Raw genomic sequence first — 53,238 nt, 5'->3', positions numbered from 1 at the left:
GTGTTCCTGGCGTATGTCGACCAGGTGCTGGTTCCCACACTCGAACCCGGCGACGTCGTCGTGATGGACAACCTGCCTGCCCACAAGGCCGCCGGCGTCCGCGACGCGATCGAGACGGCGGGGGCGAGCCTGCTCTATCTCCCGCCCTATAGCCCAGACTTCAATCCCATCGAAAACGCCTTCGCCAAGCTCAAGGCGCTGATGCGGGCAAAGGCCGAGCGGACAATCAGCGCACTGTGGGACGCAGTCGGCGCGATCCTCGAACGCTTCACCCCAGCCGAATGCGCCAACTACTTCAAGGCAGCTGGATACGACCCAGATTAAACAGGACGCGCTCTAGCATTGGAAAGCTGATTGGAGTGACGCCATCATTCTGCACCACCATTCCCCACGACTGTTTCCAGCCGTGGGGTGGAGCGAAGTGTTCGCCCCGCGGTCAAATGTTGGCGAGCAATTCGTTGATGCGGCTTTCCATGTCGGCCAGTGCGGCATCGACGTCCTTCTGGCCACTGATTGCAGCGCTCATCTCTTCGCCGATAATGTCCTGGATCGCAAATTGGCGCTGTACGGCGGAGGGCAGCGGCTTGCCGAGATCGGCGACCGCGGCGATCGCGTTGCGATGCGGCAGGGCCTTGAAGGCGTCAGAGGCGATGACGGCCTTGTATGCCGGCAAATGACCGGTGCGTGACCATTCAAAATCGTTGTCCGCGAAGAACTTCAGGAATTTGCCGATTGCTGCCGTCTGTTCAGGCGTGCGGTCCTTCTGCGAGACTGCCCAGGTATGGCCGTCGGCATATTGCGCGTGAGCGCCGCCAAACAGCTGTGGATACGGATAAACCGCATAGCCGCCCTTGTTGAGCGCCGTACCCTTGGTTTCTGACTGGGCGTTGTAGTCGCCGACGACCCAGGTGCCGTTAAGGTGGACGCCACCCTCGCCAGCAAGGAAGGCGTTGATTGAGCCGCCATAGTCGAGGTCCTTGGTGGTGTAGTCCTTGTCGAAGATCGCCTTGTACATCTCGATGACCTTCTTGGTCTCCGGCGTATTCAACTTCACATGCTTCGGATCGGCAAAGAAGTCGGAGTCCTGTTGGAAAAGATAGGTGTAGAGGTTGCGCGTGTAGAGTGCCGTCTCATTGGCCAGGTTCTGGACGAAATAGGGCTTGCCCGTCTTCTGTTTGAACTGTTCGGCCTGGGCAAGCAGTTCCTCGGGCGACTTCGGCAGGATCGGCGTGCCGTCGGCGTTGACGAGCCCGACTTGTTTGAAAAGATCCATGTTGATGTGATAGAGCATGGTCCAGCTGTCGATCGGCAGGCCGTAGATCTTGCCGTCTTTGGTCGCGCCATTGCTCGCCGCATCGGTGAAGGCGTCGGGTGTCACACCGACCGACTTCAAGAGATCGTCCAGCGGCATCAACAGGCCCTTCGACTGGTAGTCCGAAAGCACGGACTCGTGGATCGTGACGATGTCCGGAGCGTCGCCTGAAGCAAACTGCGCGGTCAGCTGATCATAGCCAGGCCACTCCACGGTGGTGACGTTGACGTGCACATCGGGATTGTCGGCGTTGAACTTGTTGATCAGCGACGTGATGATGCCACATTCGCCAACCGCCTTGGTGGGATCGGTGTTGGTGCCGAAATCGGCATCGCAGGCGCCGAAAAAGCGCTGCACGTTCAGTTCGGTCGCGGCAAAACTTGGGCTTGCGAGCGCCATCGCGCCCGCAGAAACGGCGGCAAACAGTATTTTCTTCAGTTTCATATCAGTTCCTCCTACTACTGAGTTTCCGCCGCTCCACCCTGGATTGGCCTTCGTGCTTCAATCGCTGCGCATTCCCCCGGCCATCAGGCATTTTCGTTATTTCACCGCGGCGCCGGAGACCGCCGTGACGATGTATTTCTGGAAAAACAGGTAGACGATCAGGATCGGCGCACCGGCGAACACCGCCTGCGCCATCAGGAAGCCGATGCCTTCGGACTGCGCGAAATTGGTCTGCGTCGAGGCCATGCCGACCGTCAGCGTGAACATGTCCTTCTTTGTTGCCGAAATCAGCGGCCAGAAGTAATCGTTCCACGCGCCGAGAAACGTGAAGATACCGAGCGTTGCCTGTGCAGGCAGCGTGAGCGGCAGAAGCACCTTCCAGAAAATCCTGAAGCGGCCGGCATTGTCCAGCATGGCGGCTTCGTCCAGTTCCTTCGGAATGGCCTTGAAATATTGTGTCATCAGGAAGACGCCAAACGGAGCCGACAGGCCGGGAAGAATGAGCCCTTGATAGGTGTTGTGGAATTTCAGCACGCTGAAGATCTGGTGGCGGGCGACAAGCACTGCCTGTTCCGGAACGGCCAGGCCGAACAGCACAATGACGAACAGCACGTCCCGGCCGGGAAAATTCAGTCGTGCAAAGCCGTAGCCGGCAAGCGACGACAGGATCAAGGTGCCGAGCGTCAATCCACCGGAGACGATGATGCTGTTGCGCACCCAGATGAACACCGACGACGTGCCGACGGTGTTGATGTAGTTTTTTAGCGTATAGGGCGCGTGAAACACCGAATTCGGATCGGCCATCAGTTCGGCATTGTCCTTGAGCGACAGGCCGATGACCCACAGAACCGGTGCGATCATGACGATTGACAGTAGGATGACAAGGGCCAGCAACACATGGTCGCCGAATGCCCGTCCCTTGATCGAAACGGCTGGAGCGCTCATGTCTGGTCTCCTCTGCTGCGCGTCACCAGGTACTGGGCCATCGCCGCGATCAGGATGAGGATGAACAGGATTTCCGATGCCGCGGCGCCCAGGCCCAGATCCCAGCGACGGAACGCGGTGTCGTAGATGTAGAGCACGATCGGCTTGGTCAGGTTGTTGGGGCCGCCGCGCGTCATCAGCCAGGCCTGGCCGAACAGCTGGAATTGCAGCACGATCTGGATGATGACCACCAGAATGAAGGTGCGCTTGATGGACGGCAGCGTGATCGAGCGCAGCGTCTGCCAGCGATTGGCATTGTCCAGTGCTGCCGCTTCGTAGATATCCTGCGGGATCTGCTGCATGGCTGAGAGGAAGAGCATCATCGGCAGGCCGATGCACCACCAGATGGTGGCAATCGCGATGCCGAGCATCGCAAGGCTGGGATCGGAAAGGAAAGCCGGAGCAGTCGCGCCGAACCATCCGTAGATCGTCGACAGCAGACCGACATTCGGAATGAACACGATGCGCCAGATCAGTGTGACGATGGTGACCGACAGCACCGAGGAGGAAAAGAACAGGGTCCGCAGCACCGCGGCAGTGCGGGTGCGGCGGTTGAGGCAAAGCGCGAGAAAAAGGCCGAGGAGCGCCAGTGTCGGAACAGTCAGAAGCACGAAGTAAAAGGTGTTCCAGACCGATTGCAGGAACACCTTGTCGTGGAACAGCCTGACATAGTTGCCTAGCCCGATAAAATTGCCGGACGAGAACGTATCGGCCTTGTGGAAGCTCAGCCACATTCCCCAGAGGAGTGGGAAGACAAGCAGCGTCGTGAAGAAGAACAGGAACGGCGCGACGAACATGAAGTTTCGCCATTGCGGCGCGTAGATATCAGCGCTCGGAGTCCTGACGCCTGCTGCCGGCATCGCGGTCTGCGGCATTGTCAGCCGATCGGCCATATCAGGCCTCCCTCGCGTGCCAGGCGCGGCCGGTTTCGTCGAACAGATGCGATTTCTGGCCGTCGAAGGCGAGCCCGACCTTGTGGCCAACCGCGATGCGGCTGTTGCCGGCGTCGGAGCCGACGATTTGCTGACCATCGCCCAGCCGGGCGTAGACCAACGTGCGTTCGCCGAGCCGCTCGAGCACCTCGACCACGCCGTCGGCATTTCCCTGTCCGGCGGCAACGATGCGAACATCTTCCGAACGGATGCCGAAAGTGTGCTTGCCATCGCTCAACTGGTTGGAGACAATCTCGGTCTGGACCGATACGCCATCCGCAAACCTGGCCGCGGCATTCTCAGCCGACCTGTCGAGTGTCGCTTCGACAAAATTCATCGCCGGTGCGCCGACGAAGCCGGCGACAAATTTGGTCGCGGGGCGTTCGTAGATCTCCATCGGAGAGCCGATCTGCTCGATCCTGCGATTGTTCATGACGACGATGCGGTCGGCGAGCGTCATGGCCTCGACCTGATCGTGGGTGACGAAGATCATCGTCGATTGCAGGCGCTGGTGAAGCTGGGCAAGTTCGAGACGGGTACGGGTGCGCAGAGCCGCGTCGAGATTGGAGAGCGGCTCGTCGAATAGGAAGGCCTTCGGTTCCTTGACGATCGCACGGCCGATGGCAACACGCTGGCGCTGGCCGCCCGAGAGCTGGCCAGGCTTGCGCTCGAGCAAGTGGGGCATTTCGAGGATGCGAGCGGCTTCGTTGATCCGGGCATCGATGACCTCGCGCGACATGCCGATATTCTCAAGCCCGAAGGCCAGGTTGTCGCGCACGGTCATATGCGGATAGAGCGCATAGGACTGGAACACCATGGCAATGCCGCGCTTGCCCGGCGGCAGATGATCGATGCGTTCGTTATTGATGGCGATCTCGCCGCTGTCGACGGTTTCGAGGCCAGCGATCATGCGCAGAAGCGTCGATTTCCCGCAGCCGGACGGTCCAAGAAACACAATGAATTCGCGTGCCTTGATGGATAGGGACAGATCCTCCAGCACCGCCATGGCACCGAAGTGCTTGTTCACATTCCTGATCTCGATATCGGCTGTCACGTCGACGCTCCTCCTCGGCGCATGCACTTTTCGATGATCCGCCAGTCAGAGCTTCAGGCGGATCATCTGGTAGGAATAGGCCGGCAGCGACAGGCTCAGCTTGCCGCCAGCCACCGAGGCGCCGGCCCCTTTCCTGGGGCCGACATTGCCGGGGTTCGCGGCCGAGTTGACGGCTTTCAGATCCGCGTGCGTCATCACCTGGTGATCGACGATGTCGGCCGCGCCGAAGCCGGTGATGTCGATCACGGTTTCGATTGCTTCGCTCGAATGGCGGTTGATGGCGAAGAATGTGACATGCCCGTTTTGCGTGTCATGCACGCCGGTGACGTCGACATAGGAAACGTCGCCCGCGACAGTGGACTTGTAGGTCGGGCATTCCACCCTGAGATTCAGCGCATTGCCGCGTCCGTAGATCGAGGCATAGAGATAGGGATAGTAGATCGTCTGGCGCCATGCCGGGCCATTGGGAACGGTCATGATCGGCGCGATGACGTTGACCAGTTGCGCCATGCACGCGATCTTGACCACGTCGGATCGACGGATGAAGGTGTTGAGGATCAGGCCGACCTGCAGCACGTCCTCGAAATTGTAGATGTCTTCGAGCAGTGGCGGGGCAAAGGGCCAGCCGTCATTGCCGCCGAGGATCTTCTTGTCCTGCTCCTTGGAATGGTACCAGACGTTCCATTCGTCGAACGAGATGTAGACCTGCTTGCTGGAGCGCTTCTTCGCCTTGATGTACTCGATGACGCCGGCGACAGAGACGATGTAGTCGTCGAGTTTCTCGCTCATGGCGAGATAGTTCGGAGCGTCGTTGGCTTCGTTGTCGAAATACATGTGCAGCGAGATGTAGTCGACCTCGTTGTAGGTATGGTCGAGAACCGTCGCTTCCCATTCAGGGTAGGTCGGCATCTTGGCATTCGAAGAGCCACAGACCACCAGCTCGAGCGACTTGGAGAAGGCGCGCATGGCCTTGGCCGTCTCATGCGCCAGGCGACCATACTCGTCCGCAGTCTTGTGGCCGATCTGCCAAGGACCGTCCATTTCATTGCCGAGGCACCAGAGCTTGACGTCGAAAGGTTCCTTGCGGCCGTTCGCGATACGCTTGTCGCTCCACTTACTGCCGCCGGGATGATTGGTGTATTCCAGAAAGTTGCGGGTTTCATCGAGGCCACGCGAGCCGAGATTGACGGCTAGCATCATCTCGGTGTTGGCGGAGGCGCACCAGTCCGCAAATTCATGCAGGCCGACTTCGTTGCTTTCCGATGTGTGCCAGGCGAGGTCGAGGCGCACCGGGCGTTCTTCCTTGGGGCCGATGCCATCTTCCCAATTGTAGGCGGAGACGAAATTGCCGCCGGGATAGCGAACGATCGGAACATTGAGTTCCCTGACCAGATCGATGACGTCCTGACGCATGCCATTGGCATCTGCCGTCGGGTGGCCCGGCTCATAGATGCCGCTGTAAACCGCACGCCCGAGATGCTCGATAAAAGATCCATAGAGCCTCGGATCAATTTTCGAGACAACATAGTGCGGATGCGCCGTGACGGCTGCCTTCATGCATTCCTCCCACAATATCACAAATAGTGATTTAAATCACCTTGTTCGATATCAAAAGGAAGCAATAGGCATTCGTCAAGTCAAAACGACCAAATGTCTGACAATTTGACGACGGCATCGTCCATCTATAGAGGCAATTAACTGAAATTGCTATATTATTTTCGAAACCCGATTTGGTGATATCAGCCGGTTTTGATCCTGAGCACGATGTCCTGATCGTAATTCCCGAATCCCTTGCCGAAAATATTGATCCCGCCGGGGCACTTGGCGTCGTCCTTGACGCCGATACGGATGCGGATTGAATGATGGCCCTTGAGATCGAGGACAGCGAGGCTGGTTTCGGAAATCCTGACGCCGTCGACATAGGTGCCGTCCGTGGAAATTCGCCAGTTCTTCAGCTTGCCATATTGCGAGCCTTTCAGCTTCCACCAGGAGGGCGTGAAGACGCCGCGCTTGTCGCCGAAATCGCCGGGTGACGTCCAGGTGCCGACATCGATGCCATTGATCGCAAGCGTGATGTCGGAGGGCCAGTCGGCGCTGGTGCCCGGCACTTCCGAGGACAGTTCCACCACCACTTCAAGCTCGGTGATCTCGGCATTGGCGAGCTTGGCATTATTGGGGAACTGGTATTCGACAAAGCCGCGGGTGAACCATAACAACCCAGCTTTCATGCGGTCCGGATCGAGGAAAGTGTTCGGCACATCGAGCAGACCGATGATGCCATCGGGAGAGCACAGGCCGCAGGGTGCCGTCACCTCGAAACCGGTGTAGAGCCCGATCGGCATCGACACTTCGATGGCATTGTTCTTGACCGCGCGATACTCGCTTTTGAACACCACGAGCACTTCCTCGGCGGTCGGATAGCAGATCTTCTGGCTGCCTTTTTTCGCCTTCTGGTTCTCGGTGCGGATCAGGCCGGCATCCTCAAGCACCTGGATATTGGTTGAGACAGTCGATTGCGGCAGCGACAGCACGGCGGCGATGTCGTTGACATTCATCGGCCCCTTTTCATGCAGCAGTTTCAGCATGGAGATACGTGCCAAAGAGGCAAGCCCCTTGAGGACGGCAATGCCTTCCTCAGGTTCGATCACCAGAAAATTGCGACTCATGGATTTGCCAGTCTATGCGAAATTTGTACCCGAAATTGTCATGTATATCGGGATATCTGATTTAATCAATGCGTTGGCCGAATTCATGTCCTATTATGTTCTGGAGCAACCAACGGCCGCCAAGGCTCGCTGCGGTTTTAGGCTTGCTTGCAGCCGGCCGAAGGATTCGGTTCTGCCGTACAGCCGCGGAGCGTTTTACGTCGCGGTTAGGTGGTGAGCAGACGCTCCCATTCCCTCAGCCAATTGGAAAGATGCGCCATTTTCCGGCCGTTCCTGGCGCTTCTCCAAAGCGGATCTTCGCGTTTCGGCTGGAGTCGATGCAAGACGGACGTTCACTTCATTCGGGAAGACCTGCCTTCAGCAAGCCTTCGCGCAGATGCTCGGCATCGGCAGGATATCGGTAGTGCGGCATCTCCGCCCGCACGCTGAAACCGGGCTTGCGGCGGAGCACCTCTGCGGCTTTAGAGCGAGCTTCGTCGAGACGCCCAAGCTGCGCCAGGCAGGCTGACTCGCGCGCCATCATCCACGGCGACAGCTCGTGCCCGAGCTTCCGGTTTGCCGCCAAGGCTTCTTCATAGCGCCTCACGGCGTATAGACAGAAGGCAAGGGCACCCCAGGCGAACTTAACATAAGGATCAAGTCTGATGGCCCGGCGAGCCAGCTCGATGCCCTCTTCGGCGCGACCGGACACGCCAAACGCCGCGCTCAAGTGCACTATGCCGACCACGTCGTTGGGGTTGAGCGCCACACCATTTTCGAGGTGCGTTATCGCTAGATCGTACTCATCGCGGAATCGGTGGATCTGCCCGAGGAACGTGTGACATCGGCTTTCGCGCGGGTCCAGCCGGACCGCAGTCATGGCCACCTCCAATGCCCGTTGTTTGATGGCATCCGACGCGGCACCGTAGTTATTCTCGACCAGAAGTGACAGGGCCAGATAGGCGTGGGCCATAGCGTATTGCGGATCGAGAGAAACGGCCTGCTCGAACAACTCGCGAGCACGACGGTTGTTTTCCATGCCGAACCCACGCAATTGCTGAATACCGCGGAGCAGACAGTCATATGCCGGTAGGCTGTCGGTCCGCCTGCTTGACGCCATCCTGATTTCGGCGTCCTCCAGCCGGCCCACCACGGTTGCGACGACGGTGTGTGTCAACTCGTCCTGAACGTCGAATAGGTCCTCGATCCTGCGGTCGAAACGCTCGCTCCACAGATGATTGCCTGGAACGGCGTCGATCAGCTGCGCCGTGATGCGAATCCGGCCGCCCATTTTGCGAACGCTGCCCTCGATGACGTAGCGCACGCCGAGGTCGCGCGCGACCCGGCGCACGTCCACGGCTTTGTCGCGATACTGAAACGACGAGTTCCGGGCAATGACGAACAGCGCACGCGAGCGTGATAGTTCGGTGATGATATCCTCAGTGATGCCGTCGGAGAAATATTGCTGTTCAGGATCGCCGCTCATGTTGGTGAAAGGCAGGACCGCGATCGACGGCTTGTCGGGAAGCGACAACGCAGGCCCGGCGGGTGCCGGCGCCACACCGTTCACGATTCTGAACACGCGCACCGGATTGGCAATGTTCTTGAGTTCGACCTCTCCCATCTCGTCGAAGACATGAGCGCCCTTGCCACGCAGTTCATCGCGCACCTTTGCCGAAACGCAGATCCCGCCCGGCTCCGCCAACGCCTCCAGCCGCGCGGCTACGTTGACGCCGTCGCCGTAGACATCGGATCCCTCGCCAATGATATCGCCAAGATTGATGCCGATGCGCAGAAGGATGCGTCTATCCTCGCCCAAAAGCGTGTTGACCTCGGCCATCTTCTCCTGCAGGTCCAGCGCCGCCTCGACCGCGTTCACCGCGCTGGCGAATTCCATCAGCACGCCATCGCCCATGATCTTGACGATGCGGCCCTCATGGTCGCGCACTATCGGCTCCAAGACGCTCTTCCGCTGTTCCCTCAGCGCCGCCAGCGTTCCCACCTCGTCGGCCTCCATGAGGCGCGAGTACCCCACGACGTCGGCGACGGCGATGGCGGCAAGGCGGCGTTTGGCGCGTTCATCGGCCATTTAGATGATGCCTTAGGGCCCAGTTTCCGCCGATGGTATTTGTGCCATGCCACGATGTCCATTGCTGCTATAGGCCCCATTCCGAACATTGCTCAGGGGCCGACATAGGTCTGCGATGGGGGGCATCAGTGCTGGTCTCAGCGAATGTCCGCTGTCGGCAGCAAAAGAGTACAGGAAGGTCCGTTCAGGGTTCCTGCTGACTCCTTGGTCGCCGTTCGGTAGAGGCCGCTCAGGGTAGACACCTGCCGGAGCGTGAACGTCCGGTCCGGAGAACTGTCGGGAACGGCGGCCTTATGGCGCAACTTTCCTGTTCGCATGCGCGAATGGATCGACGGGGAGCGTGGTGCGTGGCAACTGCGCCCCTCATTCGCTTCGCCGGACTGCGCCGGCTGACACCCTAGTCGCCTTCACCGTCGTCGAGCGTGAAACCGGCCTTCAAAGTCACCTGGAAGTGACGAACCTCACCATTCTCAACATGGCCGCGCGTCTGCGTTACCTCGAACCAACGCAAGTTCCTGAGCGTCTTTCCGGCGCGGGCGATCGCCACGCGAATAGCATCGTCGATGCTCTCACCTGATGAGCCTACGAGCTCAACCACCTTGTAGATATGCCTCTCATCCATGGAACGCTCCTTTCCCGTTTGCACCATATTTGTGGCGCAATCCGGAAGCGGAAAGTGGGCAGGCGAGCGATCACTCTTTGCGGCCTCGCCTTCGCAGGCGAGGTAGACGTGCTTCAGTAGCCGGCACGGCGCGCCGAGTGGTCATGCAGCGCGGCAGCGCCGCAATGGCTCTCGCGGCCGATGGTGTTCCTGCACACGACCACGATAGCATTCCGGCACGATAGCGGTCTGGATTGGCGAGCGGCCATTTGGCAGCGCTGTATGGCCGCTTCCAGCGCAATCCGCTCCTCCCCCTGATGGCTGAGCTTAGGTGGAATGTCGACGGTCAGGTTGGATAACGCGCGGGCTCTATGCCGATAACATTCTGCTCCGCGTCCGTGGTGAGCGTTCCCTTCGATTGATCCAATATTACAAGCACGTTGCCGAAAGGGTCACAAACCCGAGCGCATCGCCCGATCGCGATGTCGAAGGGCGGTTCCACTGCCTTTCCGCCCGATGCCAAAAAGTCTCGAAATGCCGCGTCCACGTCATCAACCAGAATATCGGTCTCTGGACCAATACGAAGATGAACTACCAGTTCTGCATCTGTTTCAGGCAACGCGAATCCGGCGGCTTCCGCGTCCCGCCAGATGAGGGCATGGCCGAGCCGATCCCGATAAAAGGATATGGCTTCGTCAAGATCGCTTACATGCAATAGATAGTTGTCGAGTTTTCGGAACAACGGCTTTTTGGCGGCCTCGTAAGCCATTGGGGAACCTCGCGCAGCATCGCGGCTCACATCACACACTACCCAAGATTATGCTTCCGTACGCGTTCCGCAACGGCTCAGCGTCGGCTCAACTGATGTCCAGCTTGCAACAGGCTAAGACAAATAGATGGAGCGGGATGCCCAATTCTATTTGAACGTATCCCGCTCTAGTCGGGACGGCGACAGGCCACAACCTCGCCAGGCATGCTCAGGCTCTGCAGTGAGCCAGGTGCCGCGCCGCCGATCCAGCCCAGCACCGAGCGGGCGAGCTCGGCGCCGGCCAGCCGGAAGTTCTCGTTGACCACCAGCAATTCCCTGCGGAACAGGTGCAGCAGGTCGGACGACTGCTTGGATACCACGTCGACGTCCCGGCCGAGCTTGAGGCCGGCGTCCTCGATGCCGGCGACGATGGCGAGCGTCGCGGCAGCGGCGCTGCTGACGAAACCGTCCGGCCTGACGTCGCGGCGCATCAGCTGCGCGGTCCTCATCCTGATCTGATCGATCGAATGGTCGACCGAAACGGTGTTGAACGGGATCTCGCTGGCGCCGACCTCGCTCAGCGCATCGGTGAAGCCGTTCAGCGTATGACTGTGGTAGGTCAGCTCGACTGGAGGCGCCAGCAGAGCCAGCCTGCGGCGGCCGATGCCGGCCAGGTGGCGCACAGCCTCGGTCGCGAACGCGTAATTGTCGAAGTCATGATAGGGATGGATCAGCCCCATATCGGTGCGGCCATGCGTGGCGAAGGGGATGCCACGCTCGAGCATGTAACGGGCCCTGGGGTCATTCGGCTGGGTGCGCGAAATGATGACGCCGTCGGCGGAGCCGGTCTCCAAGAGATAGCGTATCGGGTCCAGGGGATCCTGCGAGCGTGAATAGGGCGTGACGATCAGGTGGTAGGGTGTGGCGGCGATGACTTCCGAGACGCCGTAGATGATGTCCGAGACAAAGCTCATGATCTCGCGCTCGGTGTTGAGCACGAGGCTGATGACGTTGGTCTTGCCGGTCCGCAGCCGCACACCGGCGCGGTTCGGCCGGTAACCGATCTGCTTGGCGACGAGTTGGACGCGTCGATGATGACCGCCTTGGAGGCGAATAGTTCAGCGAGCACGGTCGAGAACAAGAAGGTAAGGATCGTTAGGAGTGCGATCGTGCCGGCGACGGGATGAATGAGCTTGGTCATTGGTTTCTGTGTCTTTCACCGGCTGATGGCGAGCACGCCCAGCACCGAGGCGGCGGCGGCGAGCCCGATGCGGACATAGTGGATCATGATCCAGGTGTTGAGCCGGTCGGGAACCTGGTCGAGGGGAAGGGATTTAGCCGCGAACTGCGCGTTGGCCGGAACGAACCAGACCATAGTGAGCGCCAGGACGCCCACGATGCATGCAGCCGATCCGATCCAGAGTATCCGCGCGTCCGCTGCCCCCCAGCCAAGCCAGAGGGAGCCGATCAGACCGACGAGGGTCGGAACGACGACAAGAGGAATCACCCCGGAAATGAACCCGTTATTCTGGCTGAACCAGTCAAGGAACTCGGCTGCGGGAAGGCTCTTCCAGTAACCGCCGAGCGTCAAGCCGATAGTCAGCATGACACCGGCGAACATGGCCGAACCCGTGACGGCAAGTATGTTGAACAGGAGCCGCATTGGACTCTCTCCTCTTGGATTGCTTTCGATTGGGGTGACTTCGAGCTGCCCGCAGGCTCTATGCGAGGCAAATGCCAGATACCGCGACCTTCTGGAACAGGTGCGGTGAGGCGACCGCCGAGGACGGATAGGCCCCCAGTTTCGCTCTGAATTCGGGATGCATGAATGCGGCCCGGAAAGCGGCCGTCGATTCCCAGACTGCGTAGTTCAGGTAGGTCGGGCTTTCGCCGATGGCGCGGTGGAGCTGGATGGAAATCAGGCCAGGCTGGGTCTTCATGAAAGACGCATCGTCCTCCCAGACCTGAAGAAACACTGCCTCGTCGGCGGGATCGAGCGTGAACAGATTGATCAAAACAACGGCATCGGCATCGATTCCAATCTGACGGTCGATGGGAAAGGCGGGATCGAGAGGGCGCATGGTGGGCATGAAAGGTCTCCTGAGGTTGCATTTGACACTATAATGTCGAGTTGGTACTATCACCACATAATCAATTGACATCATCGTGTCAACAAAATCATATGGTGACAAATGAACAAACCACAGCGGGCCTCAGCCGGAGATGCCTTGACCGATCTCATTCTGACGATGTTCCGGGTGAACAACCTCACCCTTACCTGGGGCGACCGGCTCGTCGCTCCTCTCGGGCTGACCAGCGCCCGTTGGCAGATTCTAGGGGCTATCGTGGCGGCAGAACGGGCGCAGCCGGTTGCCTGGCTTGCGCGCGATCTCGGCGCCAATCGCCAGAACGTTCAGCGCATCGTCAACGATCTGGCCAAGGAAGGGTTGGTGTCATTCGCGCCAAACCCGCATCATCGCCGTGCACAACTCGTGGCGCTGACGGACAAGGGACGGCAGATCTTCGACGCTGCCATCCGCCTGTACGCGCCGCGGGTCGAGGCGCTCGCGGAAGGGCTTGCCGTAAAGGACATCGAAGCAGCCCGCAGCGTGATGACGATGCTGCGGCAGAAACTTGAGGGGGATGAAAATGCTCAAGAGTAGGCTTCGCACCGCGAATGGCAGTATCCGCTACCTCGTTTGTGGTGGCTGTTGACCCTAGCGTCTGATGACAGCTCGACGTCCCTTGGGTCAGAGATGTCGGTTCCCGCGAAGGTCCGCTTGCAAGCTGCCAAATCGGCGTGGCAAAGGCTGATTTGGGTCAAATCTTCCGGTTGTCGAACCGACAAGTCGCGCCATTTGCGGTCATTGTGCCCGGCAAGATGGAGGCCTCGATCGAGTCCTTTGCTGATTTTTTTCGATTCAACACTGCCGAAATCCAAAGGCTCGAGCGTCACCTACTCGTGCTTATCCGCAGACATCGCCTGCCTGCACTCAGAGATGAACCGAGCGGCTGGCTCATCACACGTTGGCGGCGTCAAAATACCGATCTCCCTGAAGCTTTCCGCCTCGCCTAGCTCTATGACGCGCACGCCCCGGAAATGATCCGCGTAGGCTTCCGCTCTCGGCACGATTGCGACGCCCATGCCGTCGGCAACCATGCTCAACAGGGCAGGAATGTCGTCTATCTCGACCCATTCGTTGACCACAACGCCTTGTTGTTCGATCAAACGCTCTACCAGCCGCCCGCCGAACGAATGACGGTTGTACCTCAGGAAGGCGTGTCCGCTCATCGCGGCTTTCCAATTCATGTCGTCAGTTCCTGGCGGCGCCACCAAGACGAAACGCTCCTGCACCAACGACTCCCACCGAACGGTCGACGGCAATCCGAAGCTTGGCCGGATAATGACGGCCACGTCCAATCCGCCTGCGTCCAGGCGATCCAGCAGCTCTAGTGAAGTTCCCGGCACGATCTCGATGTAAAAACCGGGGAACGCGGGATGGAAAGCCTTCAAAGCGCGCCGAAGGATCGTCGGCTGCACGGACGAGATTGCACCAATCCGGAGGCGCCCGGGTCGGGCTGACCAATCCAACGGCTTGGTCAGTGTTTCAACACCTGCAAGAACCTCCTGCGCTCGCGCCAACACTGTGCGTCCAGTCTGGTTCAGGGTGGCCGAGCGGCCGGTCCGATCGAAGAGCCGCACCCCGAGCTTGTCTTCGAGACGCATCATCTGCCCGCTAACGGCGGCCTGCGTCAGACCAATCCGAGTGCCAGCAGCCGCGAAAGTACCATATCGGGCGACCGCCAACAGCGTTCTCAGTTCAGCGATCATGCAGCATTGATAACTTTTAATTGGGCTGACCGCAATTACATATAGTTTTTTGTTTTGCTCGGAATCCTCTATCTGCCGGTCATCGTCAGAATGGAGTTTAACGATGACCGACCAGACCATCCGCCCCTTCCATCTCGCTTTTCCTGTCGACGACCTCGAAGCAGCGCGCGGCTTCTACAAAGATCTTCTCCGCTGCGGGGAAGGCCGCAGCTCGCCCGACTGGGTCGATTTCGACTTTCACGGCCATCAGATCGTCGCGCACTTGGCGCCCGAGGAAACCGGCAAAGCCCGGACGAACGCCGTCGATGGCCACGGCGTGCCTGTCCGTCATTTTGGAATCGTTCTCTCGATGGAGGAATGGCAGAAGACCGCTGATCGCCTGATGGAAGCTGGAATGAACTTCGTGATCGCTCCCTACATCCGCTTCAAAGGCAAGCCCGGCGAGCAGGCAACGATGTTCTTTAACGATCCGGCGGGTAACGCCATCGAGATGAAGGCTTTCAAGGATATCGGCCAGCTGTTCGCGAAGTGAGGCACCGGGAAGAAGAAGGAAGTGTACGCCGTCACTCGGTCGCCGTTCCAGGCAGCCTGCCAGACCTGGGTAGAGGCTGCGCTCGTCTGTCCTGAAACCTCGTGGAGCCACAAGTTCCTGGGATCGATGTGGCGCGGGCGACCCATGGCACCGCTGTAAACAGCCGCATGGCGGTTGCGCTGACGCATTCCAGTTCATCATGCTGGCTCCGTCGCGAGCCTGCCAACGTCACATTCAATCAACTGAAAGCAAAAATAGAATGACCGATCCGACATACATTCAGGAATACGAAGCAATCGTCAAAGTGCTGAACAAGTACAACGAAGGTGGAGCAAAAGCGGACAGCTCGATCATGCGCTCGGCCTTCAGCGAACGTGCAACTATTTTCGGCATCGAGAACAGCAAACTTGAAGGGGGGCCGATCGAAGGGCTTTTCAAAACGATCGATACGGCGTTCCGGCAATCGCCGGAGGCGAAGGCCGCTATCGTGCGCATCGATATCGTTGGTACCGTGGCGAACGCCCGCGTTGATACGGACAATATCTCGGGGTTTCGCTTCACGGATTTTTTCAATCTGGTAAAGGTCGACGGTCAGTGGACGGTCGTTAACAAGGTCTACCACACGCACCATAGCAACTGATCGGACGCCGGCGCATTTGATGAGGGCTTCGGTTCTCATCAGCCCCGGCCGTCGCTGTTTTGATCATCGAAACTCCCGCGTAGTTACAGAAGGAACACGACGATGTCCAAAATCTTCATCGTCGGCGGTGCCGGAAAAGTGGGCCGTCGGCTTGCTCAGCAACTTTCCGAGCGTGGTCACCGGCCGTTCTCCCTTTACCGCAAACCTGAACAGCGTGACGAACTGACGGCACTCGGAGCCACGCCGATTGGAGGCGATCTCATCGGTCTGTCAATCGAGGATTTGGCGGACATGATGAAGGGCTGTGGCACTGTGGTCTTCAGCGCGGGAGCCGGCGGCGCGGGGATGGCAGTCACCAACGCCATCGACGGGGCCGGGCTCGAAAAGGCGGTCGAAGCCGCGAAGGTCGCAGGAGTCCAGCGATTCCTGCTGGTCTCAGTTTTTCCCGACGCGCTGCGCGACCAAGAGCGCAAAGAGGGCTTCGAGAACTATATCAGGGTAAAGAAGTTGGCGGACGCCTATCTTGTCGCCAGCGGCCTCGATTACGTCATAGTGCGGCTTGGCACACTGACCGAAGAGACAGGCCGCGGATGCGTGCGCGCCGACCTCGCTGTTCCCTACGGCAAGGTGCCGCGGGACGATGTTGCCGCCGTTCTGGCCGAGATCGTAGACCGGCCGGACATTGCCAGAGCGATCATCGAGCTAACCGAAGGAGAGACGCCGGTCTCCGAAGCCATCGCTCGTCTCGCATAAAGAGCGCGATCATGATGCTTGGGGTTCGGCCGGTGCTCGCCAGCGAGTTGACTGCAAGGCGAAGAAAGGCTCAAGGCGGACGTCGAGCAAGTAAGGGTGGTCGGCGCTCATAGGCGACGACGGGTTTGTCCGCGAAGCTGCCACTTGCATTGCCCCGATCGAAGGCCGTCAAGGGGCCACATCCAGACCACCCCTAGAGCGCAGCGTACGCCCGTTTCCGCACTTCGACGGCCGAAAGCCGTCAGCCCGCTGTCGGCCCGACTACGCCGACGATTGGGCACGCCAGGAACGACGGCTTCCCGGAAGCCGTCCGTGACCATGGGACGGCAGCTATGGGTCGGCGTCTGAAGGGCTGCTTCCCGGCCGTTCGAGCGCAAACCTGTCCGTCAGCAAACGTGAAAAGGCTGCCAGTCAGCAGCGCACATTTTGCAGCCAGGTGGAACCACTTGGCGTCGCAGAAATGCGGCTAAGACAAATAGATGGAGCGGGATGCCCAGTTCTATTTGAACGTATCCCGCTCTAGTCGGGACGGCGATAGGCCACAACCTCGCCAGGCATGCTCAGGCTCTGCAGTGAGCCAGGTGCCGCGCCGCCGATCCAGCCCAACACCGAGCGGGCGAGCTCGGCGCCGGCCAGCCGGAAGTTCTCGTTGACCACCAGCAATTCCCTGCGGAACAGGTGCAGCAGGTCGGACGACTGCTTGGATACCACGTCGACGTCCCGGCCGAGCTTGAGGCCGGCGTCCTCGATGCCGGCGACGATGGCGAGCGTCGCGGCAGCGGCGCTGCTGACGAAACCGTCCGGCCTGACGTCGCGGCGCATCAGCTGCGCGGTCCTCATCCTGATCTGATCGATCGAATGGTCGACCGAAACGGTGTTGAACGGGATCTCGCTGGCGCCGACCTCGCTCAGCGCATCGGTGAAGCCGTTCAGCGTATGACTGTGGTAGGTCAGCTCGACTGGAGGCGCCAGCAGAGCCAGCCTGCGGCGGCCGATGCCGGCCAGGTGGCGCACAGCCTCGGTCGCGAACGCGTAATTGTCGAAATCATGATAGGGGTGGATCAGCCCCATATCGGTGCGGCCATGCGTGGCAAAGGGAATGCCACGCTCGAGCATGTAACGGGCCCTGGGGTCGTTCGGCTGGGTGCGCGAAATGATGACGCCGTCGGCGGAACCGGTTTCCACGAGATAACGTATCGGGTCCAGAGGATCCTGAGAGCGTGAATAGGGCGTGACGATCAGGTGATAGGGTGTGTCGGCGATGACTTCCGAGACGCCGTAGATGATGTCCGAGACAAAGCTCATGATCTCGCGCTCGGTGTTGAGCACGAGGCTGATGACATTGGTCTTGCCGGTCCGCAGGCGCACACCGGCGCGGTTCGGCCGGTAGCCGATCTGCTTGGCGACGAGCTGGACGCGTCGCCTGGTCTCGGCGCCGATCTCGGGCGCGTCCTTCAACGCCCGCGACACGGTGGTGACGCCCAGCCCGGTCATGAAGGCAAGCGTCTTCAATGTCGGCCTGCCCAGTGCCGAGGCCTCGTCGTCCTTTTCCGTCTGATCTCTGTCCATTCATCCCGCCCGTCAGGCGCATAGCAGTTGCCGTGCAGGTCGGCAATCGGCGATGAACACCCTATATACTGAAACGTTACAGATTGTCACTTGCCATCGCGCAGCGGCCAGTAAAAGCTAGCCTGGATGAGCGGCGCTTCGTTCGACGCAAAGTCGGTGTGCGTCGGCAAGGCTTGCCATTTTGCAATGCAGCCTGCCTTGCTGCGGTGCAGTAGGCGGACATTGTGCGGCGGGTTTGTTCGCGGCTCGAAAAAATGCCGAGCTGCTCCTGTTCGGGGGTTGCGCGCTTCCAACAATTGCCGTATCGAAAATCTGTAACGTTTCAGATTCTGGGAGGAGCCGAAATGCGATACCAAATTATGACCGCTGCGTTGGCGGTGACAACCGCGCTGCCATTCGCCGGCCCGGCGGCAGCGACCGATCTGGAAGTCACCCATTGGTGGACTTCAGGCGGCGAGGCGGCGGCGGTCGCCGAATTCGCCAAGGCGTTCGACGCGACAGGCAATCATTGGGTCGACGGCGCCATCGCCGGCTCCGGCGGCACGGCGCGGCCGATCATGATCAGCCGCATCACTGGCGGCGACCCTATGGGCGCCACCCAGTTCAACCACGGAAGGCAAGCGGAAGAATTGGTGCAGGCCGGTCTGATGCGCGATTTGACCGAGCTCGCCACCAGGGACAAGTGGACGGAAATCGTGCAGCCGAAGAGCCTGCTCGACGGCTGCACCCTCGACGGCAAGATCTATTGCGTGCCGGTCAACATCCACTCCTGGCAGTGGCTGTGGCTGTCGAACGCGGCCTTCGAAAAGGCCGGTGTGCCGGTGCCGAAGAATTGGAATGAATATGTCGCGGCCGCTCCGGCGCTGGAGAAGGCAGGCATCTTACCGATGGCGCTCGGCGGGCAGCCCTGGCAATCCTCGGGCACCTTCGACGTGCTGCTTACGGCGGTCGGCGGCACGGACGCTTTCTTGAAGGTCTATCGCGACAAGGATGCCGAATTCGCCGCAGGGCCAGAAGTCGCCAAGGTGTTCAAGGCCGCGGACGATGCCCGCAAGATGGCGAAGAACACCAATGTGCAGGACTGGAACCAGGCCACCAATCTCGTCATCTCCGGCAAGGCCGGCGGCCAGATCATGGGCGACTGGGCGCAGGGCGAGTTCCAGGTTGCCGGGCAGACCGCCGGCAAGGACTATACGTGTCTTCCCGGCCTTGGCCTGAACGAGGTCATCGCCACCGGCGGCGATGCCTTCTACTTCCCGCTGCTGCAGGACGCGGAAAAGTCCAAGGCGCAGGAAGCGCTGGCCGAAACACTGCTCGATCCCAAGACACAGGTTGCCTTCAACCTCAAGAAGGGCTCGCTGCCGGTGCGCGGCGATATCGACCTCAAGGCGGCGAACGACTGCATGAAGAAAGGACTCGACATCCTGGCCAAGGGCAGCGTCATGCCGTGGACGGACCAGCTGCTGTCGCAAGACACCCAAAAGCAGAAAGAGGACCTTTTCTCCGAGTTCTTCGCCAAGCCGGACATGACCGTGGAAGAGGCGCAAAAGCGCTTCGCCGACATCGTCGCCTCAGCGGACTGACGACCGACGAACCGCTCGCTCCCGGCCCGCCGCGGGGCCGGGAGCTCAGGGCCCTGACTCTTCGGCCTTGACCCTTGGCCCTAACCCTTTGGCCTTACCCGATCCAGCCCGGCTGTGCAGATGAGCAAGAGCGAACGCCCCAACCAACTGTTCCGCAACCTTAATGCCAAGGTCGCCTCTATTCCGATGGTCCTCACCGCACTGGTGATCTTCGTTGGCGGCAGCGCGTGGACGGTGCTCTATTCCTTCACCAATTCAAAACTGCTGCCGCGGCTGAACTTCGTCGGGCTCGACCAGTATTATCGGCTGTGGTCGACGCCGCGCTGGCTGGTCTCGATCGAGAACCTCTTGGTCTACGGCGTGCTGTCGCTGGTGTTCTCTCTGGTCATCGGCTTCATGCTGGCGGCGCTGCTCGACCAGAAGATCCGCTTCGAGGACACGTTCCGCACCATCTTCCTCTACCCGTTCGCGCTCTCGTTCATCGTCACCGGCCTGGTCTGGCAGTGGCTGCTCAACCCGGAGTTCGGAATCCAGGGGGTGGTGCGCGGCCTCGGCTGGGAAAGCTTCAGCTTCGATCCGCTCTACAATTCCGACATCGTCATCTACGGCATCCTGATCGCCGCGCTCTGGCAAGGCACCGGGCTGATCATGTGCCTGATGCTGGCGGGCCTGCGCGGCATCGACGAGGATATCTGGAAGGCCGCGAGGGTGGATGGGATACCCACCCTAAAAACCTATCTGTTCATCATCATCCCGATGATGCGACCGGTCTTCATCACCGCGCTCGTCATCATCGCCGCCGGCATCGTCAAGGTCTATGACCTGGTTGTCGCCCAGACCAGCGGCGGTCCCGGCATCGCCTCCGAAGTGCCGGCCAAATATGTCTATGACTACATGTTCTTCGCCCAGAACCTCGGCCAGGGTTTTGCTGCCTCGACCATGATGCTGCTGTCGGTGGTGGTCGTCATCGTTCCCTGGGCCTATCTCGAATTCGGAGGCAAGAAGCGTGGCTGACCTTGCCGTTCCCCTGCCTGCCGGTACGGGCTCTATCGGGCTTGAGGCATCCGGGCCGCGAGGGCCCAAGCCGCGGCATGTGTTCTCGCGCCGCAACATCTTCCTCTATGGCACGCTGATCGTGGTGGCGCTGTATTATCTGCTGCCGCTCTATGTGATGGTGGTGACGTCGCTCAAGGGCATGCCGGAGATACGCCTCGGCAACATCTTCTCGCCGCCGCTCGAGATCACCTTCGAGCCTTGGGTGAAGGCTTGGTCCAGCGCCTGCACCGGTCTCAACTGCGACGGGCTCTCGCGCGGCTTCTGGAATTCGGTGCGCATCACCGTCCCGTCGGTCATCCTGTCGATCGCCATCGCTTCAGTGAATGGCTACGCGCTTGCCAACTGGCGCTTCAAGGGCGCCGATACTTTCTTCGTGATCCTGATCGTCGGCGCCTTCATCCCCTATCAGGTGATGATCTATCCGATCGTCATCATCCTGCGCGAGATCGGCCTCTATGGCAGCCTGAGCGGCCTGGTGATCGTCCATTCCATCTTCGGCATGCCGATCCTGACGCTGTTGTTCCGCAACTATTTCACTTCGATGCCGGAGGAACTGTTCCGGGCGGCGCGCGTCGACGGCGCCGGCTTCTGGGGCATCTATTTCCGCATCATGCTGCCGATGTCGCTGCCGATCTTCGTCGTCGCCATCATCCTGCAGGTGACCGGCATCTGGAACGACTTCCTGTTCGGCGTCGTCTACACCCGCCCCGACACCTATCCGATGACGGTGCAGCTCAACAACATCGTCAACTCGGTGCAAGGCGTGAAGGAATACAACGTCAACATGGCCGCCACCATCCTGACCGGCCTGGTACCGCTCGTCGTCTACTTCGTTTCCGGCAAGCTTTTCGTGCGTGGCATCGCCGCCGGCGCGGTGAAAGGATGATGATGACAAGACTCGAAAATCCCAGCGTCTCAATCCAGGACCTGTCGCTGAATTTCGGCGCAATCTCGGTGCTGGAAACCCTCAACATCGATGTCGCCGAGGGCGAGTTCATCGTGCTGCTCGGGCCGTCCGGCTGCGGCAAGTCGACCCTGCTCAACTGCATCGCCGGCCTGCTCGACGTTTCGGACGGCCGCATCTTCATCAAGGGCAAGAACGTCACCTGGGAAGAACCCAAGGACCGCGGCATCGGCATGGTGTTCCAGTCCTATGCGCTCTACCCGCAGATGACGGTGGAGAAGAACCTGTCGTTCGGGCTGCGCGTTGCCGGCATTCCCAGGGACGAGATCGCCAAGCGCATCGCGCGGGCCGCCGAAATCCTGCAGATCGAGCCGCTGCTGCAGCGCAAGCCGTCGGCGCTTTCGGGCGGCCAGCGCCAGCGTGTGGCGATCGGGCGGGCGCTGGTACGCGACGTCGACGTCTTCCTGTTCGATGAGCCGCTCTCCAATCTCGACGCCAAGCTGCGCGCCGAATTGCGTGTCGAAATCAAACTGCTGCACGGCAAGCTGCAGAACACCATGATCTATGTCACCCACGACCAGATCGAGGCGATGACGCTGGCCGACCGCATCGCGGTGATGAAGGGCGGCGTCATCCAGCAGCTCGACGCCCCGCAGACCATCTACAATCGCCCGGTCAACCGTTTCGTCGCCGGCTTCCTCGGCTCGCCGGCGATGAATTTCCTCGACGGCCGGCTGGAGAAGGACGATGGCAACTGGCACTTCGTCGCCGAAGAAGTGCGGATCCCGCTTGCCACCTACGCTTTCGAAAGGGCACCCGTGCCAGGGGCGGCTGTGTTCGGTATCCGGCCCGAGCATGTCGCGTTCAACAGCGGCTCCGGATGGCCGTTCACAGCCACGGCAAATGTCGTGGTCGTCGAACCCATGGGGTCCGACACGCTGGTCTGGCTGAAGCTCGCAAATCAGAATTTCACCGTGCGGGTGACATCTGAGCGCACGCCAAACAACGCCGACACCGTGAGCATCGGTTTTGACCCGATGCGCGCTTCGCTGTTCGACGCTGCAACCGGCAACCGCCTGTAACACCCCGAGAATTTCACCCTCAAGCACATCCATCCCCAGAGAACGGACAGAGACGATGAATTGGTCATTCCAACTTTACAGCGCCCGCAACTTCCAGCCTTGGGCAGCGGTGCTCAAGAAGCTGGGCGAGCTCGGCTACGCGCAAGTCGAGGGGTTCGGTGGCGTCTATGACGACCCCAAGGCCTTTCGTGACGAACTCGACAAGAACGGCCTCGCCATGCCGACCGGCCATTTCTCGATCGATGCGCTCGAGAACGATTTTGACGGCGTGCGCAAAATCGCCGACGCGCTCGGCATCACGCTGCTCATCTGCCCCTATCTGGTCGCCGAGAGCAGGCCGACCGATGCCGCCGGTTGGCGCGGCTTCGGCGCACGCCTGGCCAAGGTCGGCGAGACGGCTGAAAGGGCCGGCTACGGCTTTGCCTGGCACAACCATGATTTCGAGTTCAAGAAGCTTGCCGACGGTTCGGTGCCGCAGGACCATATCCTGGCGGCAGCGCCCGACATCGACTGGGAGATGGACGTCGCCTGGGTGGTGCGCGGCGGCGACGATCCGCTGCCCTGGATCGAGAAGCACGGCAAACGCATCGCCGCCGTCCATGTCAAGGACATCGCCAAGCCCGGCGAGGGCCTCGACGAGGACGGCTGGTCGGATGTCGGCCACGGCACGATCGACTGGGCCGGTCTGATCCAGGCGCTGCGCGCCAAAAGCGCCGCCAAATACTACGTTATGGAACAGGACAACCCCAACGACATCGAGCGCTTCGCCCGCCGCTCGATCGCAGCCGCCAAGGCCTATTAGGAGCAAACCAGCATGGCAAAAAAACTTGGGGTCGGCGTCATCGGCTGCGGCAACATCTCGAAGGCGTATTTCTCGTTTGCGCCGCTGTTTCGCGGCATCGAGATGCGCGCCTGCGCGGATATCAACATGGATGCAGCCAAGGCGCGGGCGAAGGAGTTCAAGCTGCGCGCCGAGACAGTCGAGGGGCTGCTCAACGCCGACGACATCGACATCATCGTCAACCTCACCGTTCCGGCGGTGCACTATGAGGTGTCGAAACAGATCCTCGATGCCGGCAAGCACGTCTATTCGGAAAAGCCGTTCGTGCTGTCGGTCAAGGAAGGGCTGGACCTGAAGAAACTGGCGGAGAAAGACGGACTGCGCATCGGCTCGGCGCCGGACACTTTCCTCGGTGGCGCGCACCAGCTCGTCCGCAACCTCATCGACAGTGGCAAGCTCGGCAAGATCACCAGCGGCACATGCCATGTGATGAACCATGGGATGGAGCATTGGCACCCCAATCCGGACTTCTTCTTCCAGCCTGGCGCTGGGCCGGTGCTCGATATCGGACCCTATTACATCACCAACCTGATTCAGCTGATCGGGCCGGTGAAGCAGGTGGCAGCCTTCGCTTCGATCCCGAAGACGGAGCGTACGATCTCGTCCAAGCCTCGCGCCGGCGAAAAAGTCCTGGTCGCCACGCCGACGACGATCCACGGCGTGATGGAGTTCGAGAATGGCGCCGTGGTGACGCTCAATACCAGCTGGGACGTGTGGAGCCATGGCCATGCGCCGATGGAACTCTACGGCGAATTGGGCACGGTGTTTTTGTCGGATCCGAATTTCTTCGGCGGCGACGTTCGCTTCACCGATGCCGCCAAGCCGGTCAAGAAGCTGCCAAAGTGGAAGCATCCGTTCGGCGTGGCCAACCAGATGCATTCGCACGGCATGATGGCCAACTACCGCACCGCCGGTCTCGCCGACATGGCGCTGGCGATCACGGAAGGACGGCCGCATCGCTGCTCGATGGAACTGGCGCTGCATGCCGTCGATGTGATGACCGGCATGTTGCGGTCGGGCGCGAGCGGAAAGTTCGTTGCCATGCAGACCACCTGCGAACGGCCTGCGGCACTGGGCGTCAAGGATGCGGAAGGGCTGTTGGCGAAGAAGAAAGGGCTCTTGGCAAAGAAGAAGTAGCATAAGCGCTTCAGCGATCCCTCTCCCCATAGAAACGGCGAGGGGCTAAGGGTGAGAGGCAGAGCCGACTCACCCTTTTTCGCGGTGGCAACTGCCGGGCTCGCTTTTGATTTGAGGATATTCCATGCCCTATGTGCCCGCGGAAAACCGTTACGAGAACATGGTCTACAATCGCTGCGGGCGATCTGGCCTGAAATTGCCGGCGATCTCGCTCGGGCTCTGGCACAATTTCGGTGACGACACGCCGCACCGGACCAAGCAGGCAATCGCGCACAAGGCCTTCGATCTCGGCATCACGCATTTCGACCTCGCCAACAATTACGGCCCGCCGCCCGGTTCGGCGGAGACGGCTTTCGGCGAAATCCTGCGGACGGATTTCTCCTCTTTTCGTGACGAGCTGATCATCTCGACCAAGGCCGGGTATGAGATGTGGGCCGGACCCTATGGCGAGTGGGGCGGGCGCAAATATGTGCTGGCCAGCCTCGATCAGAGCCTGAAGCGGATGGGGCTCGACTATGTCGACATCTTTTATTCGCACCGCTTCGACCCTGATACTCCGCTGGAAGAAACGATGGGCGCGCTCGATCACGCGGTGCGCTCGGGCAAGGCGCTTTATGCCGGCATCTCCTCCTACAATTCGCAGCGCACACGCGAGGCCGCCGACATATTGAAGCAACTCGGCACGCCTTGCATCATCCATCAGCCGAGCTATTCGATGCTCAACCGCTGGGTCGAGGACGATGGTCTGCTCGACACGCTGGAGGGGCTCGGCGTCGGCTCAATCGTGTTCACTCCGCTGGCGCAAGGCATGCTGACCGACAAATATCTCGGCGGCATCCCTGAGGGCAGCCGTGCCAGCCAGGGCAAGTCGCTGCGGCCGGCCTTCATCAACGACAAGACCATCGCCAACATCGGGGCGCTGAACGCCATCGCCGGCCGACGCGGCCAGACCCTGGCGCAGATGGCGCTGGCCTGGGTGCTGCGCAAGGGCCGGGTGACCTCGGCGCTGATCGGCGCCAGCCGGCCGGAACAGGTCGAGGATTGCGTCGGCGCGCTGAAGGCGCTCGATTTCAGCGATGCAGAGCTCGCCGAAATCGACACCTACGCGCGCGAAGCCGACATCAATCTGTGGGCCTCGTCCGCCGAGCGCAAGGGTCCGCCACGGAAGTGACTCAGGGCAATCACTTCAGGTTGACATCGAAAATTGGTCTGAAGCGATTGCCTAGCAAGTGATTGGCAACGCATAGCCAAACAGGTGTGAGGGAACTGCTCCCGCTGGTTTCATGTACGCGCGCGCCAATGCCTCGGAGTTGGTCGGCTTCTGGGCCATGCCGACACAGAAACAGTAGCAAAAAGGCCGGTTCGTCGCTATCTGGAGAGAATTGAAGCCGCTTGCATGCGGAAAATGACGAGCAACCGGCGCAAAACGGGTTGGAAACAGGATCATGGCGGCAAGGGATGTGCTGACGAAAAACCAGTTGTGCGTGCTCGAGAAACTCGAGGCCGCCAGCGGGCCGCTCAGCGCCTATACATTGCTCGACCAGCTTCGCGATCGGGGTTTTCGCGCACCGCTGCAGGTCTATCGCGCGCTCGACACGCTGGTGAAGTCCGGCTTCGTGCACCGGCTCGAAAGCCTCAATTCCTTTGTCGCCTGCGCCGAGCCGCACGACCACAGCCATTCGATGACCGCCTTTGCCATCTGCGACACATGCGGGCAGGTGACCGAATTTTCCGACCATGATGTCGGACACCGGCTCGACGAATGGGTGCGCTCGACCGGTTTTGCCGCCAAGAAGGCGGTGATCGAATTTCGCGGGACGTGTGCCAAATGCCTGGCCGAGGCGGCTTAAGGCTAGGCCAGCTAACCTATTGATGCTGGAGGGACAGCACCCCCCTCTGTCCTGCCGGACATCTCCCCCGCAAGGGGGGAGATTGGCAGCTTCCGCCCTCCGCTCATTCTTGCAACGTTGGAGATTGGCGAAAACGTGAAGTGACGGCCGATCTCCCCCCTTGCGGGGGAGATGTCCGGCAGGACAGAGGGGGGTGCGAAGGAACTCGACCTAGCGGGCTGCAAGCATCCGCATGAGGCGCTAATGCGCCTCTTCCCAATTGTCGGCGGCGCGGGCTTCGACGTGCAGCGGCACCGACATCGACACCGCCGGCATCGCGGCGTTCTCCATGACATGACGCACGACGGGGATCGTCGCCTCGACCTCCGCTTCGGCCGTCTCGAAGACCAGTTCGTCATGCACTTGCAGCAGCATGCGGGCGGACAGCTTCGCCTTTTCCAGCGCTTCGTCCATGCGGATCATGGCGCGGCGGATGATGTCGGCCGCGGTGCCCTGCAGCCGGGCGTTGATCGAGGCGCGCTCGTTGAAGGCACGGACCGACGGGTTTGACGACCGTATCTCCGGGTAGTGGATGCGGCGGCCGAAGATCGTTTCGACATAGCCGTATTCGCGGGCATAGGCCTTGGTCGCGTCGATATAATCGCGGATGCCGGGGAAGCGTTCGAAGTATTTCTTGATATAGGCGCCGGCCTCTTCGCGCGGGATCGACAGCTGGTTGGCCAGGCCAAAGGCGGAAATGCCGTAGATGATGCCAAAATTGATCGCCTTGGCGCGGCGGCGTACCTCCGAGGGCATGCCCTCGGCCGGGACGTTGAACATCTCCGAGGCGGTGATGGCGTGGATGTCGGCGCCGTCGGCAAACGCCTGCTTGAGCTGCGGGATCTCGGCGACATGGGCGAGCACGCGCAGCTCGATCTGGCTGTAGTCGGCGGAAACCAGCTTGTTGCCCTTGTCGGCGATGAACGCCGTCCGGATCTTTCGCCCCTCGACGGTGCGTACCGGAATGTTCTGCAAATTGGGATCGGAGGACGACAGCCGGCCTGTCGTCGTTGCGGCAAGCGCGTATGAGGTGTGGACGCGCTTCGTATCGGGATGGACGAAACCGGGCAGCGCATCGGTATAGGTCGATTTCAATTTGGTCAGCTGGCGCCAGTCGACGATCTTGCGCGGCAGCTCGTGGCCTTCTGCGGCGAGGTCTTCCAGGAGCTGGGCCGAGGTCGACCATTGGCCGGTCTTGGTCTTGGAGCCGCCGGGCAGGCCCATCCTGCCGAACAGGATATCGCCGAGCTGTTTTGGCGAGCCGATATTGATGCGCTCGCCGACGAGCTGGTAGATCTCGTCCTCCAGCCGCGCGGCGCCCTGTGCCAATTCGCCGGAGAGCCGCGACAGGATCTGCCGGTCGACGGAGATGCCGCGCTGCTCCATCCTTGCCAGAACCGGCACCAGCGGCCGTTCCAGCCGCTCGTAGACCGAGACGAGGCCCTTGGCGGCAAGCCGCGGCTTCAGCACCCGCCAGAGCCTGAGCGTCACATCGGCATGCTCCGCTGCATAGGCGGTTGCCTTGTCGATGTCGACCTGGTCGAAGCCGACGAAGCTTCGTCCAGAGCCTGCCAGTTCCTTGAGGGCAATGGTCGAGTGGCCGAGCCACTTTTCCGACAGAGCCGCCATGCTGTGGCCGCCGGACGTGCCTGCGTCGAGCACATAGGAAATCAGCATGGTGTCGTCGAAGGGGGCGATATCGATGCCGTGGCGGCTCATGACGACGAGGTCGTATTTCAGCTCCTGAACGATCTTGAGAACCGACCTGTCCTCCAGCAACGGCTTCAGGATGGCAAGCGCATCACGGATCGGAATCTGGTTTTCGACCACTCCGCCGCCGAGCAGGTCGCCATTGCCGCGTTTGTGGGCGAGCGGCACATAGGCGGCGCGACCGGGCGCAGTGGCTATGGACAGGCCGATCAACTCGGCCTGCATCGGATCGGCTGAATTGGTCTCGGTGTCGAAGCCGACGATGCCGGCCTCCATCGCCACGGCCACCCATGCCTTCAACACTTCAGTGTCGCGGATGGAGACGTAGGCGCTGGTGTCGATCTTGCTGGCGGTGGCGTCCTCGAAGCGAAGCGCCGAGAGAAGCGATGGGGTGTCGCCTTGCTTGGGTTCCACCTTGACGGTGGCCGGCACCGCTTCCCCGGCTTCGTCTGTCACTGTGCCCGCCGCGCTTTCGGCGGCGCCCGGCACGCCAAACCCCATATCGGGACCATGCGCGGTGTCGGCGCGCTCGATAATGACGGGAACGGGTTTGACGTCAGCCGCTTCTGTTCCGGTTGCTTCCGCCACGCGGCGGGTCAGCGAGGAGAATTCCATCGTCTTGAGGAAGCCGATCAGCCTTGGTCCGTCGGGCGGGTGCAACACGAAATCATCGAGCCCGCCGTTCAACGGCACGTCGTTCTTCAGCGTCACCAGTTCACGCGAGATGCGCGCCTTGTCGGCATTGGCGATGATCGATTCGCGGCGCTTGTCCTGCTTGATCTCGGCGGCACGGGCGAGCAGCGTATCGAGATCGCCGAACTGTTCCAGCAATTGCGCCGCCGTCTTCGGCCCGATGCCGGGCACGCCCGGCACATTGTCGACCGAATCGCCGGTCAGCGCCTGCAGGTCGATCATTTTTTCCGGCGGCACGCCCCATTTCTCGATCACCTCGGGAACGCCGATCTGGCGGTCCTTCATCGGGTCGTACATGGCGACCGAAGGGCCGACCAGCTGCATCAGATCCTTGTCGGAGGAGATGATGGTGGTGTCGGCGCCGGCTTCGCAGGCAAGCCGGCAATAGGTGGCAATCAGGTCGTCGGCCTCGTAGCCTTCCGTCTCGAGGCAGGGCAGGTTGAAGGCCCTGGTCGCCTGGCGGATCAGGCCGAACTGCGGGATCAGATCTTCCGGCGGCGCCGAGCGGTTGGCCTTGTATTCGGGGTAGAGGTCGTTGCGGAAGGTTTTCGACGAATAGTCGAAGATGACGGCGAAATGCGTCGGCACGATGCCGACATCGGTGTTGCGGGCGTCCTGCGTCAGCTTCCACACCATGTTGCAGAAGCCGAGGACAGCACTGGTCGGCAGCCCATCGGATTTGCGGGTCAGTGGCGGTAGCGCGTGATAGGCACGGAAGATGTAGCCGGAGCCATCGACAAGGAAGAGATGATCGCCTTTTTTCATGGGACGAAGGGATAGCGCGGCGCGGCGTCGTGGTCCATGCCAAAGGCGGCCTCAACCACCGGTTCCGGCAACATCCCTGACATGTCGATCCGATCACGGCTATGTTACGAAAGTGTAATCTTCGTGCCCTTGAATCGCCACGTTCGGAGACACAGATAAACGCCATCGGCATTTTTCGCCGAGGTCCGGAGCAAGGCCCGTCCCCCGCCTATCCCGGACACTTGCGGCAGCCTATCCCCCCTCTCCGGGCTGCCGCATCGTTTCGAGTAAAGGCCGCCGTGGTTCCCCCTCCACCACGGCGGCATTTTTTTGCCTTTCGGTGCCCGTGGTCCAACGACCGCCGGCTTTTCGTTTCTGCCTCGCAGCTTTAGGGTTGCCGCTCAGAATCGAAAGGCTTTATAAAAATGTCCAGAATTTCTCCCGTCCTCGACCGCCTCGACAAAAATCTCGACGAGAGCCTGGAGCGCCTGTTTGGCCTGCTCAGGATCAAGTCGATCTCCACCGATCCATCCTATGCCGCAGACTGCCGCAAGGCGGCAGAATGGCTGGTGGCCGAGCTCAGACTGATCGGCTTCGACGCCAGCGTGCGTGACACGCCAGGCCATCCGATGGTGGTGGCGCACCATGACGGGCCGGCGGGCGCGCCGCATGTCCTGTTCTATGGCCATTACGACGTGCAGCCGGTCGACCCGATCGAGCTTTGGGAAAGCGATCCGTTCGCGCCTTCGGTAAAGCAGATCGAGCCCGGCCGCCAGGTGATCGCGGGACGTGGTTCGGCCGACGACAAGGGGCAGTTGATGACCTTCGTCGAGGCTTGCCGCGCCTGGAAGCAGGTGCATGGCGGGCTGCCGTGCCGCATCACAATTCTGTTCGAGGGCGAGGAGGAGTCCGGCTCGCCATCGCTGAAGCCGTTCCTCGAGGCAAATGCGGCCGAACTCAAGGCCGACTTCGCGCTTGTCTGCGACACCGGCATGTGGGACCGCGAAACACCGTCCATCTGCGTCGCGCTGCGCGGGTTGGTGGGCGAGGAGATCACGGTGAAAGCCGCCGACCGCGACCTGCATTCCGGTCTCTACGGCGGTGCTGCCGCCAATCCGATTCGCATCCTGGCCAGGATCCTGGCCGACATCCACGACAAGGACGGCCGCGTCACCATTCCCGGTTTCTATGACGGTGTCGAGGAGACGCCTTCGCAGATCCTGAAGTCGTGGGAGGCGCTCGGCGAGACCGCTGAGACGTTCCTTGGGCCCGTCGGCCTGTCGATCCCTTCCGGCGAACACGGCCGCTCGGTGCTCGAACTCACCTGGGCGCGGCCGACTGCCGAGTTCAACGGCATTATAGGTGGCTATACCGGCAAAGGGTTCAAGACGGTGATCGCGGCGGAAGCCTCGGCAAAAGTGTCTTTCCGCCTCGTCCACAAGCAGAACCCGGAAAAGATCCGCGCCGCTTTCCAGGCCTTCGTCAGGGAGCGCATCCCGGCCGACTGCTCAGTCGATTTCCACCCGCATGGCGGCTCGCCGGCGATCCAGCTTTCCTACGACTCGCCATTTCTCGCCAAGGCCAAGGACGCGCTGTCCGACGAGTGGCCGAAGCCGGCGGTGACTACGGGAAGCGGCGGCTCGATCCCGGTGGTCGGCGATTTCCAGACTTATCTCGGCATCGAATCCTTGCTTGTCGGTTTCGGGCTCGACGATGACCGCATCCATTCGCCGAACGAGAAATACGAGATGAGTTCCTTCCACAAGGGCCAGCGCTCGTGGGCGCGCATTATCGACGCGCTGACACGCTGAGAGGGCCAGACGGCAACTTTCTGTTGATTTTTCATCGGATCGCGGCGAGGACGGGATAGAGCGACGCGCGCCCAGTTGGACGCACGAATGGGCCGCGACCGGAGAAGACGATGAGCGATATCCGCTTCCACAAGAACGACCTGCCCGGGCTCTTGCACTACGACGTCGGGGCGGTCGCCATCGACACGGAGACGCTGGGGCTCAACCCGCATCGCGACAGGCTTTGCGTGGTGCAGATCTCGCCGGGCGACGGTTCCGCCGACGTCATCCAGATCGCGCCCGGCCAGAAGAAGGCGCCAAACCTTGTCAGCCTGCTCAGGAACCGCAGCATAACCAAGCTGTTCCATTTCGGCCGCTTCGATCTCGCCGTGCTCTACCACGCCTTCGGCGTCATGCCGGAGCCGGTGTTTTGCACCAAGATCGCCTCGCGGCTGACCCGAACCTACACCGACCGGCACGGGCTGAAGGACATCTGCTTTGAGCTTCTCGGCGTCAGCCTGTCGAAGGCGCAGCAATCGTCGGACTGGGCGGCGGAGACGCTGTCGCCCGAACAACTCGAATACGCAGCCTCCGACGTGCTTTACCTGCACCAGCTGCGCGATGTGCTGACGATGCGGCTGGCGCGCGACAACCGGAGCAAGGAGGCTGAGGCCTGCTTCCGCTTCCTGCCGACGCGTGCGAAGCTCGACCTGATGGGCTGGGATGAGGCAGACATCTTCGCCCACAGCTAAGTGGAACCAGGTGTTCGCCTCGACGTTCTATCGATCGATGGAGGGGATGAAATGGCTGCCAGAAAACCAATCGAAACAGCGCCTAGGGATGGCTCCAAGGTCACCGTCTACTGGAAGGACAGCGACGGGGTGATGAACGAATCCATCGCGCAGTACAGGTCGCTCGACCGGCTGAAAGCGGCCGGCGGCGACTGGGACGAGAACGACACCGGCTGGTGGGCCTATACGGACGGTCATACGCAAACAAAGATCGAGCCGATCAGCTGGCGGCCTGCATCCGGGGATGACGACGGCGAATGACGCCGCTGGCGGCGCCGGTTTCTTTCCAATAGGTTGGACCTGTTGCAATCGGAGGTCGATTCGGAGCTTTCTGCTCCGCGACCATTCGCGCGGGAGGGATCTGCAATGGGTACTGAGAGCCTGCTTGTCTTCATCATCATCGGCGCCATTGCCGGCTGGCTCGCCGGCTTGATCGTCAAGGGTTTCGGCCTCGGCCTGATCGGCAATATCGTCGTCGGCATCGTCGGCGCCTTGATAGCCGGCTTGCTCTTCCCAAGGCTGGGATTCGCCATAGGCGGTGGCATACTTGCCTCCATTATCCACGCCACGATCGGCGCGGTGATCCTGCTCGTGCTGATCAAGCTGGTGAAGCAGGCCTGATCCTGCGAAGCACATCAAGGGCGCGCCATGAAACAGAACATGCTCTATCTCGTCATCGGCGCGCTCGTCGTCGTGGTCATCGCGCTCGGCATCTATGTCTATCGCGAGCAAACCAGGCCGGAGGGCGTGGAACTCAAGATCGACGACAAGGGAATATCGATCCAGCGGAATTGAGCGGCGTTGGGTTGGCGCGGCCAAGGTGCCGACGACCCCATCAGGCCGAAAATTGACGATAAGGCAGGGGCCGCTCCATCCTTCGATGCACCCAAAGAGAAGCCAAGCTGGATATGGAATGAGAGTGACGTATCGACACATTCGCGGTATGATCTTGGTAATGGGAGTTTGGGGCCAACCCGCCTACTATTAGGAGGTTGCCATGAGGCACCAAACACTGGACCAACTGCATACGGTGGCAAAGGTACACAGAGACCCAACGCCTCCTGCAATGGACCGAACGCAGCGTCTCGAACGTTGGTCAAAACTTCTTGAACGGCAGCCCAACCGACTCCTCACCGCACTTATCGGGACCGAATATCGTTCGTCACCCGAGCGCGAAATTATGCGTAGCGAAGGCTCGCCAATATCGGTTGCCTTCGAGGATTCGATCCTGCGCGATGAGGGGCTGAAAGACGATACTTATGGCGAAGCAAAGCGTTTCTTCGAATTGACCGACAATGAGCTCCACGAAATTGTCTGCTACTGCCATGTGGGCGAGACGATGCAATCATCCTGGGCAGCGCTTTCCGTTCGTGCTGCGATTGGCTAACGCATGATCCCCCAGTGCGCGTGACTTTGGTGACAAGGTCATGCGTAGATTCAATGGTTTAGAGCGCGATCGAACGCACTTTACCGATCGCGCTCTAATGACGAGCATAGATTGCGGCAACCTTGCTATGGGCGGTCCGCGCCGAACGACTGCGGCTGGGCAGTTGATGCCGAAATGCGAGAACGCCCGCCGTCTCGCGATAGACGCCATTGTTGCCGACCGCCAGGAGCAAGGAACGGAGCGGTGACGTGCCGTAACGCATTGAATTAACTTTGAACCATTTAACCCGCCCTTAAATCGCCGCATCTACTCTTCACCCGGAACGCCATGGAGCGACGTGCGTCCGTTCGGACGCACGCTCTAAGACTTTGAAGCTTCGCATCGGCTTTTCCGAAAATCGATTCCGATTTTCAGGCCGATGCGACAGGCATCGGGACAGACAGCACAGCGCATGGCGAACCGCAGAGACAGCCGCATCGAACCGAGCTTCGAGGGACCGCCGCGGGCGAAATCCTCGGCCGGTTTTTCGGTGAGCGAGGAGGATCGCGTCGTGCCGAGCAACCGCAACACCTCTGCAAAGCGCCAATCGGCCAGGACAAAAGCGTCGCGTCGCGGGCGCGGCAAAAGCCGGCGCGGCCTGTTCGGCGTGCTCGGCCGGCTGGCCTACTGGTGCTTCGTGCTGGCCATCTGGGGCGGCATCGCCGCCGCCGGCATCGTCGTCTATTACGGCGCGAAAATGCCGGCGGCCACCACCTGGGCCATCCCCGACCGCGCGCCCAATATCAGGATCGTCTCGGTCGACGGAAAACTGCTCGCCAATCGCGGCATGAGCGGCGGCGAAGCCGTCGGCCTGCATGAAATGTCGACCTATATTCCCGAGGCCGTCATCGCCATCGAAGATCGCCGCTTCTATTCGCATTTGGGCATCGACCCGATCGGTCTGTCCAGAGCCATGGTGGCCAACGTTGTCGGCGGGCGTTTTTCGCAGGGCGGCTCGACGCTGACCCAGCAATTGGCGAAAAACCTGTTCCTGACACCCGATCGCACGCTGGAACGCAAGGTGCAGGAAGTGCTTCTGGCGCTCTGGCTCGAGCACAAGCACACCAAGGACCAGATCCTCGAAATGTATCTCAACCGGGTCTATTTCGGCTCCGGCGCCTATGGTGTCGAAGCGGCCTCGCGCCGCTATTTCGGCAAGAGCGCGCGCGACGTCACGTTGCCGGAGGCCGCGCTCCTCGCCGGCCTGTTGAAAGCGCCGTCGCGACTGTCTCCGGCGCGTGACCCGAAGGCCGCCGAGCAACGCTCGCAGCTTGTTCTCGCCGCCATGCGCGACGAAGGCAAGATCAGCGCCAAGGAACTGACCACGGCGATGAGCGCGCCGGCGTCGCGGGTGGCATCCTACTGGACGGGCTCGGAAAACTACGTCGCCGACGCCATCGTGGAAGAACTGCCCGACCTGATCGGCGACGTGCGCGGCGACATTATCGTCGACGCCACCGTCGACCTGACGCTGCAGAAGCTCGCCGAACAATCGATCCGCCGACTGATCGAGGGCAGCGGCAAGAAGCTCAATGCCAGCCAGGGCGTGCTGGTGTCGATCGACAATTCCGGCGCGGTACGCGCCATGGTCGGCGGCTATGATTATTCGACCAGCCAGTTCGACCGTGCCTCCGAGGCGCGCCGTCAGCCGGGCTCGGCGTTCAAGCCCTTTGTTTACATGGCGGCGCTGGAAGCCGGCCGCACGCCCGACAGCGTGCGCAATGACGCGCCGATCAAAATTGGCAAATGGACGCCCACCAATTACGGCGGCAAGTATTTCGGCAAGGTGACGCTGGCGACGGCGCTGGCGAAGTCACTGAACTCGGTGGCCGCCCAGCTGACCATGGAAGTCGGGCCTGACGCGGTCGTCGAGGCGGCGCATCGCATGGGTGTCGAGTCCGACCTCACGGCCAACACCTCGATCGCGCTCGGCACGTCCGAAGTGACACCGCTGGAACTGACGTCGGCCTATGTCCCCTTCGCCAATGGCGGCTACCGGCCGGATGTCCATTTCATCCGCCGCGTGACGACAGCCGGCGGCAAGGTGCTCTACGACAACAATGGCGGCGCCCCGCGCGTCATCAAGCCCGAGATCGTCGGCATGATGAACTCTATGATGATGGGCACCGTTGAAATCGGCACTGCCAGGAAGGCGGCCTTTGCCTGGCCGGCCGCCGGCAAGACCGGCACCAGCCAGAATTCGCGCGACGCCTGGTTCATCGGCTATACCGCCAATCTCACCACCGGAGTCTGGTTCGGCAATGACGATGGCGGTCCGATGAAGAAGGTCACCGGCGGCGCGCTGCCGGCGCAGGCCTGGCATGAGTTCATGGTCGCCGCGCACGAAGGCGTGCCGGTGCGGCCGCTGCCCGGGACATGGCGGTCGACGCCTGCCGATACGATCGTGCAGGACGAATTACCGCCCAACACGGCGCAACCGGCGCCGGTGCCGTCCGCTTCGGTTGGCCAATCCGCGCCGTCCGCCCAAAAAGCGTCGCCGCCTCGCGCTGTGCGTCCCGCCGAAACGGTCGATGCCGGCGGCTTCGGCATGCCGGGCGGTGGCGGCACCACCGCATCGATCAAGCGCCCGGTGCCGCCCGCCGATGTCGGCGGCCCGGTCAAGAAGCGGCAGACCTCGATCCTCGACATCCTCACCGGCGGCTGACCCCCTCGTCATCGCTGCCGTGTTCCGCTACATCTGCGGTTTAAGAGAGATCGTCAATGGCCGAGACCGACACCAGAAAGACCATCGTGCTGACCGGCGCCAGCCGCGGCATCGGCCACGCTACGGTCAAGCGCTTTTCGCGCGAAGGCTGGCGCGTCATCACCTGCTCGCGCCAGGCCTTTGCCGACGACTGCCCGTGGCCGGCCGGTCCGGAGGACCATATCAAAGTCGATCTCGCCGACCAGGAGGATGTCGGCATCGCGATCTCGGAGATCCGCCATCGGCTGGAGGCGCATGGCGGCCAACTCCATGCGCTGGTCAACAATGCCGGTATCTCGCCGAAGCTCAAGGACGGCAACAGCCGCATGAATTCGATCGACACGCCGATGCATGTTTGGCGCGACGTGTTCCAGGTGAATTTCTTTGCGCCGATCATGCTGGCGCGGGGATTGTTCAGGGAATTGGCGTCGGCCAAAGGCTCGATCGTCAACGTCACGTCCATCGCCGGCACTCGCGTGCATCCCTTCGCCGGCACCGCTTATGCGACGTCGAAGGCGGCGCTTGGCTCGCTGACGCGCGAAATGGCGCATGATTTCGGCCCGCACGGCATCCGCGTCAACGCCATCGCACCCGGCGAGATCGACACGGCGATCCTGTCACCGGGCACGGAAAAGATCGTCGAGACGATTCCGCTGCGGCGGCTGGGAACCACGGCCGAAGTCGCCGACATCATATTCTTTCTGTGCTCGCAGCAGGCTTCCTATGTGACGGGCTCGGAAATCCACATCAATGGCGGCCAGCACGTGTGAGCTTTTTCACCCTTACCCTCTCCAGTTCTTCACTGGGAGGGTAAGGGTGAGGGGCGGCGCCGGCTTAGGCTGCTGAAGGCGCTTTCGGTGCTGCCAAAACCTCTTCCACGATCCCGCGGGCGATCTCGCGCTCGCCCATGATGACTGTGTCGGCTCCGAGCCCCTTGAGATGCTCGACCTCGGCATCGGAGTGGCGCGGGCGATGACGTTGATCTTCGGGTTGGCGGCGCGGGCGCGCAGCACGATCTGTCCCGCCTCGAAGGCGTTCGGGATGGCGAGGATCAGCCGCTTCGCGCCCTCGGGATTGGCTGCGGCGAACACCTCGCTATTCGCGGCGTTGCCTGACACGGTTTCGATGCCGTCGTCCCTGAGCTTCGCCAGCGTCTTGTCGGCATCCTCGATGACGAGGAAGGGCAGGGCGGCCTTCTTCAAGGACGCGCCGACGAGGCTGCCGACACGGCCATAGCCGACCAGGATGGAGTGGCCGGTAAGCGCTGTCCTGGGCGGCGGGCCATCCTCGTTCACCGGTGCCGCAACCGAAGCCAACTGGCCTGGCTCCGTGGCGGGCCCGATCGGTTTTGCCTCGTCGAGCGACGCCGCCTTGCCGGCGCGCCTCTCCAGCCATGGTTTCATCCAGTCGACGGCAAGGAACATCAGCGGGTTGAGGACGATCGACAGGATAGCACCGGCGAGGATGAGGTCGCGTCCTTGTTCGGGCAGCAGCTTCAGCCCGACGCCGAGCTCGGCCAGGATGAAGGAGAATTCGCCGATCTGGGCCAGGCTTGCCGAAATCATCAACGCGGTCGCGATCGGATAACGGAAGGCGACGACGATGACGAAGGCCGCCAGCGATTTGCCGATGACGATGATGGCCAGCGTCGCCAAGATCGGCCAGCCATTGCTGACCAGGCTGAACGGGTCGAACAGCATGCCGACCGAAACGAAGAACAGCACGGAGAACGCGTCGCGGAGCGGCAGCGATTCCTCGGCCGCCCGATGGCTGAGTTCGGATTCGCTCATGATCATGCCGGCAAAGAATGCGCCCAGCGCTAGCGAGACGCCGAATAGCGTGGCCGCGCCGAAAGCGACCCCGAGCGCGATGGCCAGCACCGCCAGCCGGAACAATTCACGCGACCCGGTATGGGCGACGTAGTGCAGGATCCAGGGGATGACCCGGCGGCCGACCACCAGCATAACGACGACAAAGGCCGCGACCTTGGCCAACGTCATGCCGACGATACCCCGACGCCGAAGCTCGCCGGCAGCGACAGCAGACTGCTATGGCTCTCCACTTGCTGCTGGCCACCCAGCACGCCGGCCAACGCCGGCAAAAGCACCAGCGCCAGCACCATGGCCAGATCCTCGACAATCAGCCAGCCGACGGCGATGCGGCCGCGCTCGGTCTCGATCAGCCGCCGCTCCTGCAAGGCACGCAGCAGCACAACGGTCGAGGCGACGGAAAGCGCCAGCCCGAACACCAGCCCCGCGCCCATCGACCAGCCGAGCATCCAGGCAAGGCCGGCGCCGAGCGCCGTCGCGAAGCCGATCTGCACGATGGCGCCGGGCACGGCGATGGCGCGGACCGACAACAAGTCCTTCAGCGAGAAATGCAGGCCGACGCCGAACATCAACAGGATCACGCCGATTTCGGCCAGTTCATTGGCGAGGCCGGTATCGGCGACGAAGCCCGGCGTGTTCGGCCCGACCAGGACGCCGGCGACGAGGTAGCCGACCAGCGGCGGGATGCGGAAGCGATTGGCAATTGCGCCGAAGACGAAAGCCAGCCCCAAACCGGCGACGATGGTGGCGATAAGCGGCGTGTCATGCGGCATTGTCTATGGAGCGCCTTTCAAAATTACGATGTCGGATATGCACCGCCCGAAGCAGCCGCCTTGCAATATGGCGGCCCGGATGGCCGCGAGGCAACCGCAAATGCCATGGAATATACGACAAGGGCCGGCAGAAGGTGGGGTTGGCAGAAGGCGGGCCGCCTCGGGCTGGCAATGGTTGCTGCTAAAAAGAAACCGCCTGCGCCTGATGCCCGATCAGGTGGCCTGCAGCAGGTTTTCGATGTCGACGATGGTGTGGTTGGTCAGCGTCTTGGGAATTTCCGCTGTGATTTTCCCGGCAACTTCCTTGTGCAGTTTTCGACGCATGTCACCCAGCACCTGCGGCGGTGCGATCAGCACCATCTCCTTGAAGGCGCCGCGATGCGCGAGCTTGTACAGCCGCTCGGCAATTTCGTCGGCGAAACGCTCCTTGCCGAGGCGATGCCAGTCAGTGTCCTCGACTGCGCTGCGGTGGACGGATGGGCCGTCGCTGTAGCGACCCGGGCGGTCCGAACCTTGCTCTCGCGTCGCCGGATTTGCCTGTTCCATCTCCTGCACGACCTGAAGGTCGGGATACTGGGTGTCGCCACGGTTCTCGAGGAACAGTGCCTTCTCGCCGTCGGCGACCACGACCCACAGTCCGCGTTTCAGCTTGAGGTTGTTCACCGGAGCGCTCCTTTTTCTGTTTTTCATGGTTTTCCAGGCCCGTCTCTGGAGCCATTGCCGCAGCTGGACAGCCAGGCTCGGATTCGCAGAGGAGCAAACGCGCGCCGAGGCAGGAATGTTCCGGTGACGACAAGCACGGCGAGCAAGCCAACCAACGGGGATGACGGTGCTCAGAGCATGTCGGCTTTAATCTACTAGATTGGTGGAATTTAGAAAAAAGTGTTTTGTAATATACGTCGCTTGTCGCTAGAACGGCCGCAGATCAAGGCTCGCAACAGCGGCTTGGATACGCTCCACTCGTGGGTGTGGAATTTTTTTCTCCTGCCTCTGGTGCTTGCGGAAAAGCGATTGCTTCGTGCGAAGCGATGCGCGAGTGCGTTCCTTCTGTTTTTTCGCGCCCGCGCGTAAAACCGACAGCGTATTCAGGATTCCGCTCGCCATGCCGCAGGCCCCCGCCAAGCTCAACGCCTTTCCCGTCTTTATGCGGGTCGCTGGCGAAGCCGTGGCCATCGTCGGCGGCGGCGAGGAGGCTCTGGCCAAGGCGCGGCTGATCGGCCAGTCAAGCGCCGTCTTGCGCATCATAGCCGATGCCCCCGAGCATGATTTGCTGGCCTTCATCGCCGCGAATGGCGCCGTCCACATCGCTGCCGCCTATGAGGCCGCGCATCTCGAAGGCGCGGTGATGGTGTTTGCTGCCAGCGGTAACGAGGCGCTTGACCGCCGCGTTGCCGAGGATGCGCGCCGGCTGGGCATTCCGGTCAATGCCGTCGACCGGCCGGAGCTATGCGATTTCTTCACCCCGGCGCTGGTCAACCGCGCGCCGGTCGCCATTGCCATCGGCACGGAAGGGGCCGGACCGGTGCTTGCCCAGATGCTGCGCAGCCGCATCGACCGCATGCTGTCGCCGTCGCTCGGGCCGCTTGCTTCGCTTGCTGCCTCGTTGCGCGGCACTGTTGAGAGATTGCTGCCGAAAGGCAATGCCCGCCGCCGCTTCTGGAGCGAGTTTTTCGGCGGCGCGCCGGCCCGCGCCATGGAGGCTGGCCAGCTTTCGCAGGCGCACGGTGCTGCCGTCGACCTGTTGCTTTCGAACGCGCCGGCATCGGGTCACATTGCCCTGGTTGGCGCGGGTCCCGGCGCCGAAGACCTGCTGACGCTGCGCGCCCACCGGCTGCTGATGGAAGCCGATGTCATCGTCCATGATGCGCTGGTGCCGGAGGCGATCGTCGCCATGGGCCGTCGCGACGCCGAGCGTCTGCCGGTAGGCAAACGCAAGGGCTGCCACACCAAGAGCCAAGCCGAGATCAATGCGCTGCTGATCGAGCTCGGCCGCGACGGCAAGCGCGTCGTGCGGCTGAAATCTGGCGATCCGCTGGTGTTCGGCCGGGCGGGCGAGGAAATGGCAGCGCTGCGCGATGCCGGCATCGCCTATGAGGTGGTTCCGGGCGTCACCGCGGCCTTCGCCGCCGCCGCCGATTTCGAGCTGCCGCTGACGCTGCGCGGCGTGTCGTCGTCGATGGTGTTCACCACCGGCCACGACCTCAAGGGAAATTCGCTGCCCGACTGGGCAAAGCTCGCCATTTCCGGCGCCACGGTCGCCGTCTATATGGGTCGCTCGGTCGCGGCCGAGGTTGCCGGCCGGCTGATCGAGGCCGGCCTGTCGCCGGATACTGCGGTCGCCGTGGTCGAGAATGCCAGTCTTGCCAACCGGCGCCGTTTCCACGGCACGCTCGCCGACCTGCCGTCGCTGGAGGTCCGCGCCGACCTTACCGGCCCGGTCATGACCATCATCGGCGATGCGGTCGCCGGCGCCAATTTTGAACGTTCCGAGCCGCTGGCGGCACACAGGTATGAAGGCGCGGCCCAAACAGCCGCCGAAGGAGCTGAACGATGAAAGTTCTGACTGCAAACCGCCTCGCCGACGGCGAAGCCGTCTGGTACGCCAATGGCGGCTGGGCCGAGACCATCGACAATGCCGATGTCGCCCATGACAAGGCGGCTGAAGACCGGCTGGAGGCGATCGGCGCCACGGCCTCCGCCAACAATGAAGTGGTCGACGTCAATCTGATCGACGTGACCGTCGCCAATGGTGTCGTCGAGCCGGTCCGGCTGCGCGAAAAGATCCGCGCCGCCGGCCCGACCAACCGCAACGACCTGGGCAAGCAGGCCCGCCCGGTAGCCGCCCGCGCGGCGTAAACGACCACATTGAAGACAACGGGCGGACGCGCCCGGAAAGACCAGACATGTACCGTTACGATGAGTTCGATCACGATTTCGTCCAGGCCCGCGTCGCCGAGTTCAGCGATCAGGTCGCGCGGCGGCTTGCCGGCGAGATCACCGAGGATCAGTTCCGGCCGCTGCGGCTGATGAATGGCGTCTACCTGCAGTTGCACGCCTACATGCTGCGCATCGCGGTGCCTTACGGCACGCTGAACAGCAAGCAGCTGCGCATGCTCGGCCACATCGCCCGCAAATACGACAAGGGCTACGGCCATTTCACGACGCGCCAGAACATCCAGTTCAACTGGCCGGCGCTGTCGGACATTCCGGCGATCCTGGCCGATCTGGCTGGTGTCGAGATGCACGCCATCCAGACCAGCGGCAACTGCATCCGCAACGTCACCGCCGACCACTTTGCCGGTGCCGCCGCCGACGAGGTGGCCGATCCGCGTCCCTATGCGGAAATCCTGCGCCAATGGTCGTCGGTGCATCCGGAATTCTCGTTCCTGCCGAGAAAATTCAAGATTGCGGTGACCGGCGCTGAGCGCGACCGCGCCGCCATCCAGACGCATGACATCGGCCTGCATTTGAAGAAGAACGCTGCCGGCGAACTCGGTTTCGCCGTCTATGTCGGCGGCGGCCAGGGCCGTACGCCGATGATCGCCAAGAAGATCCGCGACTTCCTGCCCGAGGCCGACCTTCTGTCCTATTGCACGGCGATCCTGCGCGTTTACAACCTCTACGGCCGCCGCGACAACAAATACAAGGCGCGCATCAAGATCCTTGTCCACGAGACCGGCGTCGAGGAGATCACCCGCCAGGTCGAGGCTGAATGGCTAGAACTGAAGGATGCGGATCTAAAACTGCCGGAAGCCGACATCCGCGCCATCGATGCCTATTTCGCACCACCGGCGCTGGCCGAACGGCCGGAAGGCGACGAGGCCGTCAAGCTCGCCCGCCTCGATTCGAAGAGCTTTTCGGAATGGCTCGACCAGAACGTGGTGACACACCGTCACCCGGATTATGCCGCCGTGACCATCTCGCTCAAGGGCATTGGCGAAGCGCCGGGCGATGCCTCCGACAGCCAGATGGAAGCGGTCGCCGACCTTGCCGAAAAATATGCTTTCGACGAGCTGCGCGTCAGCCATGAGCAGAACCTGATCCTGCCGCATGTCGCGCGGGCCGACCTCAAGGCGGTCTATGACGCGCTGGTCGACATCGGACTGGCGACCGCCAATTCCAACCTGATATCAGACATCATCTCGTGCCCGGGCCTCGACTATTGCGCGCTGGCCACGGCGCGCTCGATTCCGGTGGCGCAGGAAATCTCGCGTCGTTTTGCTTCGCTCGAGCGTCAGCGCGAGATCGGCGAATTGAAGCTGAAGATTTCCGGCTGCATCAATGCCTGCGGCCATCACCATGTCGGCCATATCGGCATCCTCGGCGTCGAGAAGAAGGGCGCCGAACTCTACCAGGTCACGCTCGGCGGCTCGGCGGACGAGAACACCTCGGTCGGCGAGATTATCGGCCGCGGCTTCAGCTCGGCAGAGATCACCGACGCCATCGAGCAGATCGTCGAGACCTATCTCGGCCTCCGGCTCGACAGAAACGAAAAATTCATCGACGCCTACCGCCGTGTCGGTCCCGCGCCGTTCAAGGAGGCGCTCTATGCTGGCGAAGCCAAGGCCGCTTGATCGTATCGTCGACGTCGAGGCCGGCATCGCCGCCGAAGCGGCGGGGCTCGATGCGCTCTATGGTCATCTGAAGCCGCTGGAGATCATCGAGCGGTCGGCCCGGGAATTCTTTCACGGTGAAATCGCCGCAGTTTCGTCGTTCGGGGCGGATTCTGCAGTGCTTCTGCACATGATCGCCAAGATCGACCGGACGCTGCCGGTCATCTTCCTCGACACCGGCAAGCACTTCGAGGAGACGCTCGGCTATCGTGACGCGCTGGTTGCCGATTTCGGGCTGACCGATATAAGGGTGATCACTCCCGAAGAAGCGGCGCTCGAACGGATCGATCCGACCGGTAATCTGAACGAAACCGACACCGACGCCTGCTGCGAGGTCCGCAAGGTCGAGCCGCTGGCGCGCGGCGTCGAGCCGTTCCGCGCCTGGTTCACCGGCCGCAAGCGTTTTCAGGCGACGACGCGGGCATCCCTGCCGGTGTTCGAGGCGGTCGGCTCGCGCATTCGCATCAATCCGCTGGCGCATTGGACGACATCAGACCAGGCCAACTATATGCGCGCGCATGCGCTGCGTGAGAATCCGCTGGTCGCCTATGGCTATCTCTCGATAGGCTGCTTCCCGTGCACGCAGCCGGTGCAGCCGGGCGAGGATGCACGCAGCGGCCGCTGGGTGGGGCACGCCAAGACAGAGTGCGGCATCCATTTGTCGGGGCTGGAGAAGTCGCTGACCGACGCATCGCTTTAGGGTATGTCGATATTCAGGTGAGGCTGGCCTGCGAATGGCGGCACGTACCCAAAGTACGCTCCGCTCCGGTTCTCGGAAGCCACCATTCTCGGCTCGGCCTTACCTGAATCTCAACACACCCTCGAGCGTTTTGAACTTTGGAATTTTGTGGACTTGGGAATTTCTCAATGAGTGAATCGATAGCGGAAAACGCCACCCGCCTCTGGACCACGACAGGTTTTAGCGAGGACGAGTGGAGCCATGCCGAGAGCGCCGACGCACTGTCCGGCAATGGCCGCTTCATCCTGCCGCTGCAGGCGTTTCTCGACCTCGATCCGGCGGTGCGCCGGTCGGCGAAGGAGCGCCTCGGCGTGCTGCTTCAGCCCGGCGATCAGCTCGAAAAGATCGCGGACCTGCTCGACCAGATATCGCTGGTGGCGCTGGCCTTCCCGGCTTTCAGTGACGGCCGCTCCTTCTCCAAGGGCGAACTGCTGCGCAGCCGCTACCGTTTCGAGGGCGCGGTCCGCGCCACCGGACAGGTTCTGGTCGACCAGCTTCCGCATATGCTGCGCCTCGGCTTCGACGAGTTCGAAGTATCAAATCCAGTGTTGCTGAAACGGCTCGAGGAAGGCCGCACCGGCGGTCTGCCGCTGTCCTACCAGCCGACCGTGAAGCCGGAGGCCAAAGGCCCCAAATATTCCTGGCGGCGGGTGCGCACCGGTTGATCTCCCCACCGAGCAAGTCGCATCTGGTCGGACCACTTTGCCGATTCAATCTTTTATTTTCGGCATCCGCCCCTTATGATACGGCCTATTATTTCGTGATCCGAAATAAATTCGCCACCAAGGGAGGAACCGGGAATGGCTGGTAAGAAGATATTGATGCTCGTTGGCGAGTTCAGCGAGGAATACGAGATTTTCGTCTTTGAACAGGCCATGCATGCGGTCGGCCACACCGTGCATGTCGTGTGTCCCGACAAGAAGGCAGGCGATATCCTGAAGACGTCGCTGCACGACTTCGAGGGCCACCAGACCTATACGGAAAAGCTCGGCCACGACTACATCCTCAACAAGACGTTTTCCGAGGTCAATCCGGCTGAATACGATGCCGTCTATGCGGCAGGCGGACGCGGGCCGGAATATATCCGCATCGACAAGCGCGTGCAGGCGCTGGTGCGGCATTTCCACGAGACCGGCAAGCCGATCTTCACCATTTGCCACGGCGCGCAGATCCTGATGGCGGTCGACGGCGTGCTGCGTGGCAGGGAAGTCGCGGCGCTGCAGTATTGCGAGCCGGAAGTCACGCTCGCTGGCGGCACCTACATCGATGTCGCGCCGACCGGCGCCCATGTCGACGGCAATCTGGTGTCGGCCAAGGGCTGGCCGGGGCTGGCCGCCTTCATGCGCGAATGCCTGAAAGTGCTTGGCACCGAGATCCGCCACGGCGAGATCCTGATGCGCGACAAACGCCAGGCGGCTTGAGCCACCATTATAAAAGCCGCCGTACCTGTGGTGCGGCGGCTTTACAGCGCCGCGCGTTCGTTTTTGGGATGTGCTTTATGCAGTCATCCGCGCTTCGCGAAACGATATCAGCTTGCTGCGGCTCTCATCCCACAGCGCCAGCTTGACGCAGCGCAGGCTGTCGAGAAGCGTGACGCGGCCAATTTCGCGCAGTTCCGGATAGTCCCTCAGGACCTCCTGCAGACGATAGCACGGCACCTTGGCGGAGAGGTGGTGCACGTGATGGACGCCGATATTGCCGGTGAACCAGTTCAGTACCGGCGGCAGGTCGTAATAGGACGAGCCGTGCAGGGCCGCATGCTGGAACTCCCATTCGGAGTCCTTTGCCCACTCTGTCTCTTCGAACTGGTGCTGGACATAGAACAGCCAGATGCCGGCGGACCCGGCGAGAACGACGATGGGCAAATGGACGACCAGGAACGCTTCGAGACCGACGAACCAGACAAGGGCGGCGGCGGCGACCGCGATGGCCGCGTTGGTGGCCATCGACGACACCCAGGGCGTGAGGCCGCCTCGCATCATGCCGACCGGCAGTCTCTGTTCAAAGATGAAAAGCCAAATGGGGCCGAGGCCGAACATGACGAGCGGATGGCGATAGAGACGATAGGCAAGGCGGCCCCGCCAGGACATTTGCCGATATTCCGCGACAGTCAGCGTCTTGATGTCGCCCGTGCCGCGCTCATCGAGATTGCCGGCGCTGGCATGATGGGTTGCGTGGGCACGCCGCCAGCAATCGTAAGGCGTCAAAGTCAGGATCCCCAGGCCGCGGCCGATCCAGTCGTCGGCGGTGCGGTTGGCGAAGAAGGAACCGTGGCCGCAATCGTGCTGGATCATGAAGATCCGCACCAGAAAGCCGGCGGCCGGAAGGATGAGGATCAGACCCCACCAATGGCCATAGGCATAGGCAGCCGAGGACAGTGCCCACAGCGTGGCAAAGGGGATGAGAGTGATGGCAAGTTCGACGGCGCTGCGCCGCCTGTCAGGTTTCTTGTAGCGCGCCAGGATCTTCAACCAGGCACGCTTGCTGTTCGCTACAGCTTCGGGGGAAATCATGTTCATCAGGAAGCATAGACGGACCATTTCGTCGCCGCAAGCCAGGCATCACGCAAAGTTACTGCGGGTAATTGTCGCGCGACGCGCAAGCTGCGGCAAAAGGCATGCCAATGGCGCGCAGCGACAGGCGTGTGTGTTGTCTATCGCCGGTTGCCACCGGCGGCTACGCTGCTTTCGATGCCGTCGAGGCGGTCAAGCAATTCCCTGAAACGATCGGGAATGTCGTTCTCCGTCCGGAACGCCGGCAACGCGCGCAGAAAGTGCATCGTTGCCTCCGTGCCGAACTGGCGCCTGATGCCGGCCGCCAGCCTTTCACGTCTTTCGTCATCGTTGGGGGCGCCATTCTTACGGTCGCCGTCGTTGCGGGTCGCCATCTCAAAATCCTGTGTCGGTTTCGAAACTCTTCCAGCAGACGAATGGTTCCCCCATCGCAGCATCTTGGCAAGCAAAGCCGGTGGTTACAGTAAAATTTGAATTAATATCGAAAGGTCTCCATGATGCGTCGTCAAAAGCGCGAGCGGCCTGTCCAGTATCGCTTGCCCCTTGATTTTTGGCCGCCAAACCTCGATATCGGGCACAAAATCCACATCATTTGAAATGACGGGAAACGGCGATGAGCGACCAGGCAAAAGACGAACGCGCGCCCGATGAAGCCGAGACGGCCGGGGCTGCCACCGAACACACGCAAGGCAGCGCCGACGGCGACTATGAAGCGCTTGTGCGGCTGCTGAAGGAAAACGACGAGTTGAAGGACCGCGCGCTCCGCGTCGCAGCCGAGATGGAGAATCTGCGCCGCCGTACCGCCCGTGACGTGCACGATGCACGCGCCTATGCGGTTGCCAATTTCGCCCGTGACATGCTGTCGGTATCGGACAATCTGCGCCGCGCACTGGATGCGATCCCGGCTGAGTCCAAGGCGTCAGGTGATGCCGGTTTGAAGTCACTGATCGAGGGCGTCGAACTCACCGAGCGCGCCATGCTATCGGCGCTCGAGCGGCACGGAGTGAAGAAGCTCGAGCCGGAAGGCGAGAAATTCGACCCGAATTTCCATCAGGCGATGTTCGAGGTGCCCAATCCGGAGGTGCCGGCCAACACGGTGGTCCAGGTCGTGCAGCCAGGCTATTCGATCGGTGAGCGGGTGTTGCGGCCGGCCATGGTCGGCGTTGCCAAGGGCGGTCCCAAGCATGTGGCAAGCGAAGCGCCGGTCGAGCCAGGGCCGGTGAATGAGCAAGCTGAGAAGGATGCGTAAGTTAAGGGAATAGGGCAGTAGGAGCAGTAGGAGCCGTACCAATCGTGCGGCTTCGTGCTATTCATACATCCCTATTCACCCGCTCTCCTACTCCGCTATGCCCTTGAACCCGATCGAGCTTCTCGACTATGCCGGTGTCGCCTTCTTCGCGGCGACCGGTGCGCTGGCCGCTTCGCGCAAGCAGCTCGACATCATCGGCTTTCTGTTCCTGGCCAGCGTCACCGGCATCGGCGGTGGCACGTTTCGTGACGTCATCCTCAATCTGCCGGTCTTCTGGGTTACCAACTCTGGCTATGTGCTGATCTGCGCGGTGGTGGCGATGCTTGTCTTTTTCGGGGCGCACCGTCTCGAATCCCGCTGGAAATTACTGCTCTGGCTCGACGCCGTCGGCCTCGCCGCGTTTTCGGTGATGGGTGCCGCCAAGGGCCTGGCCATCACCGGCTCGCCGGTCGTGTCCGTTGTTACCGGCGTGCTCACCGCCACGTTCGGCGGGATCTTGCGCGACCTGCTGGCCGGTGAGGCTTCGGTGCTCTTGAGACCAGAAATCTATGTCACCGCCGCCCTTGCGGGCGCCATCCTGTTTACAACAGGCGATCTCGCCGGACTGCCGCCGCTCGCCTCGGGCCTGGTGGGCTTCATAGCCGCTTTCTGCGTGCGTGGCGGCGCGCTTAAGTTCGGCTGGGCCTTTCCGTCCTACAAGAGCCGGCCCGGCCGGCGGCCGGAAGATATTCCGTGAAATGAGGCGAGTAGCGAATAGGGACAACGATCCGCAGCGGAACTCTCGCTACTCGCTACTCGCTATTCGCTACTCATTGGAATTCAGGCGGCGAAGCGCTGGGCTTCCCCGCCATAATAGCTGACGTAGCGGGCGCCGATCTCCTTGACCGGCATCACCACGAACACGTCGACCGTCGAGAATTCGCGGTCGATGACGCAGCCGTCGCCGATGCGCGCGCCGACGCGCAGATAGCCCTTGACCAGCGGTGGCATCGCCGCGATCGCGGCCTTGGCGTTGACCGCCTCGATCGGCATCAAATCCATGGAACAGTAGCGGCCGGCGACGGCGCGCACGTCCCAGGCCGAATTCGTCCGGCAGTGATGGGCGAGATAGGTCAGCGCTTCGGCGTGTGCCGCCGGCACGGTGCCGGGGAACGAGGCGCAACCGGTCATCACGCCGATCCCATAATGGTTGATATAGGCCCAGATACCTTGCCAGAGCGCCTCGATGGTGCGCTTCGAGCGGTATTCCGGCAAGACGCAGGAGCGGCCGAGCTCGAGGAAACGCTGGCCGGGGTGGCGGGCGATAAGATTGGTCAGCTCAAACTCGCCCTCGGAATAGAAGCCGCCGGCCGCTGCCGCGATCTCCTGCCGCAACAGGCGGTAGGTGCCGACAATGCGGCGATGCTCGGGACCGGACAGCGAGGTGTCGAAGACGAGCAGATGATCACAGAGCGGATCAAAATGGTCGGCGTCGCGCCGGTCCTGCACCTGAAACAGGGTTTTCCTGGCGCCGAGCTCGTCATAGAACACCCGGTAGCGCACTTCCTGCGCGGCGGCGATCTCGGCCTCGTTGCGTGCGAGCCGCACTTCGAGGTTGCCGATACGGCCAAGCGCTTCGCCTTTTATGACAGCATCGACGTTGCGCCCGGCGAGCAAAGCACCCCTGGCGTTCGGCCGAGCGTCACATTCCGGCATAACTGTATGCACGAGTGATTCTCCTTCGAGCCATCCCTCTTGGCACGGGGATACGGCGTAGGTGCAACAGGATTGTGACAGTACCGTGATACGGCCCTGCCGGCAATACTTCGTCGGCTGGTCAACCCTTCAACCGGCTTCTGCAGGTAAGCCAGGCAAGGACAGCCGGCGGATCAAGCGGCCACGTGACCCTCGACCGCATGGACAAGCGCGTCGGGGTCGAGCGGCTTGGTGACGAAGCCGCTGGCGCCATGAGCGAGCACTGCGTGGCGGGTCGTTTCCTGACTGTCCGCCGACAGCACCATGATCGGAACCGGCGACACGGCTGTTTCCTCCTCGTGCCGGCGGATGGCGGCGATCGCGTCCAGCCCGTCCATGACAGGCATGTGCAGGTCCATCAGCACCACGTCGAAGCGGTACTTGTGGTCGGTGCCGGTGATGGCCTCGACGGCGGCCTTGCCGTTGCCGACCAGTTTCACGCGATGCCCGGCCTTTAGCAGCGTGGCACGGGCAAGCATGGCGTTGATGTCGTTATCCTCGGCGATCAGCACGGACAGGCCCCGCCGCCGGCCGCCAATGGCGCGGGCGGTTGGTGCGCCGCGCTTTTCCGGCTGCGGCTGGGTGAGGGCAGGCACGCTGCTGGTCAAAAGCACGCGAAGCAACGTTTCGCCACGCACCGGCCTTGCCAGAAAGGTGGCGTAGCCGCTGGCGCGGAACTCGCCCAGCATGCCGCGGTCGGTTGGCGCGATCAGTGTAATCGCCTCGCAATCGGCAAAGCCGCTCTGGCGAAGGCGCTTGAGCAACCTGCCGTCGCCTTCCTCCATGGCCGCATCGACCAAAAGCGCGTCGCAGCCTTCGGCGAAGGACGCCGCCTGGGCGGCGGTGGTGGCCAGATCGACCCTGCCGCCATTGGCGCGGATGGTGCGGGCGATGGCGTCGGCCTCGATGGCGTTCTTCGACAGGATCACGGCGCGCCGCCCTGACAGCGCATCCCGACGGCTCTGCGGCGGCTCGGTGGCCGATATTGCAGGGATTTCGAAGACGAATTCCGAACCCTGGCCGAGCTGGCTCGACACCGAGATCGTGCCGCCCATGGCGATCACCAGGCGCCTGGAGATGGCAAGACCGAGCCCGGCGCCGCCATGCGCGCGAGTCGACGTGCCGTCAGCCTGTTCGAATTCCTCGAAGATGCGCTCCAGGTCGTCCTCGTGCAGGCCGGGACCGGTGTCGGTGACGGTGAAGCCTATGCGGTCGGTGGTTTCGGTGCGGACACGAGCGATGCTCACCAACACGCCGCCGCTGTCGGTGAACTTGATGGCGTTGCCGATGAGGTTGAGCAGCACCTGCCTGACTCTTCCAGGATCGGCTGATATCATCTGCGGCACGTCGGGTTCGACATGGCAGCCAAGGCCGATGTTCTTGGCGAAGGCACGCGCTGCCAGGAGTTCCACGATGTTGTCGGCGATCTCGCGCACCGACATTGGCTGCGGTTCGGGATCGAAGCGGCCGGCCTCGATCTTGGAATAGTCGAGCAGGTCCTCGATCAGCGCCAGCAGCGCGCTGGCCGAGGTCGAGATGGCGCCGACATAGGTCCGTTGTTGCGGCGAGAGCCCGGTGTCCGCCAGCAGCTTGGCCATGCCCATGATGCCGTTCATCGGCGTGCGGATCTCGTGGCTGACGGTGGCGAGGAAGCGCGATTTGGCCTGGCTTGCATATTCGGCTCGCTCGCGGGCGGTGATCAGCGACGTTTCGGCGTGCTTGCGTGCGGTAATGTCGCGGGCGATTGCGCGATGCGAGACGGAACCGCTCTCCTTGTCGCGCACGGACAGTTCGATCCATGAGAACCAGCGCGGGCCGCTCGGTGTGCTAATGGCGACGTCGGTGGAGCTCAGGCATTCATGGTCGGAAAAAGCGGCATCGGGAACGATGCCGACGTCGATGCCGAGGTCGGCCAGGGCCCTGCCGGCAAGGTCGCGCTGGTCGGCTCCGACAAGCTCGGCGAAAACCTTGTTGGCATAGACGATGTGGCCGTCACGGTCGCGATGGACGACGAGATCGCCAAGCGCGTCGATCAGCCCGCGAAAGCGTTCCTCGCTCTCCTGCATCTCCCACACGCGGTCGGCCAGGCTCTCAACCTCGGCGCGACTGCGCGCTGCGGTCGCGCCAAGCAGCGCAACCGTGCGGCGCGCCGTGCGCCTGGCACGCAGATGCACGGCAAGGCCTGCCATGCCAGTCGCCAAAAGCCCGACGGTGATGAAGATCGGCGCGCCGGTCAGATGCGACAGGCCCGCCAGCACGACGATGGCGACGAGCATCAGGAACGGCAGGCCTTCGCGATTGGCGGCGGGCAATTCAGGCGCCAGTGGCGGCGCCGCGATATGCTGCCGGCTTGGCGCCTCCGGGCCGATCCCGTCGCCGTTTTCGGCGCTCTCTGTTTCTCTGATGCCGGATTCCGTGGCCATGCGGAAACCCTTGCCAGACAGAGATTATGGAAAATTGCCGCGGATCGTTCGAATTTTAGCGGTCGCGCGGTTTTTGCCTCTCCGCTCCTGAAGCGCGTCGCGTTTGGCCGGCCTCATGCGAGGCGCTTCACCGCTGCACACCCTGGGTCATGCTTTTGCTCGACATGCATTAAAAACCGGAGAAGGAAGAGCTCACATGTCCACCACCACGCGACCGCGGACCTTGCCCTCGACGATATCGTGCGCGGCGTCGATGATGCCATCGAAACCAATGGTCGTGGACAGTTTGGCGAGCTTCTGGAGGTCGAGGTCCGTGCCGATCCGGCGCCACGCCTCCATGCGGACCGTTTTTGGCGCCATCACCGAATCGATGCCGAGCAGACAAACGCCGCGCAGGATGAACGGGGCGACGCTCGTCGGCAGATCCATGCCGCCGGCCAGGCCACAGGCGGCGACGGCGCCGCCATAGGAGGTCATCGAAAGGACGTTGGCCAGGGTGTGACTGCCGACCGCGTCGACGCCGCCGGCCCAGCGTTCCTTGGCGAGCGGCTTTGCCGGCTGGGCAAGCTCGTCGCGCGGAATCACCTCCGAAGCACCCAGGCCGGTCAGGTAGGAACTTTCAGCGCTGCGGCCGGTCGAGGCGACGACGTGATAGCCGAGGCTGGACAGAATCGAAACCGCGACCGAGCCGACGCCGCCGGCCGCGCCCGTCACCACGACGGGGCCGCGTTCCGGCACGATGCCGTGCCGTTCCAGCGCGATAACGCAAAGCATGGCGGTGTAACCTGCCGTGCCGACCGCCATCGCATCATGCGGGCTCATGCCCTGGGGCAGCGGCACCAGCCAGTCGCCCTTGACACGGGCGCGCTCGGCATAGGCG

At 61.9% G+C, this 53,238-nt stretch carries 50 protein-coding genes and 2 pseudogenes (1 of these 52 cut by a window edge); 29 read left to right on the top strand and 23 right to left on the bottom strand.

Annotated elements, in window-relative coordinates:
* Positions 1 to 324, top strand: a 324-nt coding sequence (locus AC0L2A_RS17895) for a transposase (protein WP_473609886.1), incomplete at its 5' end; no start/stop codon positions are given.
* A gap of 112 nt (positions 325 to 436) precedes the next feature.
* On the opposite strand, the gene AC0L2A_RS17890 is transcribed toward AC0L2A_RS17895, so the two are convergent.
* The 12 genes and pseudogenes from AC0L2A_RS17890 to AC0L2A_RS17835 form a co-directional block, all read right to left on the bottom strand.
* Positions 437 to 1,756, bottom strand: a complete 1,320-nt coding sequence (locus AC0L2A_RS17890) for an ABC transporter substrate-binding protein (protein WP_473609885.1) — start codon at positions 1,754 to 1,756, stop codon at positions 437 to 439.
* Between the two features lie 96 nt (positions 1,757 to 1,852).
* Positions 1,853 to 2,701 (bottom strand): carbohydrate ABC transporter permease, encoded by an 849-nt coding sequence (locus tag AC0L2A_RS17885; protein ID WP_473609883.1) that lies wholly within the window; start codon positions 2,699 to 2,701, stop codon positions 1,853 to 1,855.
* Positions 2,698 to 3,633 (bottom strand): carbohydrate ABC transporter permease, encoded by a 936-nt coding sequence (locus tag AC0L2A_RS17880; protein ID WP_473609882.1) that lies wholly within the window; start codon positions 3,631 to 3,633, stop codon positions 2,698 to 2,700. Before AC0L2A_RS17880 ends, AC0L2A_RS17885 begins: the two co-directional genes overlap by 4 nt.
* Before the next feature lies 1 nt (position 3,634).
* Entirely contained in the window at positions 3,635 to 4,726 is a 1,092-nt protein-coding gene (locus tag AC0L2A_RS17875; RefSeq protein WP_473609881.1) for an ABC transporter ATP-binding protein, read from the bottom strand.
* Between the two features lie 45 nt (positions 4,727 to 4,771).
* The gene (arfA, locus tag AC0L2A_RS17870) at positions 4,772 to 6,283 is read right to left on the bottom strand and encodes an arabinosylfuranosidase ArfA (RefSeq protein ID WP_473609879.1); all 1,512 of its coding nucleotides are present in this window, start codon (positions 6,281 to 6,283) and stop codon (positions 4,772 to 4,774) included.
* Positions 6,284 to 6,465: 182 nt separating this feature from the next.
* Positions 6,466 to 7,392: an ArsR/SmtB family transcription factor gene (locus AC0L2A_RS17865; RefSeq protein WP_473518660.1), complete on the bottom strand. Its 927-nt coding sequence runs from the start codon at positions 7,390 to 7,392 to the stop codon at positions 6,466 to 6,468.
* A gap of 337 nt (positions 7,393 to 7,729) precedes the next feature.
* Complete coding sequence (locus tag AC0L2A_RS17860) at positions 7,730 to 9,460, bottom strand: adenylate/guanylate cyclase domain-containing protein (RefSeq protein WP_473609878.1); 1,731 nt, start codon at positions 9,458 to 9,460, stop codon at positions 7,730 to 7,732.
* Between the two features lie 397 nt (positions 9,461 to 9,857).
* Positions 9,858 to 10,082, bottom strand: coding sequence for a dodecin (locus AC0L2A_RS17855; RefSeq protein WP_091595669.1), 225 nt, complete (start codon positions 10,080 to 10,082; stop codon positions 9,858 to 9,860).
* Positions 10,083 to 10,407: 325 nt separating this feature from the next.
* Positions 10,408 to 10,830: a VOC family protein gene (locus tag AC0L2A_RS17850; RefSeq protein ID WP_473609877.1), complete on the bottom strand. Its 423-nt coding sequence runs from the start codon at positions 10,828 to 10,830 to the stop codon at positions 10,408 to 10,410.
* 167 nt (positions 10,831 to 10,997) lie between these two features.
* Positions 10,998 to 11,900 (bottom strand): annotated as a pseudogene (locus tag AC0L2A_RS17845) (LacI family transcriptional regulator); the annotation flags it as partial.
* A gap of 125 nt (positions 11,901 to 12,025) precedes the next feature.
* The gene (locus AC0L2A_RS17840) at positions 12,026 to 12,472 is read right to left on the bottom strand and encodes an anthrone oxygenase family protein (RefSeq protein ID WP_473609875.1); all 447 of its coding nucleotides are present in this window, start codon (positions 12,470 to 12,472) and stop codon (positions 12,026 to 12,028) included.
* Positions 12,473 to 12,530: 58 nt separating this feature from the next.
* The gene (locus tag AC0L2A_RS17835; RefSeq protein WP_473609874.1) at positions 12,531 to 12,899 is read right to left on the bottom strand and encodes an antibiotic biosynthesis monooxygenase family protein; all 369 of its coding nucleotides are present in this window, start codon (positions 12,897 to 12,899) and stop codon (positions 12,531 to 12,533) included.
* 102 nt (positions 12,900 to 13,001) lie between these two features.
* Between AC0L2A_RS17835 and AC0L2A_RS17830 the strand changes: the two genes are divergently transcribed.
* Entirely contained in the window at positions 13,002 to 13,472 is a 471-nt protein-coding gene (locus tag AC0L2A_RS17830) for a MarR family winged helix-turn-helix transcriptional regulator (RefSeq protein ID WP_473609872.1), read from the top strand.
* Positions 13,473 to 13,765: 293 nt separating this feature from the next.
* Here the strand turns inward: AC0L2A_RS17830 and AC0L2A_RS17825 are convergent, their stop codons facing one another.
* Positions 13,766 to 14,761, bottom strand: a complete 996-nt coding sequence (locus tag AC0L2A_RS17825) for a LysR substrate-binding domain-containing protein (RefSeq protein WP_473609871.1) — start codon at positions 14,759 to 14,761, stop codon at positions 13,766 to 13,768.
* On the opposite strand from AC0L2A_RS17825, the gene AC0L2A_RS17820 reads away from it, so the two are divergent.
* The 3 genes from AC0L2A_RS17820 to AC0L2A_RS17810 all read left to right on the top strand — a co-directional run bounded on the left by AC0L2A_RS17820 (position 14,745) and on the right by AC0L2A_RS17810 (position 16,566).
* Positions 14,745 to 15,173: a VOC family protein gene (locus AC0L2A_RS17820; RefSeq protein ID WP_473609870.1), complete on the top strand. Its 429-nt coding sequence runs from the start codon at positions 14,745 to 14,747 to the stop codon at positions 15,171 to 15,173. The genes AC0L2A_RS17825 and AC0L2A_RS17820 overlap by 17 nt on opposite strands.
* Positions 15,174 to 15,432: 259 nt before the next feature.
* Positions 15,433 to 15,813, top strand: coding sequence for a nuclear transport factor 2 family protein (locus tag AC0L2A_RS17815; RefSeq protein ID WP_473609868.1), 381 nt, complete (start codon positions 15,433 to 15,435; stop codon positions 15,811 to 15,813).
* A gap of 102 nt (positions 15,814 to 15,915) precedes the next feature.
* Positions 15,916 to 16,566 carry an SDR family oxidoreductase gene (locus AC0L2A_RS17810; protein ID WP_473609866.1) on the top strand — a complete coding sequence of 217 codons (651 nt, stop codon included), beginning with the start codon at positions 15,916 to 15,918 and terminating at the stop codon, positions 16,564 to 16,566.
* A gap of 519 nt (positions 16,567 to 17,085) precedes the next feature.
* Here AC0L2A_RS17810 and AC0L2A_RS17805 read toward each other — a convergent pair.
* On the bottom strand, positions 17,086 to 18,135 hold the full coding sequence (locus AC0L2A_RS17805; protein ID WP_473609865.1) for a LacI family transcriptional regulator: 1,050 nt from the start codon (positions 18,133 to 18,135) through the stop codon (positions 17,086 to 17,088).
* Positions 18,136 to 18,479: 344 nt separating this feature from the next.
* On the opposite strand from AC0L2A_RS17805, the gene AC0L2A_RS17800 reads away from it, so the two are divergent.
* From AC0L2A_RS17800 to AC0L2A_RS17765, 8 genes are all read left to right on the top strand, one after another.
* The gene (locus tag AC0L2A_RS17800) at positions 18,480 to 19,718 is read left to right on the top strand and encodes an ABC transporter substrate-binding protein (RefSeq protein ID WP_287223206.1); all 1,239 of its coding nucleotides are present in this window, start codon (positions 18,480 to 18,482) and stop codon (positions 19,716 to 19,718) included.
* Positions 19,719 to 19,838: 120 nt separating this feature from the next.
* On the top strand, positions 19,839 to 20,732 hold the full coding sequence (locus AC0L2A_RS17795) for a carbohydrate ABC transporter permease (protein WP_027153094.1): 894 nt from the start codon (positions 19,839 to 19,841) through the stop codon (positions 20,730 to 20,732).
* Positions 20,725 to 21,660 carry a carbohydrate ABC transporter permease gene (locus tag AC0L2A_RS17790; RefSeq protein ID WP_023797406.1) on the top strand — a complete coding sequence of 312 codons (936 nt, stop codon included), beginning with the start codon at positions 20,725 to 20,727 and terminating at the stop codon, positions 21,658 to 21,660. Before AC0L2A_RS17795 ends, AC0L2A_RS17790 begins: the two co-directional genes overlap by 8 nt.
* Before the next feature lie 2 nt (positions 21,661 to 21,662).
* On the top strand, positions 21,663 to 22,760 hold the full coding sequence (locus tag AC0L2A_RS17785) for an ABC transporter ATP-binding protein (protein WP_473609864.1): 1,098 nt from the start codon (positions 21,663 to 21,665) through the stop codon (positions 22,758 to 22,760).
* Between the two features lie 55 nt (positions 22,761 to 22,815).
* Positions 22,816 to 23,562: a sugar phosphate isomerase/epimerase family protein gene (locus tag AC0L2A_RS17780; protein ID WP_473609862.1), complete on the top strand. Its 747-nt coding sequence runs from the start codon at positions 22,816 to 22,818 to the stop codon at positions 23,560 to 23,562.
* A 12-nt stretch (positions 23,563 to 23,574) separates the two neighbouring features.
* Complete coding sequence (locus AC0L2A_RS17775; RefSeq protein WP_473609861.1) at positions 23,575 to 24,738, top strand: Gfo/Idh/MocA family protein; 1,164 nt, start codon at positions 23,575 to 23,577, stop codon at positions 24,736 to 24,738.
* A 124-nt stretch (positions 24,739 to 24,862) separates the two neighbouring features.
* On the top strand, positions 24,863 to 25,909 hold the full coding sequence (gene mgrA, locus AC0L2A_RS17770) for an L-glyceraldehyde 3-phosphate reductase (RefSeq protein ID WP_473609860.1): 1,047 nt from the start codon (positions 24,863 to 24,865) through the stop codon (positions 25,907 to 25,909).
* A 274-nt stretch (positions 25,910 to 26,183) separates the two neighbouring features.
* Positions 26,184 to 26,588 (top strand): Fur family transcriptional regulator, encoded by a 405-nt coding sequence (locus tag AC0L2A_RS17765; protein ID WP_023797411.1) that lies wholly within the window; start codon positions 26,184 to 26,186, stop codon positions 26,586 to 26,588.
* 240 nt (positions 26,589 to 26,828) lie between these two features.
* Here the strand turns inward: AC0L2A_RS17765 and polA are convergent, their stop codons facing one another.
* Positions 26,829 to 29,795 carry a DNA polymerase I gene (gene polA / locus AC0L2A_RS17760; RefSeq protein ID WP_473609858.1) on the bottom strand — a complete coding sequence of 989 codons (2,967 nt, stop codon included), beginning with the start codon at positions 29,793 to 29,795 and terminating at the stop codon, positions 26,829 to 26,831.
* Between the two features lie 404 nt (positions 29,796 to 30,199).
* Between polA and AC0L2A_RS17755 the strand changes: the two genes are divergently transcribed.
* From AC0L2A_RS17755 to AC0L2A_RS17720, 8 genes are all read left to right on the top strand, one after another.
* Positions 30,200 to 31,585, top strand: a complete 1,386-nt coding sequence (locus AC0L2A_RS17755; protein WP_473609857.1) for a M20/M25/M40 family metallo-hydrolase — start codon at positions 30,200 to 30,202, stop codon at positions 31,583 to 31,585.
* Positions 31,586 to 31,695: 110 nt separating this feature from the next.
* On the top strand, positions 31,696 to 32,316 hold the full coding sequence (locus tag AC0L2A_RS17750) for a ribonuclease D (RefSeq protein WP_287054333.1): 621 nt from the start codon (positions 31,696 to 31,698) through the stop codon (positions 32,314 to 32,316).
* Positions 32,317 to 32,367: 51 nt separating this feature from the next.
* A complete protein-coding gene (locus tag AC0L2A_RS17745) occupies positions 32,368 to 32,616 on the top strand; it encodes a hypothetical protein (RefSeq protein WP_473609856.1) in 249 nt (82 codons plus the stop codon).
* Between the two features lie 105 nt (positions 32,617 to 32,721).
* The gene (locus tag AC0L2A_RS17740; RefSeq protein WP_023797416.1) at positions 32,722 to 32,976 is read left to right on the top strand and encodes a GlsB/YeaQ/YmgE family stress response membrane protein; all 255 of its coding nucleotides are present in this window, start codon (positions 32,722 to 32,724) and stop codon (positions 32,974 to 32,976) included.
* Positions 32,977 to 33,003: 27 nt separating this feature from the next.
* Entirely contained in the window at positions 33,004 to 33,150 is a 147-nt protein-coding gene (locus AC0L2A_RS17735; RefSeq protein WP_027153083.1) for a hypothetical protein, read from the top strand.
* Positions 33,151 to 33,352: 202 nt separating this feature from the next.
* On the top strand, positions 33,353 to 33,742 hold the full coding sequence (locus AC0L2A_RS17730; protein ID WP_027153082.1) for a hypothetical protein: 390 nt from the start codon (positions 33,353 to 33,355) through the stop codon (positions 33,740 to 33,742).
* Between the two features lie 451 nt (positions 33,743 to 34,193).
* Positions 34,194 to 36,446 (top strand): transglycosylase domain-containing protein, encoded by a 2,253-nt coding sequence (locus AC0L2A_RS17725; RefSeq protein WP_473609854.1) that lies wholly within the window; start codon positions 34,194 to 34,196, stop codon positions 36,444 to 36,446.
* Between the two features lie 56 nt (positions 36,447 to 36,502).
* Positions 36,503 to 37,255 carry an SDR family NAD(P)-dependent oxidoreductase gene (locus tag AC0L2A_RS17720; RefSeq protein ID WP_065010150.1) on the top strand — a complete coding sequence of 251 codons (753 nt, stop codon included), beginning with the start codon at positions 36,503 to 36,505 and terminating at the stop codon, positions 37,253 to 37,255.
* A 64-nt stretch (positions 37,256 to 37,319) separates the two neighbouring features.
* On the opposite strand, the pseudogene ybaL reads toward AC0L2A_RS17720, so the two are convergent.
* The 3 genes and pseudogenes from ybaL to AC0L2A_RS17705 all read right to left on the bottom strand — a co-directional run bounded on the left by ybaL (position 37,320) and on the right by AC0L2A_RS17705 (position 40,191).
* Positions 37,320 to 39,087: pseudogene (ybaL, locus tag AC0L2A_RS17715) on the bottom strand (YbaL family putative K(+) efflux transporter).
* A gap of 213 nt (positions 39,088 to 39,300) precedes the next feature.
* A complete protein-coding gene (locus AC0L2A_RS17710; protein ID WP_473609853.1) occupies positions 39,301 to 39,750 on the bottom strand; it encodes a baeRF12 domain-containing protein in 450 nt (149 codons plus the stop codon).
* Positions 39,751 to 39,996: 246 nt separating this feature from the next.
* Positions 39,997 to 40,191: a hypothetical protein gene (locus AC0L2A_RS17705; protein ID WP_473609851.1), complete on the bottom strand. Its 195-nt coding sequence runs from the start codon at positions 40,189 to 40,191 to the stop codon at positions 39,997 to 39,999.
* On the opposite strand from AC0L2A_RS17705, the gene cysG reads away from it, so the two are divergent.
* The 6 genes from cysG (at position 40,190) to AC0L2A_RS17675 (ending at position 45,860) form a co-directional block, all read left to right on the top strand.
* Positions 40,190 to 41,641 carry a siroheme synthase CysG gene (gene cysG, locus AC0L2A_RS17700; protein WP_473609850.1) on the top strand — a complete coding sequence of 484 codons (1,452 nt, stop codon included), beginning with the start codon at positions 40,190 to 40,192 and terminating at the stop codon, positions 41,639 to 41,641. The two genes, AC0L2A_RS17705 and cysG, sit on opposite strands and share 2 nt — an antisense overlap.
* The gene (locus tag AC0L2A_RS17695) at positions 41,638 to 41,943 is read left to right on the top strand and encodes a DUF2849 domain-containing protein (RefSeq protein WP_077381067.1); all 306 of its coding nucleotides are present in this window, start codon (positions 41,638 to 41,640) and stop codon (positions 41,941 to 41,943) included. The genes cysG and AC0L2A_RS17695 overlap by 4 nt, the downstream gene beginning before the upstream one ends.
* Positions 41,944 to 41,990: 47 nt before the next feature.
* A complete protein-coding gene (locus AC0L2A_RS17690; RefSeq protein WP_473609849.1) occupies positions 41,991 to 43,661 on the top strand; it encodes a nitrite/sulfite reductase in 1,671 nt (556 codons plus the stop codon).
* The gene (locus tag AC0L2A_RS17685; protein ID WP_287122714.1) at positions 43,636 to 44,400 is read left to right on the top strand and encodes a phosphoadenylyl-sulfate reductase; all 765 of its coding nucleotides are present in this window, start codon (positions 43,636 to 43,638) and stop codon (positions 44,398 to 44,400) included. The genes AC0L2A_RS17690 and AC0L2A_RS17685 overlap by 26 nt, the downstream gene beginning before the upstream one ends.
* A gap of 167 nt (positions 44,401 to 44,567) precedes the next feature.
* Positions 44,568 to 45,104 carry a DUF934 domain-containing protein gene (locus AC0L2A_RS17680; protein WP_473609847.1) on the top strand — a complete coding sequence of 179 codons (537 nt, stop codon included), beginning with the start codon at positions 44,568 to 44,570 and terminating at the stop codon, positions 45,102 to 45,104.
* A gap of 135 nt (positions 45,105 to 45,239) precedes the next feature.
* On the top strand, positions 45,240 to 45,860 hold the full coding sequence (locus AC0L2A_RS17675; RefSeq protein WP_473609846.1) for a DJ-1/PfpI family protein: 621 nt from the start codon (positions 45,240 to 45,242) through the stop codon (positions 45,858 to 45,860).
* Positions 45,861 to 45,935: 75 nt separating this feature from the next.
* Here AC0L2A_RS17675 and AC0L2A_RS17670 read toward each other — a convergent pair whose 3' ends face one another.
* Positions 45,936 to 46,958 (bottom strand): fatty acid desaturase, encoded by a 1,023-nt coding sequence (locus AC0L2A_RS17670; RefSeq protein ID WP_091595555.1) that lies wholly within the window; start codon positions 46,956 to 46,958, stop codon positions 45,936 to 45,938.
* A gap of 134 nt (positions 46,959 to 47,092) precedes the next feature.
* A complete protein-coding gene (locus tag AC0L2A_RS17665; protein ID WP_023797430.1) occupies positions 47,093 to 47,326 on the bottom strand; it encodes a hypothetical protein in 234 nt (77 codons plus the stop codon).
* 239 nt (positions 47,327 to 47,565) lie between these two features.
* Here AC0L2A_RS17665 and grpE point away from each other — a divergent pair, with 239 nt between their 5' ends.
* Positions 47,566 to 48,201 (top strand): nucleotide exchange factor GrpE, encoded by a 636-nt coding sequence (gene grpE / locus AC0L2A_RS17660; RefSeq protein WP_091595557.1) that lies wholly within the window; start codon positions 47,566 to 47,568, stop codon positions 48,199 to 48,201.
* A gap of 103 nt (positions 48,202 to 48,304) precedes the next feature.
* On the top strand, positions 48,305 to 48,937 hold the full coding sequence (locus tag AC0L2A_RS17655) for a trimeric intracellular cation channel family protein (RefSeq protein WP_473609845.1): 633 nt from the start codon (positions 48,305 to 48,307) through the stop codon (positions 48,935 to 48,937).
* A gap of 83 nt (positions 48,938 to 49,020) precedes the next feature.
* On the opposite strand, the gene olsB is transcribed toward AC0L2A_RS17655, so the two are convergent.
* The 3 genes from olsB to acuI form a co-directional block, all read right to left on the bottom strand.
* Complete coding sequence (gene olsB, locus AC0L2A_RS17650; protein WP_473609890.1) at positions 49,021 to 49,896, bottom strand: l-ornithine N(alpha)-acyltransferase; 876 nt, start codon at positions 49,894 to 49,896, stop codon at positions 49,021 to 49,023.
* 173 nt (positions 49,897 to 50,069) lie between these two features.
* Positions 50,070 to 52,358 carry a response regulator gene (locus AC0L2A_RS17645; RefSeq protein WP_473609843.1) on the bottom strand — a complete coding sequence of 763 codons (2,289 nt, stop codon included), beginning with the start codon at positions 52,356 to 52,358 and terminating at the stop codon, positions 50,070 to 50,072.
* Between the two features lie 192 nt (positions 52,359 to 52,550).
* Positions 52,551 to 53,238 carry the 3' portion of an acrylyl-CoA reductase (NADPH) gene (acuI, locus tag AC0L2A_RS17640; protein ID WP_473609842.1) on the bottom strand. Its footprint extends 302 nt past the window's final position, so 688 of the gene's 990 nt are visible here — the last part of the coding sequence; its start codon lies off the right edge, out of view; the stop codon is at positions 52,551 to 52,553.

Source organism: Mesorhizobium sp. WSM4844, from assembly GCF_055811775.1.
Note: the sequence above shows the minus strand (reverse complement) of the source record. Positions and strands in the feature narration are given on the sequence as shown.

Bases quoted from the DNA above. Each gene is read 5' to 3' on its own strand.
- AC0L2A_RS17675 (WP_473609846.1), top strand. From the start codon at position 45,240: ATGGCTGGTAAGAAGATATTGATGCTCGTTGGCGAGTTCAGCGAGGAA.
- AC0L2A_RS17745 (WP_473609856.1), top strand. From the start codon at position 32,368: ATGGCTGCCAGAAAACCAATCGAAACAGCGCCTAGGGATGGCTCCAAG.
- AC0L2A_RS17860 (WP_473609878.1), bottom strand. From the start codon at position 9,460: ATGGCCGATGAACGCGCCAAACGCCGCCTTGCCGCCATCGCCGTCGCC.
- AC0L2A_RS17840 (WP_473609875.1), bottom strand. From the start codon at position 12,472: ATGCGGCTCCTGTTCAACATACTTGCCGTCACGGGTTCGGCCATGTTC.
- AC0L2A_RS17645 (WP_473609843.1), bottom strand. From the start codon at position 52,358: ATGGCCACGGAATCCGGCATCAGAGAAACAGAGAGCGCCGAAAACGGC.
- AC0L2A_RS17880 (WP_473609882.1), bottom strand. From the start codon at position 3,633: ATGGCCGATCGGCTGACAATGCCGCAGACCGCGATGCCGGCAGCAGGC.
- AC0L2A_RS17885 (WP_473609883.1), bottom strand. From the start codon at position 2,701: ATGAGCGCTCCAGCCGTTTCGATCAAGGGACGGGCATTCGGCGACCAT.
- AC0L2A_RS17665 (WP_023797430.1), bottom strand. From the start codon at position 47,326: ATGGCGACCCGCAACGACGGCGACCGTAAGAATGGCGCCCCCAACGAT.
- AC0L2A_RS17780 (WP_473609862.1), top strand. From the start codon at position 22,816: ATGAATTGGTCATTCCAACTTTACAGCGCCCGCAACTTCCAGCCTTGG.
- AC0L2A_RS17815 (WP_473609868.1), top strand. From the start codon at position 15,433: ATGACCGATCCGACATACATTCAGGAATACGAAGCAATCGTCAAAGTG.
- AC0L2A_RS17775 (WP_473609861.1), top strand. From the start codon at position 23,575: ATGGCAAAAAAACTTGGGGTCGGCGTCATCGGCTGCGGCAACATCTCG.
- AC0L2A_RS17765 (WP_023797411.1), top strand. From the start codon at position 26,184: ATGGCGGCAAGGGATGTGCTGACGAAAAACCAGTTGTGCGTGCTCGAG.
- AC0L2A_RS17670 (WP_091595555.1), bottom strand. From the start codon at position 46,958: ATGAACATGATTTCCCCCGAAGCTGTAGCGAACAGCAAGCGTGCCTGG.
- AC0L2A_RS17830 (WP_473609872.1), top strand. From the start codon at position 13,002: ATGAACAAACCACAGCGGGCCTCAGCCGGAGATGCCTTGACCGATCTC.
- AC0L2A_RS17695 (WP_077381067.1), top strand. From the start codon at position 41,638: ATGAAAGTTCTGACTGCAAACCGCCTCGCCGACGGCGAAGCCGTCTGG.
- AC0L2A_RS17785 (WP_473609864.1), top strand. From the start codon at position 21,663: ATGACAAGACTCGAAAATCCCAGCGTCTCAATCCAGGACCTGTCGCTG.
- AC0L2A_RS17735 (WP_027153083.1), top strand. From the start codon at position 33,004: ATGAAACAGAACATGCTCTATCTCGTCATCGGCGCGCTCGTCGTCGTG.
- AC0L2A_RS17865 (WP_473518660.1), bottom strand. From the start codon at position 7,392: ATGAGTCGCAATTTTCTGGTGATCGAACCTGAGGAAGGCATTGCCGTC.
- AC0L2A_RS17750 (WP_287054333.1), top strand. From the start codon at position 31,696: ATGAGCGATATCCGCTTCCACAAGAACGACCTGCCCGGGCTCTTGCAC.
- cysG (WP_473609850.1), top strand. From the start codon at position 40,190: ATGCCGCAGGCCCCCGCCAAGCTCAACGCCTTTCCCGTCTTTATGCGG.
- arfA (WP_473609879.1), bottom strand. From the start codon at position 6,283: ATGAAGGCAGCCGTCACGGCGCATCCGCACTATGTTGTCTCGAAAATT.
- AC0L2A_RS17825 (WP_473609871.1), bottom strand. From the start codon at position 14,761: ATGGTCTGGTCGGTCATCGTTAAACTCCATTCTGACGATGACCGGCAG.
- AC0L2A_RS17725 (WP_473609854.1), top strand. From the start codon at position 34,194: ATGGCGAACCGCAGAGACAGCCGCATCGAACCGAGCTTCGAGGGACCG.
- AC0L2A_RS17810 (WP_473609866.1), top strand. From the start codon at position 15,916: ATGTCCAAAATCTTCATCGTCGGCGGTGCCGGAAAAGTGGGCCGTCGG.
- AC0L2A_RS17720 (WP_065010150.1), top strand. From the start codon at position 36,503: ATGGCCGAGACCGACACCAGAAAGACCATCGTGCTGACCGGCGCCAGC.
- AC0L2A_RS17730 (WP_027153082.1), top strand. From the start codon at position 33,353: ATGAGGCACCAAACACTGGACCAACTGCATACGGTGGCAAAGGTACAC.
- AC0L2A_RS17755 (WP_473609857.1), top strand. From the start codon at position 30,200: ATGTCCAGAATTTCTCCCGTCCTCGACCGCCTCGACAAAAATCTCGAC.
- AC0L2A_RS17835 (WP_473609874.1), bottom strand. From the start codon at position 12,899: ATGCCCACCATGCGCCCTCTCGATCCCGCCTTTCCCATCGACCGTCAG.
- AC0L2A_RS17800 (WP_287223206.1), top strand. From the start codon at position 18,480: ATGCGATACCAAATTATGACCGCTGCGTTGGCGGTGACAACCGCGCTG.
- AC0L2A_RS17690 (WP_473609849.1), top strand. From the start codon at position 41,991: ATGTACCGTTACGATGAGTTCGATCACGATTTCGTCCAGGCCCGCGTC.
- olsB (WP_473609890.1), bottom strand. From the start codon at position 49,896: ATGCCGGAATGTGACGCTCGGCCGAACGCCAGGGGTGCTTTGCTCGCC.
- AC0L2A_RS17855 (WP_091595669.1), bottom strand. From the start codon at position 10,082: ATGGATGAGAGGCATATCTACAAGGTGGTTGAGCTCGTAGGCTCATCA.
- AC0L2A_RS17795 (WP_027153094.1), top strand. From the start codon at position 19,839: ATGAGCAAGAGCGAACGCCCCAACCAACTGTTCCGCAACCTTAATGCC.
- grpE (WP_091595557.1), top strand. From the start codon at position 47,566: ATGAGCGACCAGGCAAAAGACGAACGCGCGCCCGATGAAGCCGAGACG.
- polA (WP_473609858.1), bottom strand. From the start codon at position 29,795: ATGAAAAAAGGCGATCATCTCTTCCTTGTCGATGGCTCCGGCTACATC.
- AC0L2A_RS17685 (WP_287122714.1), top strand. From the start codon at position 43,636: ATGCTGGCGAAGCCAAGGCCGCTTGATCGTATCGTCGACGTCGAGGCC.
- AC0L2A_RS17705 (WP_473609851.1), bottom strand. From the start codon at position 40,191: ATGGCGAGCGGAATCCTGAATACGCTGTCGGTTTTACGCGCGGGCGCG.
- mgrA (WP_473609860.1), top strand. From the start codon at position 24,863: ATGCCCTATGTGCCCGCGGAAAACCGTTACGAGAACATGGTCTACAAT.
- AC0L2A_RS17890 (WP_473609885.1), bottom strand. From the start codon at position 1,756: ATGAAACTGAAGAAAATACTGTTTGCCGCCGTTTCTGCGGGCGCGATG.
- AC0L2A_RS17850 (WP_473609877.1), bottom strand. From the start codon at position 10,830: ATGGCTTACGAGGCCGCCAAAAAGCCGTTGTTCCGAAAACTCGACAAC.
- AC0L2A_RS17740 (WP_023797416.1), top strand. From the start codon at position 32,722: ATGGGTACTGAGAGCCTGCTTGTCTTCATCATCATCGGCGCCATTGCC.
- AC0L2A_RS17805 (WP_473609865.1), bottom strand. From the start codon at position 18,135: ATGGACAGAGATCAGACGGAAAAGGACGACGAGGCCTCGGCACTGGGC.
- AC0L2A_RS17680 (WP_473609847.1), top strand. From the start codon at position 44,568: ATGAGTGAATCGATAGCGGAAAACGCCACCCGCCTCTGGACCACGACA.
- AC0L2A_RS17820 (WP_473609870.1), top strand. From the start codon at position 14,745: ATGACCGACCAGACCATCCGCCCCTTCCATCTCGCTTTTCCTGTCGAC.